44 protein-coding genes, 1 tRNA gene and 3 pseudogenes (2 of these 48 running past the window's edge) are annotated in these 57,671 nt (G+C 71.8%); 32 read left to right on the top strand and 16 right to left on the bottom strand.

Annotation, left to right across the window (positions count from 1 at the left end; all coding sequences use genetic code 11):
• A protein-coding gene (gene nhaA / locus ACIQVD_RS25495) for a Na+/H+ antiporter NhaA (protein WP_100837528.1) crosses the window boundary here: on the bottom strand, positions 1–638 show its 5' portion. The gene continues 655 nt to the left of window position 1, outside the view; the window shows 638 of its 1,293 coding nt (coding positions 1–638); the start codon lies at positions 636–638; its stop codon lies off the left edge, out of view.
• Between the two features lie 335 nt (positions 639–973).
• On the opposite strand from nhaA, the gene ACIQVD_RS25490 reads away from it, so the two are divergent.
• On the top strand, positions 974–2,047 hold the full coding sequence (locus tag ACIQVD_RS25490) for a serine hydrolase (RefSeq protein WP_158585401.1): 1,074 nt from the start codon (positions 974–976) through the stop codon (positions 2,045–2,047).
• A 91-nt stretch (positions 2,048–2,138) separates the two neighbouring features.
• On the opposite strand, the gene acs is transcribed toward ACIQVD_RS25490, so the two are convergent.
• On the bottom strand, positions 2,139–4,094 hold the full coding sequence (gene acs, locus ACIQVD_RS25485) for an acetate--CoA ligase (protein WP_402291807.1): 1,956 nt from the start codon (positions 4,092–4,094) through the stop codon (positions 2,139–2,141).
• Positions 4,095–4,405: 311 nt separating this feature from the next.
• On the opposite strand from acs, the gene ACIQVD_RS25480 reads away from it, so the two are divergent.
• Entirely contained in the window at positions 4,406–4,912 is a 507-nt protein-coding gene (locus tag ACIQVD_RS25480; protein ID WP_402291806.1) for a hypothetical protein, read from the top strand.
• Positions 4,913–5,046: 134 nt separating this feature from the next.
• On the opposite strand, the gene ACIQVD_RS25475 is transcribed toward ACIQVD_RS25480, so the two are convergent.
• Positions 5,047–7,383, bottom strand: coding sequence for a SulP family inorganic anion transporter (locus tag ACIQVD_RS25475; protein ID WP_402291805.1), 2,337 nt, complete (start codon positions 7,381–7,383; stop codon positions 5,047–5,049).
• 390 nt (positions 7,384–7,773) lie between these two features.
• A complete protein-coding gene (locus tag ACIQVD_RS25470; RefSeq protein ID WP_402291804.1) occupies positions 7,774–8,760 on the bottom strand; it encodes an ATP-binding protein in 987 nt (328 codons plus the stop codon).
• A 204-nt stretch (positions 8,761–8,964) separates the two neighbouring features.
• Between ACIQVD_RS25470 and ACIQVD_RS25465 the strand changes: the two genes are divergently transcribed.
• A complete protein-coding gene (locus ACIQVD_RS25465; protein ID WP_400683767.1) occupies positions 8,965–9,846 on the top strand; it encodes an oxidoreductase in 882 nt (293 codons plus the stop codon).
• 464 nt (positions 9,847–10,310) lie between these two features.
• Here ACIQVD_RS25465 and ACIQVD_RS25460 read toward each other — a convergent pair whose 3' ends face one another.
• Complete coding sequence (locus tag ACIQVD_RS25460) at positions 10,311–11,216, bottom strand: HAD family phosphatase (RefSeq protein ID WP_282206169.1); 906 nt, start codon at positions 11,214–11,216, stop codon at positions 10,311–10,313.
• Between the two features lie 566 nt (positions 11,217–11,782).
• Here ACIQVD_RS25460 and ssd point away from each other — a divergent pair.
• The 7 genes and pseudogenes from ssd to ACIQVD_RS25425 form a co-directional block, all read left to right on the top strand.
• Positions 11,783–12,880, top strand: coding sequence for a septum site-determining protein Ssd (gene ssd, locus ACIQVD_RS25455; protein WP_400683773.1), 1,098 nt, complete (start codon positions 11,783–11,785; stop codon positions 12,878–12,880).
• A gap of 417 nt (positions 12,881–13,297) precedes the next feature.
• Complete coding sequence (locus ACIQVD_RS25450; protein ID WP_402291814.1) at positions 13,298–14,539, top strand: TadA family conjugal transfer-associated ATPase; 1,242 nt, start codon at positions 13,298–13,300, stop codon at positions 14,537–14,539.
• 94 nt (positions 14,540–14,633) lie between these two features.
• Entirely contained in the window at positions 14,634–15,713 is a 1,080-nt protein-coding gene (locus ACIQVD_RS25445; RefSeq protein ID WP_402291803.1) for a type II secretion system F family protein, read from the top strand.
• Between the two features lie 419 nt (positions 15,714–16,132).
• On the top strand, positions 16,133–16,777 hold the full coding sequence (locus tag ACIQVD_RS25440; RefSeq protein WP_402291802.1) for a type II secretion system F family protein: 645 nt from the start codon (positions 16,133–16,135) through the stop codon (positions 16,775–16,777).
• Positions 16,778–16,928: 151 nt separating this feature from the next.
• A complete protein-coding gene (locus tag ACIQVD_RS25435) occupies positions 16,929–17,180 on the top strand; it encodes a DUF4244 domain-containing protein (protein WP_400683781.1) in 252 nt (83 codons plus the stop codon).
• A gap of 112 nt (positions 17,181–17,292) precedes the next feature.
• Positions 17,293–17,628, top strand: a complete 336-nt coding sequence (locus ACIQVD_RS25430; protein WP_400683784.1) for a TadE family type IV pilus minor pilin — start codon at positions 17,293–17,295, stop codon at positions 17,626–17,628.
• A gap of 45 nt (positions 17,629–17,673) precedes the next feature.
• A pseudogene (locus tag ACIQVD_RS25425) lies at positions 17,674–18,009 on the top strand (Rv3654c family TadE-like protein); the annotation flags it as partial.
• A gap of 198 nt (positions 18,010–18,207) precedes the next feature.
• Here the strand turns inward: ACIQVD_RS25425 and ACIQVD_RS25420 are convergent.
• Positions 18,208–20,577, bottom strand: coding sequence for a DEAD/DEAH box helicase (locus ACIQVD_RS25420; protein ID WP_402291801.1), 2,370 nt, complete (start codon positions 20,575–20,577; stop codon positions 18,208–18,210).
• A 222-nt stretch (positions 20,578–20,799) separates the two neighbouring features.
• On the opposite strand from ACIQVD_RS25420, the gene bldG reads away from it, so the two are divergent.
• From bldG to ACIQVD_RS25360, 12 genes are all read left to right on the top strand, one after another.
• Positions 20,800–21,141 carry an anti-sigma factor antagonist BldG gene (gene bldG / locus ACIQVD_RS25415; RefSeq protein WP_100837540.1) on the top strand — a complete coding sequence of 114 codons (342 nt, stop codon included), beginning with the start codon at positions 20,800–20,802 and terminating at the stop codon, positions 21,139–21,141.
• A gap of 171 nt (positions 21,142–21,312) precedes the next feature.
• Entirely contained in the window at positions 21,313–21,729 is a 417-nt protein-coding gene (locus tag ACIQVD_RS25410) for an ATP-binding protein (RefSeq protein ID WP_111553788.1), read from the top strand.
• Positions 21,730–22,054: 325 nt separating this feature from the next.
• Positions 22,055–22,774: a small secreted protein gene (locus ACIQVD_RS25405; protein ID WP_402291800.1), complete on the top strand. Its 720-nt coding sequence runs from the start codon at positions 22,055–22,057 to the stop codon at positions 22,772–22,774.
• Positions 22,775–22,922: 148 nt separating this feature from the next.
• Entirely contained in the window at positions 22,923–24,416 is a 1,494-nt protein-coding gene (locus tag ACIQVD_RS25400) for a methyltransferase (RefSeq protein WP_402291799.1), read from the top strand.
• 201 nt (positions 24,417–24,617) lie between these two features.
• Positions 24,618–25,160, top strand: a complete 543-nt coding sequence (locus ACIQVD_RS25395) for a hypothetical protein (protein ID WP_402291798.1) — start codon at positions 24,618–24,620, stop codon at positions 25,158–25,160.
• Between the two features lie 442 nt (positions 25,161–25,602).
• On the top strand, positions 25,603–28,491 hold the full coding sequence (gene topA, locus ACIQVD_RS25390) for a type I DNA topoisomerase (protein WP_402291797.1): 2,889 nt from the start codon (positions 25,603–25,605) through the stop codon (positions 28,489–28,491).
• 78 nt (positions 28,492–28,569) lie between these two features.
• The gene (gene tmk / locus ACIQVD_RS25385; RefSeq protein WP_402291796.1) at positions 28,570–31,830 is read left to right on the top strand and encodes a dTMP kinase; all 3,261 of its coding nucleotides are present in this window, start codon (positions 28,570–28,572) and stop codon (positions 31,828–31,830) included.
• Between the two features lie 180 nt (positions 31,831–32,010).
• Positions 32,011–33,216, top strand: a complete 1,206-nt coding sequence (locus ACIQVD_RS25380) for a DNA polymerase III subunit delta' (protein WP_282206158.1) — start codon at positions 32,011–32,013, stop codon at positions 33,214–33,216.
• A 193-nt stretch (positions 33,217–33,409) separates the two neighbouring features.
• Positions 33,410–34,519: a hypothetical protein gene (locus ACIQVD_RS25375; RefSeq protein ID WP_402291795.1), complete on the top strand. Its 1,110-nt coding sequence runs from the start codon at positions 33,410–33,412 to the stop codon at positions 34,517–34,519.
• Positions 34,520–34,706: 187 nt separating this feature from the next.
• Positions 34,707–36,338 carry an alpha/beta hydrolase gene (locus ACIQVD_RS25370; protein WP_402291794.1) on the top strand — a complete coding sequence of 544 codons (1,632 nt, stop codon included), beginning with the start codon at positions 34,707–34,709 and terminating at the stop codon, positions 36,336–36,338.
• 148 nt (positions 36,339–36,486) lie between these two features.
• Entirely contained in the window at positions 36,487–37,137 is a 651-nt protein-coding gene (leuE, locus tag ACIQVD_RS25365; protein ID WP_402291813.1) for a leucine efflux protein LeuE, read from the top strand.
• A gap of 153 nt (positions 37,138–37,290) precedes the next feature.
• Positions 37,291–37,364: transfer RNA gene (locus ACIQVD_RS25360), tRNA-Thr, on the top strand.
• Positions 37,365–37,493: 129 nt separating this feature from the next.
• Here ACIQVD_RS25360 and ACIQVD_RS25355 read toward each other — a convergent pair.
• Positions 37,494–37,985: pseudogene (locus ACIQVD_RS25355) on the bottom strand (tyrosine-type recombinase/integrase); the annotation flags it as partial.
• Between ACIQVD_RS25355 and ACIQVD_RS25350 the strand changes: the two are divergent.
• Entirely contained in the window at positions 37,954–38,253 is a 300-nt protein-coding gene (locus ACIQVD_RS25350) for a hypothetical protein (RefSeq protein WP_402291793.1), read from the top strand. The pseudogene ACIQVD_RS25355 and the gene ACIQVD_RS25350 overlap by 32 nt on opposite strands.
• Positions 38,254–38,353: 100 nt before the next feature.
• On the opposite strand, the gene ACIQVD_RS25345 is transcribed toward ACIQVD_RS25350, so the two are convergent.
• The 8 genes from ACIQVD_RS25345 to ACIQVD_RS25310 form a co-directional block, all read right to left on the bottom strand.
• Positions 38,354–38,560 carry a GNAT family N-acetyltransferase gene (locus tag ACIQVD_RS25345; protein ID WP_402291792.1) on the bottom strand — a complete coding sequence of 69 codons (207 nt, stop codon included), beginning with the start codon at positions 38,558–38,560 and terminating at the stop codon, positions 38,354–38,356.
• Positions 38,561–38,956: 396 nt separating this feature from the next.
• On the bottom strand, positions 38,957–39,553 hold the full coding sequence (locus ACIQVD_RS25340) for an ATP-binding protein (RefSeq protein WP_402291791.1): 597 nt from the start codon (positions 39,551–39,553) through the stop codon (positions 38,957–38,959).
• 68 nt (positions 39,554–39,621) lie between these two features.
• Positions 39,622–40,362 carry a class I SAM-dependent methyltransferase gene (locus ACIQVD_RS25335; protein WP_402291790.1) on the bottom strand — a complete coding sequence of 247 codons (741 nt, stop codon included), beginning with the start codon at positions 40,360–40,362 and terminating at the stop codon, positions 39,622–39,624.
• A 65-nt stretch (positions 40,363–40,427) separates the two neighbouring features.
• Positions 40,428–41,810 (bottom strand): hypothetical protein, encoded by a 1,383-nt coding sequence (locus ACIQVD_RS25330; RefSeq protein WP_402291789.1) that lies wholly within the window; start codon positions 41,808–41,810, stop codon positions 40,428–40,430.
• 4 nt (positions 41,811–41,814) lie between these two features.
• Positions 41,815–42,576 carry a hypothetical protein gene (locus tag ACIQVD_RS25325; RefSeq protein ID WP_402291788.1) on the bottom strand — a complete coding sequence of 254 codons (762 nt, stop codon included), beginning with the start codon at positions 42,574–42,576 and terminating at the stop codon, positions 41,815–41,817.
• A gap of 41 nt (positions 42,577–42,617) precedes the next feature.
• Positions 42,618–43,196: a hypothetical protein gene (locus tag ACIQVD_RS25320; RefSeq protein ID WP_402291787.1), complete on the bottom strand. Its 579-nt coding sequence runs from the start codon at positions 43,194–43,196 to the stop codon at positions 42,618–42,620.
• A gap of 151 nt (positions 43,197–43,347) precedes the next feature.
• Positions 43,348–43,647 (bottom strand): hypothetical protein, encoded by a 300-nt coding sequence (locus ACIQVD_RS25315; protein WP_363602940.1) that lies wholly within the window; start codon positions 43,645–43,647, stop codon positions 43,348–43,350.
• An 82-nt stretch (positions 43,648–43,729) separates the two neighbouring features.
• Positions 43,730–44,239, bottom strand: coding sequence for a nucleoside-diphosphate kinase (locus tag ACIQVD_RS25310; protein WP_402291786.1), 510 nt, complete (start codon positions 44,237–44,239; stop codon positions 43,730–43,732).
• A gap of 404 nt (positions 44,240–44,643) precedes the next feature.
• Between ACIQVD_RS25310 and ACIQVD_RS25305 the strand changes: the two genes are divergently transcribed.
• The 5 genes and pseudogenes from ACIQVD_RS25305 to ACIQVD_RS25285 all read left to right on the top strand — a co-directional run bounded on the left by ACIQVD_RS25305 (position 44,644) and on the right by ACIQVD_RS25285 (position 50,178).
• The gene (locus tag ACIQVD_RS25305; RefSeq protein ID WP_402291785.1) at positions 44,644–45,291 is read left to right on the top strand and encodes an NUDIX hydrolase; all 648 of its coding nucleotides are present in this window, start codon (positions 44,644–44,646) and stop codon (positions 45,289–45,291) included.
• Positions 45,284–45,700, top strand: a complete 417-nt coding sequence (locus ACIQVD_RS25300) for an NUDIX hydrolase (protein ID WP_402291784.1) — start codon at positions 45,284–45,286, stop codon at positions 45,698–45,700. The genes ACIQVD_RS25305 and ACIQVD_RS25300 overlap by 8 nt, the downstream gene beginning before the upstream one ends.
• A gap of 99 nt (positions 45,701–45,799) precedes the next feature.
• Complete coding sequence (locus tag ACIQVD_RS25295) at positions 45,800–46,114, top strand: CU044_2847 family protein (protein ID WP_402291783.1); 315 nt, start codon at positions 45,800–45,802, stop codon at positions 46,112–46,114.
• A pseudogene (locus tag ACIQVD_RS25290) lies at positions 46,114–46,638 on the top strand (serine protease); the annotation flags it as partial. The gene ACIQVD_RS25295 and the pseudogene ACIQVD_RS25290, both read left to right, overlap by 1 nt.
• A 519-nt stretch (positions 46,639–47,157) precedes the next feature.
• On the top strand, positions 47,158–50,178 hold the full coding sequence (locus ACIQVD_RS25285; protein ID WP_402291812.1) for a WD40 repeat domain-containing protein: 3,021 nt from the start codon (positions 47,158–47,160) through the stop codon (positions 50,176–50,178).
• A gap of 66 nt (positions 50,179–50,244) precedes the next feature.
• Here ACIQVD_RS25285 and ACIQVD_RS25280 read toward each other — a convergent pair whose 3' ends face one another.
• Positions 50,245–50,709, bottom strand: coding sequence for a hypothetical protein (locus ACIQVD_RS25280; RefSeq protein WP_402291782.1), 465 nt, complete (start codon positions 50,707–50,709; stop codon positions 50,245–50,247).
• Positions 50,710–51,435: 726 nt separating this feature from the next.
• Between ACIQVD_RS25280 and ACIQVD_RS25275 the strand changes: the two genes are divergently transcribed.
• The 4 genes in view from ACIQVD_RS25275 to ACIQVD_RS25260 are tightly spaced (each overlapping or abutting the next) and all read left to right on the top strand, a layout consistent with a single transcriptional unit that may run on beyond the window.
• Complete coding sequence (locus tag ACIQVD_RS25275) at positions 51,436–52,905, top strand: DUF3375 domain-containing protein (RefSeq protein ID WP_402291781.1); 1,470 nt, start codon at positions 51,436–51,438, stop codon at positions 52,903–52,905.
• Complete coding sequence (locus ACIQVD_RS25270; RefSeq protein WP_402291780.1) at positions 52,902–53,486, top strand: DUF4194 domain-containing protein; 585 nt, start codon at positions 52,902–52,904, stop codon at positions 53,484–53,486. Before ACIQVD_RS25275 ends, ACIQVD_RS25270 begins: the two co-directional genes overlap by 4 nt.
• Complete coding sequence (locus tag ACIQVD_RS25265; RefSeq protein ID WP_402291779.1) at positions 53,483–56,908, top strand: ATP-binding protein; 3,426 nt, start codon at positions 53,483–53,485, stop codon at positions 56,906–56,908. Before ACIQVD_RS25270 ends, ACIQVD_RS25265 begins: the two co-directional genes overlap by 4 nt.
• Positions 56,905–57,671 carry the 5' portion of a Wadjet anti-phage system protein JetD domain-containing protein gene (locus ACIQVD_RS25260; RefSeq protein ID WP_402291778.1) on the top strand. It continues 406 nt past the right edge of the window, so only the first 767 of its 1,173 coding nucleotides appear in the window; its start codon is at positions 56,905–56,907; its stop codon lies beyond the right edge, outside the window. Before ACIQVD_RS25265 ends, ACIQVD_RS25260 begins: the two co-directional genes overlap by 4 nt.

The raw sequence follows: 57,671 nt of genomic DNA, 5'->3' as shown, positions 1-57,671 counted from the left end.
AACCAGAACAGCACCAGGCCCGCCAGCGCCGCCCCCAGCGCCCAGAACTCGATCCCGGACGAGTAGAAGACCGCGATGATCAGGATCGCGATCAGGTCGTCCACCACCGCCAGGGTCAGCAGGAACGCCCGCAGCGCGGACGGCAGGTGACTGCCCACCACCGCCAGCACGCCCAGCGCGAAGGCGATGTCGGTGGCCGTCGGGATCGCCCAGCCCGCCGGGTGCCCGTTCGGCGCGGCCACGTTGACCACCGTGAACAGCAGCGCCGGCAGCAGCACCCCGGACGCCGCCGCCACCACCGGCAGCAGCGCCGCGCTCGGCGTGCGCAGCTCCCCGGCCACGAACTCGCGCTTCAGCTCGATGCCCGCCACGAAGAAGAAGACCGTCAGCAGCCCGTCCTGCGCCCACGCCTCCAGCGGCAGGTCCAGGTGCAGCGGCCCGCTCGGCCCGACGGTGTGCTCCAGCACCGCCTCGTACCCGTGCGGCCAGACGTTCGCCCAGACCAGCGCGCAGGCCGCGGCCACCAGCAGCAGCACGCCGCCGACCGTCTCGGTGCGCAGCGCGTCGGCGAGGTAGCGGCGTTCGGGCAGGGACAGCAGGCCGAGGAACGGACGGCGGTCGTCGGACGGGCCGGTCACGGCGGGGACCTCCTGAGGCGGCATGCGGACACACGGGTGGTGCAGTGCCGACCAGACTTCCCGGCGCGCCTCGGATCCTGACGTTTTCTTGACATCCTACGACGCGTGACAAGCGGGTCATCGGTTCGTCCCACTTTATGCCGGTCCGGCGGCGGCCCGCGGCGCACTGACCCGGATGGGTTCGGCCGGATGCGGACCACCCGCCGCGTTCCTAGGGTCGGGCGCAGAAGCGGGCCGCCGTCCGGGTGGCCCGCCCCGTCATGGAGGAGCCAATGCCCAGTCAGGAAGCCGAACCCATACCGGTGCAGGCCGTGGGTCCCCAAGCGAGAGGAGCCGTGGGCGCCGACACCGCCCAGCCTCCGTTAGCCGATCCGGACCTGGAACACCTGCTGCGCCCGCTGTTCGCCGCCGGCGCGCCCGAGGGCGGCATGGCCGTCGCGGTGATCCGCGGCACCGAGCGCACCGTCGCCTGCCGCGGCTACGCCGACCGGGCCGGCGAGCGCCCCGTCCGGGCCGACACCCGGTTCGAGCTCGGCTCGGTCACCAAGACCTTCACCGGCCTGCTGCTCGCCGACATGGTCGCCCGCGGCGAGGTCGGCTACGACGACCCGATCGACCGCTACCTGCCCGCCGAGGTGCTGCCCGGCTACCCGCACGAGCGCCCGATCACCCTGCTGCACCTGGCCACCCACACCTCCGGACTGCCCCGGCTGCCGGTCGGCCTGGCTCCCGCCGCGGTGCCCCGCTGGTTCACCAGCCCGTACGCCACGTTCAGCGCCGCCCACCTGCTGCGGGCGCTGCCCCGCACCCCGGTGCGCGGCACTCCCGGCACCCGGGTCCGCTACTCCAGCCTCGGCGCCGGGCTGCTCGGCCTGGTGCTGGAGCGGGCCGCCGGGCAGCGCTACCAGGAGCTGCTCACCGGGCGGGTCTGCGAACCGCTCGGCCTGCTCGACACCTCCTGCGGCACCGGCCGGGACGAGACCACCGGCTACCGGCGCGGCCGCTGGATCCCCTCGTTCAAGATCCCGGCGCTGCCCGGCGCGGCGGCCCTGCGCTCCACCGCCGACGACATGCTGCGCTACCTCCAGGCCCACCTGGCGGTGGACGCGGTGCCGATCCCCGAGCGGACCGGCGCGGCGGCGAGCCTGCGGACCGCGCTGCGCGAGGTGTGCCTGCCCCGGGTCTCCCGGCGCGGCTCCGGGCAGCGGATCTGCCTGAGCTGGCACCACCGCCCGGCCGAGGACGCCGAGGTGGTCTTCCACAACGGCTCCACCGGCCGCTGCACCGCCTTCGTCGGCTTCGACCGGGCCGCGCAGACCGGCCTGGTCGCCCTGGCCGGCCCGCTGGCCACCGGGCGCCGCCGGTTCGCGCAGACCGCGTACGACACGCTGCGGGCGCTGGCGGTCTGACCCCGGGGCCGACCGGCCCCGGTCGCCCGACGGGCCGGGCCCCGATCCGCACCGCGCGGATCGGGGCCCGGCCCGTCGGGGCGGTGGCGGATCAGCCCTCGGAGCCGGCGGCCGGCAGCTGGGACTGGATCAGGTTCATCACCGAGGAGTCGGCCAGCGTGGTGGTGTCGCCCACCTCGCGGCCCTCGGCGATGTCGCGCAGCAGTCGGCGCATGATCTTGCCGGAGCGGGTCTTGGGCAGCTCCGAGACCACCTTGATCTGCTTCGGCTTGGCGATCGGGCCGAGGGTGCGGCCGACGTGGTTGCGCAGGTCCGCGATCAGCTCCTCGCTGTCCGTCGCGGTGCCGCGCAGGATCACGAAGGCCACGATCGCCTGGCCGGTGGTGGCGTCGGTCGCGCCGACCACCGCGGACTCGGCCACCGCCGGGTGGCCGACCAGCGCCGACTCGACCTCGGTGGTGGAGATGTTGTGGCCGGAGACCAGCATCACGTCGTCCACCCGGCCGAGCAGCCAGATGTCGCCGTCCTCGTCCTTCTTGGCGCCGTCGCCGGCGAAGTAGCGACCCTCGAAGCGCGACCAGTAGGTGTCGACGTAGCGCTGGTCGTCGCCCCAGATGGTGCGCAGCATGGACGGCCACGGCTCGGTCAGCACCAGGTAGCCGCCGGAGCCGTCGGGCACCTCGCGGGCCTCGTCGTCCACCACGGTGGCGGCGATGCCGGGCAGGGCGCGCTGGGCGGAGCCCGGCTTGGTCTCGGTGACGCCCGGCAGCGGGCTGATCATGATCGCGCCGGTCTCGGTCTGCCACCAGGTGTCGACGATCGGGGTCCGGCCCGCGCCGATGTGCTCGCGGTACCAGACCCACGCCTCGGGGTTGATCGGCTCGCCGACCGAGCCCAGCACCCGCAGGCTGGACAGGTCGAACTGGGCGGGGATGTTGTCGCCCCACTTCATCCAGGTGCGGATCAGCGTCGGCGCGGTGTAGAGGATGGTCACGCCGTACTTCTGCACGATCTCGAACATCCGGCCCTGGTGCGGGGTGTCCGGGGTGCCCTCGTAGATCACCTGGGTGGCGCCGTTGGAGAGCGGGCCGTAGACGATGTACGAGTGGCCGGTGACCCAGCCGATGTCGGCGGTGCACCAGTAGACGTCGGTGGCCGGCTTGAGGTCGAAGACCGCGTTGTGGGTGAAGCTGGCCTGGGTGAGGTAGCCGCCCGAGGTGTGCAGGATGCCCTTGGGCTTCCCGGTGGTGCCCGAGGTGTACAGGATGAACAGCGGCTGCTCGGCGTCGTGCGCCTCGGGGGTGTGCTCGGTCGACTGGCCGTCGACCAGCTCGTGCCACCAGACGTCGCGGCCCTCGGTCCAGGCCACCTCCTCGCCGGTGCGGCGCACGACCAGGACGCTCTGCACGCCGTCGACCTTGGTCAGCGCCTCGTCGATGGCCGGCTTGAGCGCGGAGGGCTTGCCGCGGCGGTAGCCGCCGTCGGCGGTGATGACGACCTTGGCGTCGGCGTCCTTGATCCGGGAGGCCACCGCGTCGGCCGAGAAGCCGCCGAAGACCACCGAGTGCGCCGCGCCGATCCGGGCGCAGGCGAGCATCGCGACGACCGCCTCGGGGATCATCGGCAGGTAGACGGCGACCCGGTCGCCCTTGGCCACGCCGAGCTCCTGCAGGGCGTTCGCGGCGCGGGAGACCTCGTCCTTGAGCTGCGCGTAGGTGATGGCGCGGCTGTCGCCGGGCTCGCCCTCGAAGTGGATGGCGACCCGGTCGCCGTGGCCGGCCTCGACGTGGCGGTCCACGCAGTTGTACGCGACGTTCAGCTTGCCGTCGGCGAACCACTTGGCGAACGGCGGGTTCGACCAGTCCAGGGTCTCGGTGGGCTCGACCGCCCAGCTCAGCCGGCGGGCCTGCTCGGCCCAGAAGGCCAGCCGGTCCTCGGAGGCCTGGGCGTAGGCGTCGGCGGTGACGTTGGCGGAGGCGGCGAGCTCCGCGGGCGGGGCGAAACGCCGCTCCTCCTTGAGCAGATTGGCCAGGCTCTCGTTGCTCAACGCGCACTCCTCATCGAGTCTCAAATGCCGGGGAACCCCGTGCGGAGGGATTGTCCCGTGTGTCCCAGCGCACAGCTCACCAGGCCGACAGCTCCGTTGACAAGTGCTGCCGGGAAATTGGTGTAGACCTTTGACCGGATCGGGACTCCGCCCCAGGTGGGCACGGCCCCGGCGCTTCCGCCGGCCCCCACCACGTTTTCCCGCCCCTCGCGCCGGTCAATCCCGCACAGTGCCTTGACGCCCCCGCCGACCGGCCCTCCACTGAGAGTGCTCACTCCATCACCCTGAGCAACCATGATGGAGGTACCACCATGACCGTCACCCCACCCCTCCCCGGCGACTTCGCGGTCGTCCGGATGGACGGCGCCATCGGCCGTCTGATCCGGATCGGCCAGTTCCTCAACGGCGACGGATTCGCCGACTACGAGCACGCCTTCGTCTACCTCGGCGACGACCGCCTGCTGGAGGCCCAGCCCGGCGGGGCGCGGCTCGAACCGCTCTCCGGCTACGACGGCGTCCCCGCGCGCTGGTCCACCGGCCGGATACCGCTCACCGACGGCCAGCGCGCCGCGATCACCGCGGCCGCCCACTCCTACCTCGGCACCCCCTACAGCTTCGCCGACTACCTCGCCCTCGCCGCCGCCCGCCTGCACCTCCCGGCGGGCCCCTCGCTGCGGCGCTTCGTCGCCACCACCCGGCACATGATCTGCTCCCAACTCGTCGACCAGTGCTACCAGGACGCCGGCGTGCACCTCTTCACCGACCACCGCTGGCCGGGCTACGTGACCCCGGCCGACCTGGCCCGGCTGCTGCGGTGACACCGGGGCCCGCGGGGGCGGCCAACCGCTCCCGCGGGCCTCCGTCTTGGTGGGCCTCCGTCGTGACGGGCCTTCGCGGCCGCACGCGTCGTCCGGCTCGTAGCGTGCGGCTCGCACCGGGCGGCTCGCGCCTCCTACGCGGCCAGGTCCTGCTCCGGCTCCACCCGCGCGTGCACCGGGGTGAACCGGCCGGTCGCGGCGTCCAGCACGTAGGTCTGGGCCGTGGCGAAGTCGAAGTACATCCCGACCAGCCGCAGCGAACCGTCCGCGACCCGGCGCCCCACCGCCGGGTTGGCCAGCAGTTGGTCGAGCTGCTGCACCACGTTGGTGATGCACAGCTGCTCGACCACGTCCGCCGCCGGACGGCCCTCGAACTCGGCGGGGGCGCGCCGCAGGCGGTCCAGCGAGCTGCGGCCGTTGCGCAGCCAGCGGGCCAGCGCGGTGGGCGGGCCGGACACCTCGGTGACGCCGTCCAGCAGGGCCTTCATCGCGCCGCAGCCGGAGTGCCCGCAGACCGTGATCGAGGCGACCTCCAGGACCTCCACCGCGTACTGGACGGCGGCGGCCACCGAGTCGTCGGCGGCACCCGGCTCGTACGGGGCGGGGGCCAGGTTGCCGACGTTGCGGACGGTGAAGAGGTCTCCGGGGCCGGAGCTGGTGATCATGCTGGTGACCATCCGGGAGTCCGCGCAGGTGAGGAAGAGCTGCGAGGGCGTCTGGCCGTCCCGGGCGAGGCGGGCCAGCTCCTGGCGGACCAGCGGGGCGGTGTGCTGCTGGAAGCCGCGGACGCCGTCGAGCAGGCGGACGTGCGGGTCGTCCTCGTTCTGCTCGATGCAGTGGTGGCCGACCCAGGGCGTCCAGGCCCGGCAGCGGTGCGGGCCGGGGGAGCTGCCCGCGCGGACGGTGCCGTCCGGGTCCAGCACGTCGTTCGGCCGGCGCTCGGTCAGCATCGCCACCTGCGCGCCGGAGTCCTGGTGGCCGGTGCGCCAGGCGTGCAGCGCCTCGTAGGCGGCGTGGTCCAGGAACGAGCCGTCGTGGTGGACCGTCACCCGGGCCCCGGCGGGGATCCGGGTCAGCGCCCGGCTCAGCTTGGGGACGGCGGCGAAGGTCAGCGGGCCGTGGGTGCGGACGGTGTACGAGCCGTCCTCCTCGGCCAGCACGTCGACGTGGGCGCGGGTCAGCCGGTAGAGGGCGAGCAGCATGGCCACCGCGCCGCCGAGCACCACCCCGAGCGGGACGCCGAGCAGCACCACTCCGAGCACGGTGGCCAGGTACACCGGGAACTCGCGGTGCCGGTGCACCCGGCGGATGTGCGCGAAGCTCACCATCTGCACGCCGACCACCAGCACCAGCGCGGCCAGCGCGGCCAGCGGGATCCGCCGCAGCCCGGCGGTCAGCGCGAGCGCGGCGACCAGCACCCAGCAGCCGTGCAGCACCGCGGAGGCCCGGGTGGCCGCCCCGGCCTGCACGTTGGCCGTGGAGCGGACGGCGCCGCCGGCCACCGGGAGGCCGCCGAGTAGTCCGGAGAACAGGTTGGACGCGCCCTGGGCGCGCAGCTCGCGGTCCAGGTCGCCGCTGCGGCGGGTCATCCGGTCGACCGCGACGGAGGACAGCAGCGATTCCACGCCGGCCACCGCGGTGACCGTCAGCACCAGGCCGAGCAGCACCGCCCAGTGGTCGGACAGCAGGGCGGAGGAGGGCAGCGAGAAGAACTGGTGGTGCTCCCAGACCGGGAGCTCGACCCGGGCCAGCCGCAACTCGGCCAGCAGCGACAGCGTGGTGGCGGCGGCCACCGCGACCAGCGCGGCGGGCAGCCGGGCCAGCCGGGCGCCGATCCGGCCGGCCGCGCCGGGCAGCCGGCCGAGCCGGGGCCAGCCGTACAGGATCGCGAGCGCCAGCAGGCCGACCATCAGTGCGGGCAGGTGCGGTCCGGCCAGTTCGCCGGGCAGCGAGCGCAGGTCGGCCAGGGCCGAACTGTGCGGCGTGCCGCCGAGGATGACGTGCAGTTGGGCGATCGCGATGGTCACGCCGACACCGGCCAGCATGCCGTGCACCACGGCGGGCGAGACGGCGAGCGCGGCGCGGGCCACCCGCAGCGAGCCGAGCAGCAGTTGCAGCAGCCCGGCGGCGACGGTGATCAGGCAGGCGGTCGGCCAGCCGTACTGGGCGATCACCCCGGCGGTGACCACGGTCAGCGCCGCGGACGGGCCGCTGACCTGGAGGTGGGTGCCGCCGAGGAAGCCGGCCACCAGCCCGCCCACCGCGGCGGCGACCAGACCGGCCGTCAGCGGGGCGCCGGTGGCCAGCGCGATGCCGAGCGAGAACGGCACCGCGATGAGGAACACCGCGAGGGAGGCCGGCAGGTCGTGCGCCAGCAGGACGCGGACCCGGCCCGGGGTGCCGCCGGGCGGCGGCGGGGCGTGGTCGGTGGTGTCGGAGGCGATGGGGGCGCTGGAGACGTCGAGTGTCATGGGTGTCTTCCCGTCTTCTTCCGGGGGAACGAACGCAGTCAGGTCCGGCGGTGGGTCTGGTCGGATCGGCTGTCGTGGGTCACAGCGGGTGCGGCGGGGCGGCGGCGCGGCCGTGGGGAGCGTGCGCGGCGGCGCGTTGCGAAGGCGCGGCGTTGCGGGGCCTGGGGCGCGGTGGCGACGGCCCGTGGCGTCCGGTGGTTCAAGAGTTGGTAAACTGAGAGTAATGGAACCTTTGCACAGCGTGCGCTTCGAGTGCCAGTACAAATAGGGGCGTTCACCACATCGTGTGGCACCCGGGGCGGTCGGGAATTTCCCGGCGGGAAGGCCGGAGGGGCCGGTCCGCCGGGCTGGGCGGACCGGCCCCTCCGGGCGGTGGAGCGGGGCGTCGGCTCAGACCCCGGCGGTGCTGGCCCGCTCGGCGCCCAGCACGTAGTCCGGGTCGACCTGGTCGGCCAGGTCGGCGCCGACCTTGGCGTTGCCCCAGCTCTCCGCGTTGCGCAGGTGGAAGCGGGCCGCCTGGGCGCTGTACCGGCGCGGGTCGCGCAGCCCGTGGGCGGCGTCGGCGGCGGTCCGCAGCCGGGCCAGCACCTCCCGGTTCGCGGGCTCCAGCTCGCGCAGCGGCGGCTCGTCCCCGCGCTCCAGCCGCCGCACCCAGCCGGACTGCCCGAAGCAGGCGTACAGGTCCTCGCCGACCTCGCGGCGCAGGAAGGCCAGGTCGTCCGGGCTCTGCACCTTGTTGCCGACCACCCGCAGGTGGACGTCGAAGTCCTGGGCGTACTCCTTGTACTGGCGGTAGACCGAGACGCCCTTGCGGGTGGGTTCGGCGACCAGGAAGGTCAGGTCGAAGCGGGTGAACAGGCCGGAGGCGAAGGAGTCGGAGCCGGCCGTCATGTCGGTGACCAGGTACTCGTCCGGGCCGTCCAGCAGGTGGTTGAGCAGCAGCTCCACCGCGCCGACCTTGGAGTGGTAGCAGGCCACCCCGAGGTCCTCCTCGGTGAACGCGCCGGTCGCCAGCAGCCGGACCGAGCCCTCGTCCAGGGCGACCGGGCGGGCGCAGGCCGCGTACACCGGGTTCTCCTCGACGATCCGCAGCAGCCGGGAGCCGGGGCCGGGCGGAGTGGTCTTGATCATCTCCTCGGCGGAGCAGATCAGCGGGTTGTCGCCGCGCAGGTACTCCTTGATCTCCGGCAGGTGCGCGCCCAGCGAGGGGAGCGCGGCGGCCTGGGCGTCCGTCAGGCCGAGGGCCGGTCCCAGGTGCTGGTTGATGTCGGCGTCGACGGCGAGCACCGGGCGGCCGACGGCGGCCAGGTGGCGGATGAACAGGGCGGACAGGGTGGTCTTGCCACTGCCGCCCTTGCCGACGAAGGCGATCTTCATCTCTGAGTCTCCGGCTCTCTGGCTCTGTGGTGTCCGTGGGGCCCTGGCGGCCCCGGCGCTTGTTGGAAACCGTTATCGTCACCGATTAGTGGACATGCTAGCGGTGGTTTGGGGTAGCGCACATGAGGGAAGGGCGGATTGCCACGAAAGGGTGACCCGGGGGTTGCCTCCCGGCCGCCCGGTGGATTCATTACTCTCGGGTAGGTGACCACAGGAACTGACCCGCTCGCCCCGCTGGCCCAGCTCGCCGGGGTCCCCGAGGCCGTCGCCGAAGTGCGCAAGAACGTCGACCGCCTCTACGGGCACCGCGTGATGCGGCGCCGGGCGGGCGAGGTGACCTCCGAGTCCGCGCTGCGCGGCGCCCGCGCCTCGGCCGCCCTGGACGGCGCCGACTGGCCGCTGGAGGAGGTCCGCCGCCGCACCGACTTCGGCGCCGACCCCGAGGCCCGCACGGTCGGCGCCGCGCTCCGCCTGTCCGCCGAGGCCGGCCAGCTGCTCAGCGTCTGGCGCACCTCCCCGCTCCAGGTGCTGGCCCGGCTCCACCTGCTCGCCGTCGGCGACGGCGACCCCGCGGCCGGCCGCCCGCGCCGCGACGGCGAGGAGGCCGCGCCGCTGTTCCCGCGGGAGGTCGCCGCCACCGAGGGCGAGGCCCCGGCCGGCCCGGTCGGCGAACTCCCGCCGCCGCCCCCGCCCGCCGAGACGGCCGCCCGCCTCGACCAGCTCGCCGGGCTGCTCACCGCCCGCACCGAACGCCCCGCCGGCGGCGCGCCCGCCCTGGTGGTCGCCGCCGTCGTGCACGGCGAACTGCTCGCGCTGCGCCCGTTCGGCACCCACAACGGGCTGGTCGCCCGGGCCGCCCAGCGGATCGTGCTGACCGCCGAGGGCCTCGACCCGAAGGCGATCTGCCCCGCCGAGGTCGGCCTCGCCGAACTCGGCACCGCCGCCTACCGGCAGGCCCTGCTCGGCTACCTGGAGGGCACCCCCGAGGGCGTGTCCCGCTGGCTGGTGCACTGCGCCGCCGGACTCGGGCTGGGCGTGCGCGAGAGCACCGCGGTGTGCGAGGCGATGCAGCGCGGCATGGTCTGAGGGCCCCGCCCGGACGCGAGCCGGTCCTGCCCCGGCGCGGTCCTGCCCGGGTGCGGGCCGGCCCCGCGCGGTGCCGGAACCCGTGGGCTCCGGAACCCGCCGGTCCCGGAACGCAGTTGCGGCGACGCCGAGACTTCCGGGCGTCGCCGCTGGTACGGAGACCGGGTTACCAGTGCATGCACCGTTTCTATGCCCATCAGGCGGGGTCCTGTGCCCGTTCGCCTGGTGCGGCGGCCCGTCAGCGGGTCGGCTGCATGTGGGTGCCCGGTTGTCCGTACATCGGTCCGTGGGGCCTTAACTGCGTTGTCGGTTCGACCTCTTGGGGTCCTGACCGGGTCTCGCGGGCCGTACCCCATTTCTACCTCAGATCCGCCGAAAGAGGAACCCGAAAACAGGTTCTTTACGGGTTTGCGTAGAGGTTTGTCCGATTTTGCGAACCCGGCGGCGGTCGGACCCGCCGCCGCTCAGGCCGCCGCCGGACGCCGCCGCCGCGCGCTGTACCAGAGCACCCCGGCCGTCAGCACCGCCGTGCCGATCGCCACCGCGGCCACCACCGAGCGGCTCGGCGCGTGGAACTCCGGGAGCCGGCGGGTCAGTTCGACCGGCCGGCTGAACGCCAGCACCGGCCACTCGCGGGCCGCCGCCTCCTTGCGCAGCGCCCGGTCCGGGTTGACCGCGGCCGGGTGGCCGACGGCCTCCAGCATCGGCAGGTCGGTCGAGGAGTCGCTGTACGCGTAGCAGTTGGCCAGGTCGTAACCCTCCCGCTCGGCCAGCTCCCGGATCGCCGCCGCCTTGTTCTCGGCGTACGCGTAGTACTCGATCTCGCCGGTGTAGCGGCCCTCCTCGACGTGCAGCCGGGTGGCGATCACGTGGTCCGCGCCGAGCAGTTGGCCGATCGGCTCGACCACCTCGGAGCCCGAGCTGCTGACGATCACCACGTCCCGTCCGGCCGCGTGGTGCTGCTCGATCAGCGAGGCCGCCTCGTCGTAGATGAGCGGGTCGATCATGCCGTGCAGGGTCTCCGCGACGATCTCCCGGACCTGCTGGACGTTCCAGCCGCGGGTGAGCGAGGACAGGTAGGCCCGCATCTTCTCCATCTGGTCGTGGTCCGCGCCGCCGACCAGGAAGATGAACTGGGTGTAGGCGCTCTTCACCACCGAGCGGCGGTTGATCAGGCCGCCCTGGTAGAAGGGGCGGCTGAACGCGAGCGCGCTGGACTTGGCGATGATCGTCTTGTCGAGGTCGAAGAAGGCGGCGGTGCGGGGCGCGTCGTGGCCGCCCCGGTCCGCGCGGTGGCCGGTTCCGGCGCCCGCGTCGGGCCCGGCAGCGGCGTCGCGGTCGGCGAAGTCGGCGTTCTCGGTGGTGTCCACGGGAACCGAGGATAGAGGGGCGGGCAAAAGGGAGGGCCATTCGGTGGACCCGCGGGCGTGCGGGTTTGTGTTTCTGGCCGGTCGGGTACACCATGGAAGTCACGGATCGTTCGCGCGACCGTGCTAACCCGGTCCGGCTCCTCCCCCCCGAGCCGGGCCGTGGATAGACGACCCCCGCTCTCCCCCCCGGCGGGGGTCGTCGCATGTCCGGGCCCATTTCCCTTGGCAGTTGAGCCTGCAGGGAGTGGTGGTGCCGGTGGTTGCGGGGGGTGCTCCAGCGGCTCCGGAGCCGTTGTCGAGGTTTCTCCGCATCCCAAGTTTTTGTCACTCTGCGTAGTTGTGCGAGTGTCATATCGGCATACCCGAAGCGTCAATTCCGAACTGCTTTAGCCCCCGTCCGAGTGACCTCGGTTATCCACAGGGGCGAGTTATCCACAGGCAATCGGAAGTCGGCTGACGCATTCCGCGCCGTCCTGCACCGTGGTGTCCGCGCCGCCACGCGGAGCCCGTCCGGGCCACCGCGTCCGACGCGCCGTCAGACCGTCCCCGCACCACGGGAGGCCGCCTTGTCCGCTTCCGTCACCGACCCGCACGCCACCGCGCCCGAGCCCCCGCCCGGGCCGCTGGTCCTCACCGGCGACGCCGCGCTCGCCGAACAGCTCACCCGCCTGTGCGCCGCCGCCGGGGCCGAACCGCGGCTGCTCGGCGTCCCACCGCCCGCCCGGCTGTGGGCGGACGCCCCGCTGGTGCTGGTCGGCGACGACCTCGCCGACCAGTGCGCCGGCCTGGCCCGCCGGCCCGGCGTCCTGCTGCTCGGCCTCGACCTCGACGACGGGGAGGTCTGGGTCCGCGCCGTCCGGCTCGGCGCCGAGCACGTGCTCTTCCTGCCGGACGCGCAGCCCTGGCTGCTCGACCGGATCGCCGACGCCACCGAGGGCGTCGGGCCACCCGCCCTCACCGTCGCCGTGCTCGGCGGGCGCGGCGGCGCCGGCGCCTCCACCCTGGCCTGCGCCCTCGCGGTCTGCGCCGCCCGGGCCGGGCACCGCACCATGCTGATCGACGGCGACCCGCTCGGCGGCGGGCTCGACGTACTGCTCGGCGCCGAGCAGGCCGGCGGGCTGCGCTGGCCCGACCTGGCCGCCTCCCGCGGCCGGATCAGCGGCACCGAGCTGGCCAAGGCGCTGCCCGGGCCGCACCGGCTCAGCACCCTGTCCTGGGACAGGTCCGACACCCTGGCCATCCCCGCCGAGGCCATGCGCAGCGTGCTGGCGGCCGCCCGCAGACGCGGCGGGCTGGTCGTCCTCGACCTGCCCAGACAGCTCGACGCCGCCGCCGCCCAGGCCCTCGAACAGTCCGACACCGGGCTGCTCGTGGTCCCCGCCGAACTACGCGCCCTGGCGGCCGCCGACCGGGTCGCCGCGGCCGTCCGGATACGGCTCACCGACCTGCGGGCCGTCGTCCGCACCCCCGGCCCGTCCGGGCTCACCGCCGCCGACGTCGCCCGCGGCCTGCACCTGCGGCTCGCGGGGGAGCTGGCCCCCGAGCCCGGCCTCGCCCTGGACGTCGAACGGGGCACCCCGCCCGGCCTGCGGGAGCGCGGGCCGCTCGCCCGGTTCTGCGGGCGATTCCTGACCGAAGCGATGCCGCCCGTCGTGGCGGCCTGAGGAGCGACCATGACCAACCGCCTGCACGCCATCGACTCCCGCGCCGTGGACCCGCACGCCATCGACTCCCGGGTCGTCGACTCGGGTGCCGTCGGTCTGGACGCCGTGGGTGTCCGTGCCGAGGACGGCCGTGCCCCGGACGATCACCAGGGCGGCCGGCGGGCCGTTCGGCGGCCGATCGCCCGCACTCACCGCCGGATCGCCGTACCGCGGCCCCGCAGCCTCGTCAGCGCCCCGTCAGATCCCGTGGAGGACGTCCTCCCGGCCGGGGACGGCGGGTCCGCTCCCGAGGGCCGACCGGCCCCGCCGGTGCGCTACCTGGTGCGCCGGAAGCCGCCCGCCGCCCCGGCGGACGACGGGCCGCCGGCCGTTCCCGTCGCGGGGCCCGCCGGACCGGTCCAGGACGGGGCCGCCGATCTGGTGGACGCCGTCCGGATCCGGCTCGCCGAGGCGGGCGCGCCGCCCACCGCCGGGTCGGTCGCCGCCGCGCTGCGTGCGGCCGGGCCCCCGCTCGGCGGGGCTGACGTGCTGAACGCGGTGCGCAGCCTGCGCTCCGAGATCGTCGGCGCCGGCCCGCTCGACCCGCTGCTGGCCGAGAACGGAGTCACCGACGTCCTGGTCAACGGCCCCGACCAGGTCTGGGTCGACCGCGGCCACGGTCTGGAACGCGCCCCCCAGGTGCGCTTCCCGAACGCGGACGCCGTCCGTCGGCTCGCCCACCGCCTCGCCACCGCCGCCGGACGCCGCCTCGACGACGCCCGCCCCTGGGTGGACGCCAGGCTGCCCGACGGCACCCGGCTGCACGCCGTCCTCCCCCCGATCGCCGCCGACTGCACCCACATCTCGCTGCGCACCAGCCGCCGCGAGCCCTTCACCCTCCCCGGACTGGTCGCCGCCGGGGCCCTGCCCCCGTCCGGGGCCGACCTGCTCGCCGCCGTCCTGCGGGCCCGGCTCTCCCTGCTGGTCTCCGGCGGCACCGGCACCGGAAAGACCACCCTGCTCGCCGCCCTGCTCGGCCTCGTCCCCGGCAACGAGCGCATCGTGCTCGCCGAGGACTCCGCCGAACTGCGCCCGGACCACCCGCACGTGGTCCGGTTGCAGTCCCGCCCGCCCAACCAGGAGTCGCTGGGCGAGCTGACCCTGCGCGACCTGGTCCGGCAGGCGCTGCGGATGCGGCCCGACCGGCTGGTGGTGGGCGAGGTCCGCGGCGCCGAGGTGGTGGACCTGCTGTCCGCGCTGAACACCGGCCACGAGGGCGGCTGCGGCACCGTCCACGCCAACACCGCCGCCGACGTGCCCGCCCGGCTGGAGGCCCTCGGCTCGCTGGCCGGCCTCGACCGGCGCTCCCTGCACAGCCAGCTCCGGGCCGGACTGGACGCGGTCGTCCACCTCGGCCGGGACCGTGTCGACGGCCGCCGCCGGGTCACCGGGTTGCACCTGCTGGTCGGCGGGCCCGACGGCCTGACCGGCACCGCCGCCGCCGTCCACTTCGACCGCGACGGCCGGGCCCGCCCCGGCCCCGGCTGGCCCCGCCTGCGGGAGCTGTGCGCCGAACGCGGCCTCGACCTCCCGCCGCACCCGGAGGCCGCCGGGACCGGGGCCGGGGGCGGGGCGGGCCCGGAGGGTGTCGCCATCGAGCCTGCGGAGGAGGGGACATGACGGTGGGTCGGCTGGAGTGCGTCTGGGTGATCGCGCTGTGCGTGCTCGGAGTGGTGGCGTGGCGCCTGCTGCGCTCCGCGGTCAGGAGGCTGTGATGACCGTTTCGGTCGAGGTACTCGGGGCGTCCGGGGTGCTGGCTGGTGTGTTCCGGCCCGGTGGTGCGGCTCGTGCGGCGGCCCTGCTGGGGGTGGCCGCCGGGGCGATCGGCGGGGTGCTCGTGGCGGCCTGGCTGCTCGGAGTACGCCGCCGGATGTGCGGTGGCGGCCGGATGCGGCGGGTGCTGCACGGGCGTCGGGGCCGGGGTGGGCCGTCGGGCCGGTTGGGGCGGATGCGGGCGCTGTGGCGGCGTCGGCGACCGCGCTGGCTGGTGCCCGAACTGCTGCTGCTCCCGCTCGGGGCGGTGGTGGGGCACGGCACCTCCTCGGTGCTTCCGGTGATCGGGGCGGCCTGCGGGGTGGTCCCGCTCCGGCGCTGGCGGGCGGGGCGGCGCACGGCCCGGGCGGCCCGGCGGCGGGCCACGGCGGTGATCGACCTGTCCGCCGGGCTGGCGGCCGAGCTGCGCAGCGGTGCCACCCCCGAGCAGGCCATGCACGCCGTCCTCGCCCGGGCCGCCCCCGACTGGGGCCGCCGCCTCGGCGCCGAACCCGCGGCCCGGTTGGCGGCGGGCCGCTACGGAGCGGACCTGCCTGCGGCGCTCCGCCTGGTGGCCGAACTACCGGGCGGGGAGGGCGCGGCGGCCATGGCGGCCTGCTGGCAGGTCAGCACCGAGAGCGGCACCGGGCTGGCGGCCGGGCTGGAGCAGGTCGCGGACGCGCTGCGGGCCGAACGGGCCCTCAGCGAGGAGATCGCGGGCGAACTCGCCGGCCCGCGCACCACGATGGCCGTCCTCGCCGCCCTGCCCGCCGTCGGCCTCGGCCTGGGCGCGGCACTCGGGGCGGACCCCGTCCACGTCCTGCTGCACACCCCGGTGGGCCTGCTCGGCCTGCTGGTCGGGGCGGCCCTGGAGACGGCCGGGATCCTCTGGACGGCCCGGATCGTCCGCTCCGCCGAGGACGCCCCGGCCCGCCCCGGACCGGCCCGCCCCGCTACCGCCAGTTGCGGGATCTCCCGGACCCGCGGCGACCTCCGGCTCGCGACTCCGCGGTCGCCGACGGTGGGGCCGGTCGGGTGGTGACGGCCTTCGGGCAGGAGGCTCGGGCTCATCCGGAGGCTTCGACGGGCCACCGCGGCAAGGTGATTGACGGTTAGTCGGTGATGAGGACGGTGGGCGGCGGATGGCGCGGTACGGGCCCCGGGCCGCCGTGTCGGCACCGGGGCGGGGAGTCCTTCGGGCGGATCGGGAGGGGTGGGCGTGGCCAGGGAGCGAGGACGGCGCGGGGTGGTGCGGGCGCGGGGCGATCCAGGGGTTCGGTGCGGGTGGCGACGAGTGCGGGAGGCGAGGTGGACGTGACGGCGGTTCTGGTGCCGACGGCGGTTGCCGGGTTGGCCGGGGAGGTGCTGGCGGCGGTGCGGTGGCGGGCGGTCCGTCGGCGGGTCGAGCGGTGCGTTCCGGCGGTGTCGGCCGCTGCGGGGCGGGGTGGGCGACGCGGGCGGGTGGCGGCAGGGGTACGGCGGGCGGTCGGGTGGCTGGCGGGAGATCGGCCGCTGGCGGTGCTGCTGGGCATCTCGGTCGGGACGCTGGTCGGCGGCTGGGCGGGCCCGGTGGTGGGTCTGCTGGCCGGTGGGGCGGCCTGGCGGCTGCTGCCCCGGGTGCGGTCGCCGGACGGGCGTCGGCAGGCGGCGGAGCAGGACCGGCTGGTCCGTCAGCTCCCTTTGACCGCGGAGCTGTTGGCGGCCTGCTTCGGGTCGAGCGGTTCCCCGGCCGGGGCGGTCGCCGCCGTCGCGGACAGCGTGCCGGTCCCGATGCGGGATCGCCTGGCCGCGGTCGCCGCCCAACTCGCGCTCGGGGCGGGGCCGGAGCGCTGCTGGGAGCAACTGGCTTCGGACTGCCCGCCATTGGCACCGCTCGCCCGCTGCCTGGCCCGCACCAGCCTCAGCGGTACCCCGCCGGCCGCCACGCTGACCGGTCTGGCCCAGTCCCACCGGGCGGCGGCCGCCCGGGCGGCGCACGCGAGGGTCCGGCGGGCCGGAGTGCTGGCGACCGCACCGCTCGGGCTCTGCTTCCTGCCCGCGTTCGTGCTGATCGGGGTGGTGCCGGTGGTCACGGGGCTGACCGCCGCCTTCTCCCAGCGCCTGTGAGCAGCACCGCCCGGGTGCGCGGTCTCCCCGGGGCCCTCGCGGTGCCCTCCCGCCGCTCTCCATCGCGCTCTTGAGCCCTCTGCGGCTCTCCGGCCGGTTCGAACCAGGTCGTTCCTGCGGCCGATCCACTGTCAGAGAAAGGGATTTCACCATGAAGAAGCTCGTCAGGGTTGTCCGGCCCGCCGCCGTGGTGCTCGCCGTCCGCAGGTGCGGGGGCTGGTTCCGGCACCGCTATCGGAGGGTGGCGGACGGTCCGCCGGACGCCGGGATGAGCACCGCGGAGTACGCGATCGGCACCGTTGCCGCCTGTGCCTTCGCCGCCGTGCTCTACAAGGTGGTCACCAGCGGCACGGTCTCCGGAGCGCTGTCCGAGATCCTCGAACGGGCCCTGCATGCGGTCTGACCGGAGGCCGACTGACCAGAGACCGACTGACCAGAGACCGATTGACCGGAGGCCGACTGACCAGAGACCGATTGACCGCAGACCGATTGACCGCAGACCGGCGGACAGCGGGATGGTCACGGCGGAGACCGCGGTCGGGCTTCCGGCCCTGGTGCTGCTGGCGGCGATGCTGACCTGGGGCGTGGTGGCGGCCGGTGCCCAGATCCGCTGCGTGGACGCGGCCCGGGTCGGCGCCCGGGCCGCCGCCCGGGGCGACACCGACGCGCTGGCCCAGGCCGCCGCTGCGGCCCCGCGCGGAGCGAAGGTCGCCATCGACCTGGCCGCCACCACCGCCCGGGCCACCGTCGAGGCCCCCTGCCCGGGCCCGGGCCGCCTCGCCGCCCTGCTGTCGGTCCGGCTCACGGCCACGGCGATCGGCGCCCGGGAGGACGTGCCGGCCGACGGCTGAGGCCGACGGTGAAGGCAGCCGGCAACGAACGGAAGGAGACGGCTCATGCGGGTGAGGGTGCGGGTACGAGCGAGGGGGAGCGGCGCGCCGCCGGGAGCGGCGGGCGACCGCGGTTCGGCGACGGTGTGGCTGGTGGCGCTGGGGTCGCTCGGGGTGGTGGTGTTCTCGGCCTGCCTGATGCTGGGGACGGTGGTGGCCGCCCGTCACCGCGCCGAGTCGGCGGCCGATCTCGCGGCCCTGGCCGCCGCCGACCGGCTGCTGCTCGACGAGGACGGCGGCTGCGGACGGGCCGCGGCACTCACCCGGGCCCAGGAGCGGGCCGAACTGGTCTCCTGCCGGGTCCTCCCGGGGCAGGACGCGGTGGAGGTGGTGGTCCAGGTCCCGATCCACGGCGTCCCGGTACCGCTGCCCCCGGCCCGGGCCCGCGCCCGGGCGGGTCCGGTCTGGGCCTGGGGCGAGGGGGCCGACGCGGCGGCGTTCACCGCAGGACGGGAACCGTCGCGGCAACGAACGCGCCCGGGAAGCGCGGTGACGGGCGTTCAGGTAGGCATGCAGGTGGGCGTCCGGGCGGACGGCAGGTCAGCCGTTCTCGACCGGTCCCTCCTCGCCGACGCCGTCCGGGGCGGTGGCCCGGGTCGGGGCGCCGGCGAGGAGGACGGTGAGCAGGCGGATCGCGGCGGCCTTGTCGAGCGGCTCGTTGCCGTTGCCGCACTTCGGGGACTGGACGCAGGACGGGCAACCGCGTTCGCACTCGCAGGCGGCGATGGCGTCCCGGGTGGCGGTCAGCCACTCGACGGCGCGCCGGAAGCCGCGTTCGGCGAAGCCCGCGCCGCCGGAGTGGCCGTCGTACACGAAGACGGTCGGCAGGCCGGTGTCGGGGTGCAGCGGGACGGAGACGCCGCCGATGTCCCAGCGGTCGCAGGTGGCGAACAGCGGGAGGAGTCCGATGGAGGCGTGCTCGGCGGCGTGGGCCGCGCCGGGAAGCTGGTCGAACGGGACGAGTGCGTCCAGGAGCTGGTCCTCGGTGACGGTCCACCAGACGGCGCGGGTGCGCAGCGTGCGGGGCGGCAGGTCGAGCTTGCTCTCGCCGAGGACCTCGCCGGTGGAGATCCGCTTGCGGAGGTAGCCGACGACCTGGTTGGTGACCTCCACCGAGCCGAAGCCGAGCCGGGCCTCGCCCCACTCCTCGACGGTGTCGGTGGACAGGATCGAGATGGAGGTGACGTCCCGGGCGGAGGTGGTGTACGGCGGGTTCGCGGGGGAGACCAGGGCGACCGAGGACTCCAGGTCGAACTCGCGGACCAGGTAGGTGGCACCCCGGTGCAGGTGGACGGCCCCGGTGTGCACGGTGGTGTGCGCGGCCTCGGCGTCCACGGTGCCGAGCAGCCGCCCGGTGTCGGCCTCGACGATCTGCACGGGGCTGCCGCCGCTGCCGCGCAGGTCGACGCCGTCGGCGGCGCGCTCGCGGCGGGTCCAGTACCAGGAGCCGTCCGAGCGCCGCCGCAGCAGGCCGCGCCGCTCCAGCACCGGCAGCAGCGGTGCGGTGGACGGGCCGAACAGCTCCAGGTCGGCGTCGGTGAGCGGGAGTTCGGCGGCGGCCGCGCACAGGTGCGGGGCCAGCACGTGCGGGTTGTCCGGGTCGAGGACGGTGGCCTCCACCGGGGTGGCGAACAGCGCCTCGGGGTGGTGGACGAGGTACGTGTCCAGCGGGTCGTCCCGGGCGATCAGCACCGCCAGCGCCCCCTGGCCCTCCCGGCCCGCCCGCCCGGCCTGCTGCCACAGCGAGGCCCGGGTGCCGGGGTAGCCGGCCAGCAGGACGGCGTCCAGGCCGGAGACGTCCACGCCGAGTTCGAGGGCGGAGGTGGAGGCCAGGCCGAGCAGCCGACCGGTGTGCAGGTCGCGTTCCAGGGCCCGGCGCTCCTCGGCCAGGTAGCCGCCCCGGTAGGCGGCGACCCGGGCGGCGAGCGGCTGGCCGAGCTGCTCCTGGGCCTGCAGCGCGACCAGTTCGGCGGCCCGCCGGGAACGGACGAAGGCCACCGTGCGGGTGCCGCCGTGCACCAGGTCGGTCAGCAGGTACCCGGCCTCGGCGGTGGCGCTGCGGCGGACGGGCGCGCCGTGCTCGCCGACGTTCTCGGTCAGCGGCGGCTCCCACAGCGCGAACACCAGCGGGCCGCGCGGCGAGCAGTCCTCGGTGACGGCGGTGGCGGGCAGGCCGGTGAGCCGCTCGGCGGTGACGGCCGGTTCGGCGGTGGTCGCCGAGGCCAGCAGGAAGGTCGGCTCGGAGCCGTAGCGGGCGCACAGCCGCCGCAGTCGGCGCAGCACCTGGGCGACGTGCGAGCCGAACACGCCGCGGTAGGTGTGGCACTCGTCGACCACGACGTACCGCAGCGCCTTGAGGAAGGAGGACCAGCGCGGGTGGGCCGGGAGTATGCCGCGGTGCAGCATGTCGGGGTTGGTCAGCACGTAGGACGCGTACTGGCGGACCCACTCGCGCTCCTGCGGCGGGGTGTCGCCGTCGTACAGCGCCACCCGGACGCGGTCGGGGACGAGTTCGGCGGCGCGCCGGCGCTGGTCGGCGGCCAGCGCCTTGGTCGGTGCCAGGTACAGCGCGGTCGCGCCGCGCCCGTTGCGGGCCTCGGTACCGGTCAGCAGGTCGCTCAGCAGCGGGGCCAGATAGCCCAGCGACTTGCCCGAGGCGGTGCCGGTGGCGATCACCGTGGTCCGCCCGGCGGCGGCCAGGTCCATCGCCTCCGCCTGGTGCGCCCAGGGCAGCACCACGCCGAGCCCGGAGGCCGCCGCGACGACTTCCTGCCGGATTCCTTCCGGCCAAGGCGCATACCGGGCCGCTCGGGCGGGCAGGTGCTCCGTATGGGTGAGGCGGTCAGACCTGCCGCGCCCGTGGGAAAGGGCAGTGAGCAGGGCCTCGGGCTGGTGGTGACGGGGCGGCATGAAGACCCAGTGTGTCACCGGCGTGACGGAGAATCGCTGTTAACCATCGTGCGGCCGTAGCCGCAGGTGGTTGAATGAGGCCCGTGACGGCCGCATGGCCGAGGGCCGCAACGCTGAGGCTCCGACCTGCCGGTTCGTCGCGCCCTGGCCCTGCGACCCTGCGGTGGCAGCCGCTGGGTTGAAGATCGCAATGACGTAGCAAGGCAAGGTGCTGGAGGTTCCGTGGACCTGTCCCTGTCGACCCGTACTGTCGGCGATCGCACGGTCGTCGAGGTTGGCGGCGAGATCGATGTGTACACCGCGCCCAAGTTGCGCGAGCAGCTTGTCGAGCTCGTCAACGAGGGCAACTACCACTTGGTCGTGGACATGGAGGGCGTCGACTTCCTCGACTCCACCGGTCTCGGCGTGCTGGTCGGTGGCCTGAAGCGGGTCCGTGCGCACGAGGGTTCGCTGCGCCTGGTGTGCAACCAGGAGCGCATCCTGAAGATCTTCCGGATCACCGGTCTGACCAAGGTGTTCCCGATCCACAACTCGGTGGACGAGGCCGTCGCGGCGACCGACTGACGTCTCCCGTCGGTCGGCCGTTCCCATCGGTCGCTCCCACCGCATCACTTCGATCGACCGTCGCCGGTCGGCCGGGCCCGTCGCCCTGCCCGACCGGCGTGGTCGGTGTCCCCGCCTCCGCCGTGCGGGCCGGTGTGCCCGGCGGCGGTGGAGTAACCCCGGAGGGGAGACATGGCAACCGTCGAACTTCGATTCAGCGCGCTTCCCGAGCACGTGCGCACCGCCCGGCTGGTGGCCGCCGCGGTGGCCAGACGCGCGGGGGTGGACGAGTCGGTGCTCGACGAGTTGCGCCTCGCCGTCGGTGAGGCCTGCTCGCGCGCGGTGGCGCTGCACCAGCGCAACGGCATGGGCGGCGCGGTCCGGGTGGCGCTCACCGAGCAGGAGAAGCGGTTCCTCATCGAGGTCGCCGACGAGGCCGGACCGGCGCACGCCGCCGGTGCCGCCGCGGGCGGCGACCCGGAGGACGAGGACGCGCTCGGCCTCGCGGTGATCACCGGCCTGGTCGAGGACGTCGAGGTCGGCAACGGCTCCGACGGCGGCGTGATCCGGATGAGCTGGCCGGTCACCCCGGTGTCCGTCTCGGTCTGACTGGGGGGCGGGAGGCCGCTCCGCCGGCTCGTCCGCCCATCGCCTCGTCCGCCCATCGCCTCGTCCGCCCACCGGGTCCGTTCGGGCGGCCCGGTTCGTTCCGGCAGCGCTGTCCGTTCCGGTGGCGCTGCTCGGTCCGTCGTACGTACCGCCTCGGCAGGTCGAGCGAGGCGGTGCTTCGTCGTTCCCGGGCAGGTGCTGAGCTGCCCGGATGCCGTGGGTCGCGGCCTTCCCGCCGGGGCGGTCCGGGCGGGCGTGTAGGTTCGCTGGCGATGCCCGGAGCCGGGTGTCAGTGACCGAAAGGGCCCCGGTGAAGAAGCGACTGGTGACCGTCCCCGTGCTCGGCGTGCTGTTCGCGCTGGCGGCGGTCGGCTGCTCCGCCGACGATTCGTCGGCGAAACTCGACGGCTGGGCGAAGAGCGTCTGCGACGGCGCGAAGGACCCGATCACCCAGTCCAAGGCGGCCCTCGCGGACACCGCGGACGTCAAGCAGGGCGAGGCCCCCGTCGACCTGCAGAAACGGCTCTCGGCCGACCTCGCCTCGCTCGCCACCACCAACCAGCAGCTGGCCGACGCGGTCCAGAAGGCCGGGGCGCCGAAGATCGACGACGGGGCGAAGGTCCAGCAGGACGCCGTCAACGAGCTGAAGCAGGTCGCGCAGGGCTACCTGGACGCGCAGAAGAAGCTCGACGGGCTGACCAGCGCGGACCAGGCCAAGTTCGCGGACGGCCTGCGCAGCGTCGGGGACCAGGTGCAGCAGCTCTCCCAGGTGTCCACCTCCGCGCTGGCCACCCTGCAGAGCGGCGGCCTGGGCGAGGCGATGAAGAAGCAGCCCGGCTGCAAGGCCGGTACCGCCACCGCCGGAACGGGCGCGTCCGCCGCGCCGACCGGCGGCGCGGGCGCGACCGGCACCGCTGCCCCCGGCGACAGCGCCTCCCCGGCCGACCCGGCGGCCTCCGGCAGCCCGTCCGGGTCCGCCGCGTCCGGGTCGACCGCGTCCGGGTCCGCTGCCGCGTCCGGTTCGCCCTCGTCCGCCAAGAGCTGACACCCCGTCGGTCCGCACCCCTCCGAACCGACGCGCCCCGACCGACAGGCCCGGCCCGGTGGGCCCGGACCGGCGGGCGGGGCGATCCTCGCGTGGGACGGGGGAGAATGGCGGGGTGACGAACAGCCCCGTTCTTGATTCCGGCCGGATGGCGGAGTTCCGCGAGGCGCTGCTGAGCGCCTCCTTCACCGCCGACGGACTGCTGGACCTGCTCGGCCCGACCGCGTACGCGGCGCTGGCCCGCAGCGAGGCCGTCCCCGCGCTGCGGGCGACCCGCGGCGGCTCGCCGCTGGAGACCCTGGTGCGGCTGTTCCTGCTGCAACGGGCCGTGCCCAGGGCCGCGGCCGCCGCCGCGCTGCCGGTCGACGCCCTGCTGGCCGACGGCTGGCTGACCGCCGACGGCGACGAGCTGCGCGCCACCGTGGACGTGCGGCCGTACGCCGACGAGGTCGCCGGGCTGCCCAGCGCCGACGCCTGGGTGGTCTCCGACCTGGGCTGCGCCGTCGGCGGCGCGGGCGGGATCGGCTCGGGCCGGACGGCCACCGGGGTCGAGCGGCGCGACCTGGTGCTCGGGGTGGGCGGGGCGTCCACCACGCTGGCCAACCTGACGGTGCGCCGACCGGTCCGCGAGGTGCTCGACCTGGGCTCCGGCTCCGGCGTGCAGGCCCTGCACGCGGCCCGGCACGCCCAGCGGGTCACCGCCACCGACCTCAACCCGCGCGCCCTGCACTTCACCCGGCTGACCGCCGAGCTCTCCGGCTTCGACCAGGTCGAGACCGCCGGGGGCAGCCTGTACGAGCCGGTCGGCGAGCGCCGCTTCGACCTGATCGTCTCCAACCCGCCGTTCGTGATCTCCCCGGCCGGCCGGTTCACCTACCGGGACGGCGGGATGGCCGGCGACGAGCTGTGCCGCCGCGTGGTCCGCGGCGCGGCCGCCCACCTGGCGCCCGGCGGCTACTGCCAGCTGCTGGCGAACTGGCAGCACGTCAAGGGCGAGGACTGGCGCGAACGGTTGGCCGGCTGGGTGGCCGGCACCGGCCTGGACGCCTGGGTGGTGCAGCGCGAGGTGCAGGACGTCGCCCAGTACGCCGAGCTGTGGCTGCGCGACGGCGGCGACCACCGCGGCGAGGAGTACGCCGCCCGGTACGAGGAGTGGCTGGACGACTTCGAGGCGGCCGGCGTCGAGGGCATCGGCTTCGGCTGGATCACCCTGCGGGCCTCCGGCGCGACCGACCCCGTGGTGCGGATCGAGGAGTGGCCGCACCCCGTCGAGCAGCCGCTCGGCCCGCACATCGAGGAGTGGTTCGCCCGGCAGGACTTCCTGCGCGCCCACGACGACGCCGGGCTGCTGGCCGCCCGCTACCTGCTCGCCGACGAGGTGGTCCAGGAGCAGATCGGCGACCCCGGCTCGGAGGACCCGGAACACGTGGTGCTCCGGCACAACCGGGGCATGCGGCGGGCCACCAAGGTCGACACGGTCGGCGCGGGCTTCGTCGGCGTCTGCGACGGCACCCTGGCCGCCGGGGAGATCGTCGACGCGATCGCCCAACTGCTCGGCGAGGACCCGGCGCAGCTGCGCGAGCGGGTGCCCGAGTCACTGCGGCTGCTCACCGAGCAGGGGTTCGTCGAGCCGGTCCGCTGAGCCCGCGGGCCGCGACCCGCTGTCGCGCCGCCGCCCTGCGGAGTCCTGCGGAGTCCTGCGGAGGACCGGTCCCTCACCCGGGGCGGGTTCACCTCGCCGTTCCCCACCCGTGGCCGGGCGTACGCCGGGCGTCCGCCGCCGGTTGTCCACCGGGTGCCAGGGTGCTGTCCACAGGCTGTGGAAACGCGGGGGAGGGCCGGGGTGGAGACGCCGACGACGCTGGTGGGCGGGGCGGTCCTGACGGTCTTCGGGAGCGCGCTGCTGCTGTGGTGCGCCGTGGAACTGCGTCTTCGCCACCGCCTGCGGCGGTACGGGGTGCCCGCCACCGCGCAGGTGGTGGCCGATCCGGACCCCGCCGCGGCGATGGACGGCAGCCCGCTGCTGTCCTACCCGGTGGCGTCGCCCGGCGGCCGGACCGGTCTCGCCGCCGATTTCCCGGCCGACCTCCCGGCCGACCTCGCGGTCGTGGCCGACGCCGGTGCGGGTACGGTTCACGAACTGCGTCCGCTCGCCGCGCACCGCCTGGTGCTGGCCCGGCCGCGCGGCAACACGCCGCTGCGCCGCCCGGCCCGGCTGATCCCGGGCGCGGCCGTCCAGGTCGCCTACGACCCGCGCCGTCCGGACCGGGTGGTGCTGGCCGCCCACGAGGAACTGCCCTCGCTGCCGGCCGACCTGTTCTGGGCGCTGCTCGCCACGTCCGCGCTGGCCGGGGGCCTGACGCTGCTGGCCCTGGCACTGCGCTGACGCTGCCGGCAGGTCCCCGCTGAACGTCCCGACCGACGCCTGCGGAGCGCGTTCTTCCGCTTGGCGTCCGCGCACCGTCCGGGCGGTTCCCGACGGGTTCCCGACGGGTTCCCGGACGGTTCCCGAGCGGTTTCCGGACGGCGGGGGAGAGGCGGATCGGGCCGCTCCGGAGCGGGTTCCGGCCGTTCGGGGGCGGGCCGTTCGGACCCGGTGGAAGGCGTGGTTGCCGGGGAAAGACATGCCCCGGGGCCGGTCGCCGGGTTACCGTTCGAGTGGCGTCGGTCGGCCTTGCCGGTGAAAAAGCAGGTTCCGTCCGTTTGACAAGGGTGGCCGGGGTACGGTCACACTCCGCTGGTGGGGCCGTCGCGCTGCGGCAGCCCGGGAGCTGTCGCGCTGCGGCAGCCCAGGAGCTTTGGTAAACGACCGGGAGAGAAGAGCGAAGGTGTCCCCGAGCAGCGAGACCGCGCACGGCAAGCGACTCGTCATCGTCGAGTCGCCGGCCAAGGCCAAGACGATCAAGGGCTACCTCGGGCCCGGCTACATCGTCGAGGCCAGTGTCGGTCACATCCGTGACCTGCCCGGCACGGCCGCCGAGGTCCCGGACGAGTACACCGGCGAGGTGCGCCGCCTCGGCGTCGACGTGGACCACGACTTCGCCCCCATCTACGTGGTGAACCCGGACAAGAGGTCCCAGGTCACCAAGCTGAAGTCGTTGCTCAAGGAGTCCGACGAGCTCTTCCTCGCCACCGATGAGGACCGCGAGGGCGAGGCCATCGCGTGGCACCTGCAGGAAGTGCTCAAGCCCAAGGTGCCGGTGCACCGGATGGTCTTCCACGAGATCACCAAGGACGCCATCCAGGAGGCCGTGCGCAACCCGCGGCACCTGAACAAGCGCCTGGTCGACGCCCAGGAGACCCGCCGCATCCTGGACCGCCTCTACGGCTACGAGGTCTCCCCCGTGCTGTGGAAGAAGGTCATGCCGAAGCTCTCGGCGGGCCGCGTCCAGTCGGTGGCGACCCGCCTGGTGGTCGAGCGCGAGCGCGAGCGGATCGCCTTCACCTCGGCCTCGTACTGGGACCTGGTCGGTACCTTCGGCACCGGCCGCACCGCCGCCGACGCGGCGAACCCGGAGTCCTTCGGGGCCCGGCTGGTGGCGGTCGACGGCAAGCGGGTCGCCACCGGCCGCGACTTCGGCCCGGACGGGCGGCTGAAGAGCGCCGCGACCACCCTGCACCTGGACGAGCAGGCCGCCCGCACGCTGGCCGCCGCGCTCCAGCAGACCGCGTTCAGCGTCCGCAGCGTCGAGTCGAAGCCGTACCGCCGCTCCCCGTACGCGCCGTTCCGCACCACCACGCTGCAGCAGGAGGCCAGCCGCAAGCTGGGCTTCGGCGCGAAGCGGACCATGCAGGTGGCGCAGAAGCTGTACGAGAACGGCTTCATCACCTACATGCGCACCGACTCGACCACGCTGTCGGAGACCGCGATCACCGCGGCCCGCGCCCAGGTCACCCAGCTGTACGGGGCCGACTACCTGCCGTCCGCGCCGCGCACCTACGCCTCCAAGGTGAAGAACGCGCAGGAGGCGCACGAGGCGATCCGCCCGTCCGGGGACCGCTTCCGCACGCCCGCCGAGACCGGGCTGGGCGGCGACGACTTCCGGCTGTACGAGCTGATCTGGATGCGCACCGTCGCCTCCCAGATGAAGGACGCGGTCGGCCAGTCGGTCACCGTCAGGGTCGGTGGCCGCTCCGCCGACGGGCGGGACGCCGAGTTCTCCGCCTCCGGCAAGATCATCACCTTCCACGGCTTCCTGAAGGCGTACGTCGAGGGCGCCGACGACCCGAACGCCGAGCTGGACGACCGCGAGCGCCGGCTGCCGCAGGTCACCGAGGGCGACCCGCTGGCCGCCGAGAAGCTCACCCCCGAGGGCCACGCCACCAAGCCGCCGGCCCGCTACACCGAGGCCTCGCTGGTCAAGGAGCTGGAGGACCGGGAGATCGGCCGCCCGTCCACCTACGCCTCGATCATCGACACGATCATCAACCGCAAGTACGTGTTCAAGAAGGGCACCGCCCTGGTGCCGTCCTTCCTGTCCTTCGCGGTGGTCAACCTGCTGGAGAAGCACTTCGGCCGACTGGTCGACTACGACTTCACCGCGAAGATGGAGGACGACCTCGACCGGATCGCGGCCGGCCAGGCCGAGTCCGTGCCGTGGCTCAAGCGCTTCTACTTCGGCGCGGGCGCGGGCGCGGCCGTCGGTGCGGTCGGCGCCGCCGCCGACGCGGGCAACGGCGACGGCGACCACCTCGGCGGCCTCAAGGAGCTCGTCACCGACCTCGGCGCGATCGACGCCCGGGAGATCAGCTCCTTCCCGGTCGGCGACGGCGTCGTGCTCCGGGTCGGTCGCTACGGCCCGTACGTGGAGCGCCCCGCCGCCGTCGAGGGCGAGACCGGCCAGCGCGCCGACGTCCCCGAGGACCTGCCGCCGGACGAGCTGACCGTCGAGCTGGCCGAGGAGCTGTTCGCCAAGCCCAGCGGCGAGCGCGAGCTCGGCACCGACCCGGTCAGCGGCAACCCGCTGGTCGCCAAGGCCGGCCGGTACGGCCCGTACGTCACCGAGGTGCTGCCCGAGGGCACCCCGAAGACCGGCAAGAACGCCGTCAAGCCGCGCACCGCCTCGCTGTTCCAGTCGATGGACCTGGACACCGTCACGCTGGAGGACGCGCTGAAGCTGCTCTCGCTGCCGCGGGTGGTCGGCGCCGACGCCGAGGGCAACGAGATCACCGCGCAGAACGGCCGCTACGGCCCGTACCTCAAGCGCGGCACCGACTCGCGCTCGCTCACCAGCGAGGACCAGCTGTTCAGCATCACCCTCGACGAGGCGCTGGCCATCTACGCCCAGCCCAAGGCGCGCGGGCGGGCCGCCGCCGCGCCGCCGCTCAAGGAGCTCGGCAACGACCCGGTCAGCGAGAAGCCGGTGGTGGTCAAGGACGGCCGGTTCGGCCCGTACGTCACCGACGGCGAGACCAACGCGACGCTCCGCAAGGACGACGAGGTCGAGACCATCACCCCCGAGCGGGCGTACGAGCTGCTCGCCGAGAAGCGCGCCCGCGGGCCGGTGAAGAAGACCGCCAAGAAGGCCCCGGCGAAGAAGGCGACGACGGCGAAGAAGGCCACGGCCACCAAGACCGCGGCGGCCAGGACCGCGGCCAAGAAGACCGTCGCGAAGAAGACCGCGACGGTGAAGAAGACGGCGGCGAAGAAGACCACCGCCAAGGCCGCGGCGGGCGAGAAGTCCGCCGCTGCCGACGGCGGTTCCGAGGAGAGCTGACGGACACTCCGTAACGGGCCTGTTCGAATTCGGGCGGGCCCGTCAAGGACGGGCACCCGCACTCGCTACGCTGACCGTATGACGAGCGAGGAGCTGCCCCCCACCGCACGCACCGCCGCCCCCGGCCTCCCGGAGGTCGCCCCCGCCGGGACGCCCGGTGAACGGGCCCGTGCGCTGCTCCGGCTCCGGCCCTACCGGAAGCTGTGGACCACCCAGCTGCTCGGCGGTGCCGCCGACCGGCTGACCCTGCTGGTGCTGGTGCCGCTCACCGTGCTGGCCGCCGTGCTCGGCGGCCAGTTCGGGCACGGCTACCGGGCGCTCGCGCTCGCCGTCGCCGCGGTGTTCGCGGCCCGGCTGCTGGCCACCGGGCTGGTCGGCGCCGTCCTGCTCGGCCCGGTGCACGCCCTGGTCGGCGGGAAGCTCGACCGGCGCTGGAGCCTGCTCGGCGCCGACCTGGCCCGCGCCCTGCTGGTCGGACTCGCCCCCTGGTGGGCGGTCTGGACGCCCGGCTCGGCGATCTGGCCGCTGCTCGGCACCGCCTTCCTGGCCGGCGCCGCCGAACGGGTCTGGACGATCGGCAAGGCCGCCGCCGTCCCCGGCCTGCTGGCCGTCCCCGAACAGCCCGGACCGCCGTCCGCCGCCGCGCTGGACGCCGTCCGCACCCTCGACCTGCGCACCGGCTGGGCCGCCCTGCCGCTGGCCGCCGCCGGGCTGATCGGCTTCACGCTGCTCAACAACGTGCTGGCCGCGCTCGGCCTGGACTGGCTGCGCGACCACCAGCTCACCGTCGCCGCGCTCGGCACCACCGCCCTGTTCGTCGCCAACGCCGCGCTGCTGTACTTCCAGGAGCTCCCGGCCGGGGCCACCGCCGCGCCGCGCTCCCCGCTCCAGGGTCTGCGCGCGCCCGTGGACGCCCTCCCGTCGCCCACCACCACCCTTGCCGGAGACGCTTCGCGTCGCCCCTTCGCTCGCCCGTCCCTGAAGAAGGGCCGCACCGGCTCCGCCCCCTACTTCACCTTCTCGATCGCCGCCGCCTACGCCTCGATGGCGGGCGTCACCGCGCTCGGCCTGCTCACCGCGGGCGAGCACCTGGCCGGACCGATCGGCTACGGCCTGCTCGTCCTGGCCGCCGCCGGCACCCCCGCGCTCGGCATCCGGCTCAGCCGCGCCACCCTGCCCGGCCTCTCCCGCCGCCGGCTGCTCGCGCTCGGCCTGGTCACCTCCGGCGTGGCGCTGATCCTGGCCGGGCTGGTCCTCGACTTCGTCCTGGTGCTGCTGTTCACCGTGCTGGCCGGCCTGGCCGCCGGCGTGGTGATCGCCACCGGGCGCGGGCTGCTCGCCCAGGAGATCGAGGAGATCCGCCTCGGCCAGGTCACCGAGCACCTGTACGCCGTCCTGCGGGCCGTGATCGGCGCCGCGCTGGTCGGCATGCCGCTGCTGGCCGCCGCGTACGGGCAGGTCGCCCTCGGCGAGGTCGGCCGGGGCAGCTTCACCTTCATCCACGACGGCGCGGCGCTCGCGGTCTCCACCGCCGGGCTGCTGACCCTGGCGCTGGCCGCCGTCGTCCTGCTCAAGACCGACGACCAGCGCGGCGTCGTCCCGTTCGGCCGCGAGCTGGCCCAGGCCGTCCGCGGCCGGGCCGAGATCGCCCCGCACCGGGCCGCCGGCCAGGGCTACTTCATCGCGCTGGAGGGCGGCGACGGGGCGGGCAAGTCCACCCAGGCGCAGGCCCTCGCCGAGTGGATCCGGGCCAAGGGCCACGAGGTCGTCCTGACCCGCGAGCCCGGCGGCTCCCCGATCGGGCAGCGGCTGCGCGCCCTCGTCCTGGACGTCGGCAACACCGGCCTGTCGCACCGGGCCGAGGCGCTGATCTACGCCGCCGACCGGGCCGAGCACGTCGAGAACGTCATCCGCCCGGCGCTGGAGCGCGGCGCGGTCGTCCTCACCGACCGGTACATGGACTCCTCCATCGCCTACCAGGGCGCCGGCCGCGACCTGGCCGCCACCGAGGTCGCCCGGATCTCCCGCTGGGCCACCGGCGGGCTGGTGCCCGACCTGACCGTCGTCCTGGACGTCGACCCGACGGCCGCCCGGGAGCGCTTCACCGAGGCGCTCGACCGGCTGGAGTCCGAGCCCACCGAGTTCCACCAGCGGGTCCGCTCCGGCTTCCTGGCGCTGGCCGCCGCCGACCCGGCCCGCTACCTGGTCGTCGACGGCACCCAGCCCGCCGCCAACGTCACCACCGCGATCCGCCACCGGCTCGACCGCGAGCTGCCGCTCTCCGGCCAGGAGAAGGCCGCCAAGGCCGAGCAGGAGCGCAAGGCCCGCGAGGAGGCCGCCCGGCGCGCCGCCGAGGCCGAGGCCGCCCGCAAGGCCGCCGAGGAGGCCGAGCGCAAGCGCCTCGCCCTGCTGGAGCAGCTGCGCGCCGAGCAGGCCGAGAAGGACCGCCTGGCCGCCGAGGAAGCCGCCCGCGTCCAGGCCGAGGCCGCGCGCAAGGCGGCCGAGGACGCCCGGATCGCCGCCGAGGCGGAGTCCGCGCGACGGGCCCGGGAGGAGGCCGAGCGGCGCGCCGCGGAGGCCGCGCGGGCCGAGGCGGCGGAGGCGGCGGCGCGCGAGGCCGCGGCGGAGGAGGCCGCCCGGGCCGAGTTCGCGCGCCAGCGCGAGCTGCAGCGGGAGGAGCAGCGGCGGCGCGCCGAGGAGGCGTTGCAGCGGGCGGAGGACGCGCGGCGGGCCGCGGAGGCGGAGGCGGCTGCCGCGCTGGCGGCGGAGGCTCCGACGGCTCCGACCCCGGCTGCGCCCGCTCCGGCTGCTCCGGCTGCGCCCGCTCCGGCTGCGGCTCCGGCGGACGAGACGGCGGTGCTGCCGAAGGTGGAGTCCGACGTGGAGACCACCAGGGAGCTACCCAAGCCCGGGACACGGGGTGCCGGCCCGAAGGGTTCCCGGCCCGGGTCCGCTTCCGGGTCCGGCGCGGGGGCTGGGGCGGCCGGGCGGCCGGCGGTGGACGAGACCGCGGTGCTGCCGAAGGTCGGGGGCGTGGACGAGACCGCGGTGCTGCCGAAGGTCGGAGGCGTCGAGGAGACGGCGGTGCTGCCGGTGGCGGACCCGGCCCGGCAGGCGCCCCGGGCGCTGTTCCGGGACGAGCCCGACTCCGCGCAGACCCGCGAGCTGCGGCCCCGGCCGGAGTGGGCGGAGGAGACCCCGCTCGACGACCTGCCCAGCCTGACGGACAGCCTGCTCGGTTCCCGCGAGGAGTGGGCCCGCTGGGAGGTGGCCGAGCCCGAGCCCGGCCAGGACGAGCAGCAGCCCAAGAAGGGCGGCTGGCGCCGCCGCAAGGACTAGGTCCCGTCCGGGTGGACGGGACGGCGTGAGCAGGGGCGCGGGGAGCCGCGCGCGGGGTCCGTGCCCCGCGCGGTTCCCCGCGCCGCTGCGTTCCGGGCCCGGGTTCCAGGTCGGCGCGTCGGTGCTGTCCGCGGGCGGGGTTAGGCTCGGCGGGGCGGGATCGGCGAGGAGGAGCGCGGCGTGAGTGTGTGGGACGACCTGGTCGGCCAGGACCGGGTGGTCGAGCAGCTGCAGGCGGCGGCGCGGGCGGCCCGGGCGAGCGTGCTGGCGGGGCGGGGCGGGCCCGCGGAGGGCAACGCCTCGCTGATGACGCACGCCTGGCTGTTCACCGGCCCGCCGGGTGCGGGGCAGGTGACGGCGGCGCGGGCGTTCGCGGCGGCGCTGCAGTGCACCAGCCCGGACCTGGAGCTCGGCGGGACGCCCGGCTGCGGCTTCTGCGACGGCTGCCACACGGTGCTGTCGGGCAGCCACGCGGACGTGAAGCAGGTGCGGACGGACGGCCTGTCGATCGGCGTCGGCGACATGCGCGAGCTGGTGCTGCGGGCGGCGAGCTACCCGACCGGCGGCCGCTGGTCGGTGATCATGGTGGACGCCGCGCACCGGCTGACCGAGGCGGCCGCGAACGCGCTGCTCAAGGGCGTCGAGGAGCCCTCGCCGCGGACGGTGTGGCTGCTGTGCGCGCCGTCCGTGCAGGACGTGCTGCCGACGATCCGCTCGCGCTGCCGCCTGCTGGTGCTGCGCACGCCCGCCGCGGAGGCGGTCGCCGACATGCTGGTCCGGCGGGACGGGGTGGAGCCGGAGGCGGCCCGGCTGGCCGCGCTGGCCGGGCAGGGCGACATCGACCGGTCGCGGCGGCTCGCGGTGGACGAGCAGGCCCGCTCGCGGCGGGCCGAGGTGCTGCGCATCCCGCTGGAGGTCGCCGACCTGGGCGGGTGCCTGGCCGCCGCCCAGCGGCTGGTGGACACCGCGAAGGCGGACGCCGAGGCGCTGGCCGAGACCCAGGACACCCGGGAGAGCGAGGACCTGCGGGCCGCGTACGGCGCGGCGGAGGGCAGCCGGGCCCCGCGCGGCATGGCCGGGGCGGTCAAGGAGCTGGAGAAGCGGCAGAAGAGCCGGGCCACCCGGACCCGCCGCGAGACGCTGAACGTGGCGCTCGGCGACCTGCTGGGCTTCTACCGGGACGTGCTGGCCCTACAGTTCGGCGCGGTCGGCGAGCTGGCGAACGAGGACCAGCGCCCGGCGCTGCAGCGGGTCGCGGGGGCGGGCACGGCGGAGCACACGCTGCGCCGGATCGAGGCCGTGCTGGCCTGCCGACGGGCGCTGGACCGGAACGTGGACCCGCTGCTGGCGGTGGAGGCGATGACGGTGGCGCTGCGGGCGGGCTGAACCCGCGGGGGTGGCCTGGGCGCTGCGGGACGCCGAGGGAATGCTGTGGGGCCGTCCGGCCGTCGCTCGTTCGAGTGAACGTGCGGAGACGCCCGTACCGCCCTCGGGCGAGGGGGCGCGTGGTCTTGCACCCTGTGCACTGACCACGCGCTCGCGTCCGGCGGCCGGTCCTTCCCCGAGGTGGTGCGTCCCCATGCCCCGTTCGCTCCTGGTCCTGTTGTTGCTGGTGGCCGCGGTGGCGGGCAGTTGGCTGGCCCGTGCGGCGATGGTGCGCTGGCGGGACCTGCGGTCCGCGCAGACGTACGAGCTGGCGGCGGAGGTGCGGCCGGTGCTGGTGCGGGCGGGGGCGGCGGGGCTGTGCCTGATGTGCGTGAGCGCGCTCGGGGTGGCGGTGCTGCTGGGGGAGCGGGGCGGGGCGGGGCGGGCCGTGGCGGTGGTGGCGGCGGACCGGCCCGCGGGCAGTGCGGACCTGGTGGCGGCCGGGTCGTCCCCCGCGTCGGTGCCGTCGCCTGCGGCCTCGGCGACGGCCCCCGCGGCGGCGCCCGCGGTGGCGCCCGCGGTGGCGTTCGCGTCGGTGGGCAAGGTGGCGGGCGGGGAGCTGGTGCAGGGCGCGGTGCCCGGTCCGGACGGGCGGGCGCGGGCGGTGCGGGTGTGGCTGCCCGCCGAGTACGGGAAGAACCCGGCGGACCGGTTCCCGGTGATCGTGCTGCACTCCGGGACGCCGGGGCGCACCGCCGACGCCGACCTGCCGGACGTGTTCGACGGCGTGGCGTCGGCGGCGCAGCAGGGCAAGGCCCGCCCGTTCGTGGTGGTCGCCCCCGAGGCCCCCGGCGGCACCGGGCACCCCTGCGACCTGGTGGCCGCCGCCCCGCAGGCGGTCGCGGACGACGCGGCGCTGCGGGCGGCCGTCGGCGCGGCCTTCCGCACCCTGCCGGCCGGCCCCGCGACGTGGAGCGTGCTCGGCGTGGACGGCGGCGCGCCCTGCGCGGCGGCGGCCGGGCTGGCCCGTCCCGACCTGTACGGGGCGGCCGCGGCGGTCTCCGGCCGGTACGACGCCCGGGCGCTGGCCGGGGCGGCGGCGGAGGCCCCCGGGGCGGCGGGCGGGCGGCTGCTGCTGGCCGCGGCGAAGCGGGACGCGGCCGGGCTGGCGTCCGGACGGGCGGTGCAGGCGGCGCTGCGGGACGCCAGGTCGCGGGCCGAGGTGCGGACGTCCGAGGTGGTGCAGGACTACACGCCGGAGCGGGAGCGGCTGCGGCTGGTGCGGGTCGCGGTGCAGTACCTGGCGGAGCAGCTCGCCAAGTAGCGGCCGGCGGCGGGCGCGGGGTTACGCCGTCGGACGCGGGGCTGTGGTGCGATCGGCGGTGCGGCGATCGGCCGGCCGGGGTGGTGGGTGGGCGAGTCGCCGGGCCTGGCGGTGCCGCCAGCTAGGCTCGGCCTCCCGGTGCCGGCCCCGGCCGCCGCGCCGTTCCCAGGGGAGAGGACCCACCGTCATGAGAGTCGCCCGGACCCGCCGGCCGGTCGCCGCCGCCGCGCTGGCCGCCGCCGTGTCGCTGCTGCTGGCGGGCTGTACGTCCGGGCACCCGGCCGCGTCCGGCACGCCGTCCGGTGCCGGGGGCCGCTCGGCGGACAGCGTGGCGGGCGGAGCGACGGGTGGCGCGGCGGGCGGCGCCCCCACGCCCGGGGCCACCCCGCTGGAGCCGCTGCCGGTCGAGGTGCCGGCCGCGCTGGCCCCGTACTACGCGCAGCAGTTGAGCTGGAAGCCGTGCGACTCCGGGTTCGAGTGCACCGCCTTCAAGGTGCCGCTGGACTACGCGCACCCCGGCGACGGGCACGACGTGGAGCTGTCCGCGGTCCGCAAGCCCGCGGGCGGCACGGGGCACCGGATCGGCTCGCTGCTGCTCAACCCGGGCGGGCCGGGCGGCTCCGCGATCGACTACACCGAGCGGGTCGCGGGGCGCTACGACGCGGGCGTGCGCTCCAGCTTCGACCTGGTGGGCTTCGACCCGCGCGGGGTCGGCCGGTCCGCGCCGATCACCTGCCTGACCGGCCCGCGGATGGACGCGTACACCGCCACCGACCTCACCCCCGACGACCAGGGCGAGACCGACGCGCTGGTCGCCGCCGACAAGGAGTTCGCCGCCGGCTGCCGGGCGCAGGCGGGCGACCTGCTGGGCCACGTCTCCACCGTGGAGGCGGCCCGCGACATGGACGTGCTGCGGGCGCTGGTCGGCGACCGGAAGCTCAACTACGTCGGCAAGTCGTACGGCACCTTCCTGGGCGCGACGTACGCGGGCCTGTTCCCGAGCAAGGTCGGCAAGGTCGTCCTGGACGGCGCGATGGACCCCTCGCTGGACGCCGCCACCGGCAACCTCACCCAGGCCGGCGGCTTCGAGACCGCCTGGACGGCGTTCGCCGAGGACTGCGCCAAGCGCGACGACTGCCCGGTCGGCCGCAGCGCCGAGGAGGCCGGCCGGAAGCTGGACGCGCTGTTCGCGCAGCTCGACGCCGAGCCGCTGCCGACCGAGCAGAACCGCCCGCTGACCGAGGCCCAGGCGCTCACCGGCGTCGCCGAGGCGATGTACGCCGAATCGCTCTGGTCCTACCTGCGCGAGGCCCTGACCACCGCCCTGGCCGGCGACGGCAGCGCGCTGCTCAAGCTCGCCGACAGCTACTACGGGCGCGGCGACGACGGCAGCTACGAGAACCTGATGTACGCCAACATGGCCGTCAACTGCCTCGACCTGCCCGCCCCGTTCGCCGACCCGGCCGCGGTCACCGCCGCCCTCCCCGCCTTCCGGAAGGCCGCCCCGCACTTCGGCCGCGACATGGCCTGGATGGCGCTCGGCTGCGGCTACTGGCCGGACAGGGCCACCGGCGCCCCGCACACCGTCCGGGCCGCCGGGTCCGACCCGATCGTGGTCGTCGGCACCACCCGGGACCCGGCCACCCCGTACGCCTGGGCGCAGTCGCTGGCCGGGCAGCTGGAGGCGGGGCGGCTGCTCACCTACGAGGGCGACGGGCACACCGCGTACCAGCGGCAGAACGCCTGCGTCGACGACGCGGTCAACGGCTACCTGCTGGGCGGGGAGGCGCCGGCGAACGGGAAGGTCTGCAAGGACTGAGCGGGGCGCGGGGCGTTCTCCAGGCTGAAGCCTGTCAGGAGTGTCCACCTGTCAGGAGTGTCCACGCGTGAAGGGGCTGGCGGCTACCATGGCGCAGCCCCTTCGGCGTCCCGCCCCCGTCCGCTCCACCCGCCCCCTGGAGACCGCAGTGCTCGGAGTCCACGACCTGGCCACCTACGTCCTCGGCGCCCTGGCCATCGTCCTGCTGCCCGGCCCCAACTCCCTCTACGTGCTCTCCGTCGGCGCCCGCAAGGGCGTCCGCACCGGCTACCGGGCGGCCTGCGGCGTCTTCCTCGGCGACCTCGTCCTGATCAGCCTCACCGCCCTCGGCGCGGCCTCCCTGCTCCGGGCCAACCCCGCGGTCTTCGCGGTGGTCCGGTTCGGCGGCGCCGCCTACCTGCTGTGGATCGGCTACGGCATGCTCCGGGCCGCCCGCCAGATGTGGCGCGAGCGCGCCCTCGCCGCGGCCCCCGACCAGGACGGCGCCACCGAGGACACCGAGCGGCCGTTCCGCCGGGCGCTGATGGTCAGCCTGTTCAACCCGAAGGCCATCCTCTTCCTGCTCTCCTTCTTCACCCAGTTCGTCGACCCCTCCTACGGCGCCCCCGTCCTCTCCTTCGCCCTCCTCGGCGGCATCCTCCAGGCCTTCTCCTTCCTCTACCTCTCCCTCCTGATCTTCACCGGCACCACGCTCGCCAACGCCTTCCGCCGCCGCAAGCGCCTCTCCGCCGGCCTCACCTCCGCCGTCGCCGTCCTCTTCGCCGGCTTCGCCGCCAAACTCGCCGCCTCCTCCGCCTGACCCCGGCCCCGCCCCGCCGGGGCCGCAGGTCGAGGCCGCCCACCGGTCCGCCCGCCCGGTGGGCGCGTACGGATCACCTCCGGAAACTGTGTAGACTGGCGCGCGTTGCCGATGCGACCCTTGCCCTCACCGGGCCGGGTCACCGGCAGCGGTGCCGCCTTAGCTCAGTTGGCCAGAGCAACGCACTCGTAATGCGTAGGTCATGGGTTCGAATCCCATAGGCGGCTCTGCGAAACCCCAGGACTCACTCGCCGTGACCTGGGGTTTTGTGCTTTCTCGGCGTGCAGGCATGTCTCGGCGACGCGCTACAAGATCGCTTGCATGAGCGATGCGTGAGCGCGGGTGTTGATCTCGGGTCAGACCTTGGCCTTCTTGGTCTTCGCCTTCTTCGCGGCCCTCCGCTCGGCCCTCTCAACTTCGGCCGCAGCCTTGGTGCGGGCCTCGGCCTCGGTCTTCCGCTGGAGGGGGACGAGCCGCGCGGCGGCCTCGGCGGCGCCCTTGGCGATCTCGGGCAGGACGCTGGTGTAGGTGTCCGACGTGATCTTGATGGAGGAGTGGCCGAGCATCTCGGACACCACCTTCATGTCCACCCCGCCGGCGAGGGCGAGCGTGGCCGCGCCGTGGCGGAGGTCGTGCAGGCGGATCGGCGGCAGCCCGGACGCGGCGATCAGTCGCGCGAACATCTCGGTGACCTTGCCCGGGTGGAGCCAGGAGCCGTCCTCGTTGGTGAAGACCCGGCCAGTGTCCTTCCAGGCCGGTCCCCAGTCGTTCCGTTCCTTCCGCTGTTGCTCGCGGTGGCGCCGAAGGACGGCCACCGTGTCGTCGTCGAGTGCCACGGCCCGTTGTCCGAGCCGTCCCCCACCCCGGCGAACTCGACGCCCGCGGCATCCCCATCACCTGCGCCCACTGCCACGCCCGCCGCGACTGGTTCCTGCCAACGTCCTCCACCAGGTCTTCGTCCGCTGCCGCTGCACGCACGAGTGGGAGGAACTCGACCTCACCTGCGCCTACTTCGACCTGCACTTCACCGGACCCGAACACGAATGGGAGAACTACGACGACGCCATAACGGCACTGGGCTTCGACGGCCTGCTCGCCGGCACCATCTGGTCGTAACCCGCGCTGAGGTCCGCAGCACGGCGGGCCTCAGCCGCCGCTGCTCTTCAACGCAGGCTCAAGTCCCGGTGAGGTCCGCCGCCGAGCCGTCGGGCGGCGTTCACTCGTGCTCCAGGATCGAGTAGGTGATCGAGTCCCGCCAGGCACCGCGGACGAAGACGTGGTCGCGAATCCGACCGTCCTCGGTCATCCCGGCCCTCAGGAGGGTGCGGGCGGACGCCTCGTTGATGGGTGAGCGGGCGGCCCAGACGCGGTGCAGGCCGAGGACGTCGAAGCCGGGCGCGCAGAGCAGGTGGACGGTCTCCACGCCCAGTCCCCTTCCTCACTCGGCCGGGTGGAGGGCGAACTCGATCGTGGCCGCCTGCTGGGGCTCGGTCGCCAACCGCGCGTAGCCGACGAGTCGGTGGTCGCCATGGTGGGTGATGGCGAGGCAGTACTCGGTTCTCGGTGTTTCGGCTGCGGAGGCGATGGAGCGGTCGATGATCGCCTGGACCTGCTCGACGGTGCGGGGTTCAAAGCTGAGGTGCCGGGTGCCTCGGGATCGCCGTAGATGGCCAGGAGGGCGTCGGTGTCTCCGAGATCGACTTCGCGCAGAGCCAGGCGGGGGCTGACCAGACGGACCGGAGTCATGGCTGCGGAGCCTACCGGCGGAGCCACCGGGGCAGGGCCGATGCCGGAGGAGGCCGTCGAGGGCCCGATCACGTCAGATATCGCGGAGTCCGACCAGGACTCGGCCCATCAGGTTCGGGTTGTCAGCTGCCAACTGCTCGTCGGACATGGGCTTGAACGATCGAGGCCGGCCTGCGCGATTGGCCAACGGCGGTGTCTCCGCAGCCGCTGGTCGCCGGTGCGCCCTGGGGTCTGGGGACGTCTCCGCCCAGACGACCTTTCCTCCGGCCGGCGGGTGGTAGTAGCCCCACTGATCGCTCATGTGCTCGACCAGGAAGAGGCCGCGCCCGCTCTCCGCCTCGGTGTCCACCTCCTGCCGGACCGGTGGCCGTGCGTCCCGGTCGACCACCTGTACCAGCACCGCTCGGCCACGCAGTTGGAGGTCCAGGCCGATCAACTGCGCCTTGGCCAACTGGCTGGAGGTCAGCCGCTCGGGCTGCTTCGTGCCGGTCGGGTGGCGGACGGCGTTGCCGACGAGTTCCGACACCACCAGCAGCACGGTGTCGATCAGCCCGGAAGGTGCCTGCCAGCGCTCCAGCACGTCGCGGGTGTGGCGCCTGGCCCAGCCGGCCGCGTTGGGGGTGTCGGCCAGCAGCAGGTGGTCGTGGTGCGCGGTGGGGACTTGCGACATTGCGGACGCCTCCCGGCGGGGCGGTGGCCCGGGGTGACCGGGCCACCGCGCTGGTTGGGGCCGAGTGCCTACTTGGTGGCGATGACGTAGACGCTGGCCCACTCGCGCTTCGGGTTGGCCAGGGTGGCGTCGAAGGTCCAGGGTTTCACGGTGCTGAAGCCGGCCTCGGTGAACAGTTGGGCGAGCTTCTCGAAGTCGTAGGCCCACAGGTGCGGGGTGTAGTTCGGGTCGTCGTCCTGGTCGCGGAAGACGTAGTTGACCAGGTCGAGGTAGGTGTTGATGTCGTCGCGACACCTGCGCTTGGAGTACCAGCGCCGGATCGTCTCGTCGGCCTCGGCCGGTGCGGCCGGGTAGCGGTTGAGCACGTGTGCGGCGTCCGGCACTCCGGTGATGACCTGGCCGCCCGGGACGAGCACCCGGAAGTTCTCGGCGGCGAAGCCCTTGGCGGAGCGCGGGTAGTCGATGTGCTCCAGGAAGTGCTCGTTGAACAGCAGCTCGACGGTGCCGTCCGGCAGCGGGATGCCCTCGCGCACGTCCCAGAGGAAGTCGGCCGGCGGTACCCGGTCGATGTTGAAGAAGCCGTCCAGCTGGTGGCTGCCGCCGCCGATCTGGACCTTGGTCTGTCGTTCCTCCGGGCCGTCGGGGAAGGCGCGCTGGGTCGCCCGGTGGTAGCGGCTCAGCTCGACTTCCTTGGCGGCGGCCCGCAGCGCGCGGGCCAGGCCGTGGCCGGTGGTCGGCTCGGCTAGCACTCGCGCGATCTGCTTGCCGAGCAGGTCGATGGACGGTATGCCGGGAATGTCCGGTGACATGGCAGACGTCTCCTCGTCAGGGATGGGGTGGGACCGGGGGCAGGTCACCCGGTGCGACGGTGGGTTCAGGCGAGCGCGGGCGACGCGGCCCACTGGTTGTTGCGCATCAGGGTGGAGCGGAGGTCCACCAGGCGCGGGGTGACCGTCAGGTCGAGCTGTTCGGTCGGGTGGAGGTTGCCGGCCTCGTCGGCTTCGGCGCGCCAGACGCGGTACCGGAGGTCCGGGTAGGCCGGGTTGATGCCGATCTCGCCCTTGGGGATGGTGCCGTTGAAGGGCGCGGGGATGTCGAGGTGGTTCCAGTAGTTCCAGGCTTGGAGGGCCTTGACCTGGTCGAAGTAGAAGTAGAAGTCCGGCGAGCGGCCGAAGGTGCGCAGTTCGCGGTGGATCAGGTGGCCGAGCAACGGGCCGAGTTGAGCGGCGAGGCCGTCGAACTCCCACTTGGTGTGGCGCCAGCGGTCCGGGGTCTGCCCGGGGGTGAAGAGGCGGGCGGCCACTAGGTGGCTGATGCGGTCGGTGAGGTAGGCCGCGGCCGAGGCGGGGTCGAGGGTGCGGTCGACCTTCGCCAGGGTGACGGCCAGGTCGGGTACGTGGAACTTGGCGAGGTCGAACCGGCCGATCATGCCGGGGACGGCGAACAGCAACTCCTTGTAGAGCCAGTTGTTGAACTCGCCCAGTTCGGCCAGCCGCCGCGTGCGCGGGCTGGTCGAGTGCAGCATCACGTACTCGGACAGGGCCTCGAAGAACAGGTAGCCGAGGATCGGCAGGCGGGGGATCGTCGCGTCGAGCTGCCGCAGGAAGTCCGCGGGCTCGACGACTGCGCCCCGGTAGGCGATGGCGGCGGCCAATGCCAGGAAGGCGGTGGAGTTCTTCACCCGGCTGACCACCGTCTCGCGCAGCTGGTGACGCTCGCCCTTGGACAGCAGGTATTCGAGGTGGGTGTAGATGGCCAGGTGGATCGAGCCGAGCCGCAGGTAGTCCACCCCGGCGAGCCCCTGGTACGCCTGCGGCGGAAGGTCCAACTCGAAGACCAGCGGGGTGGGTTGGTGGTCCGCCCGCCCGATCTTCGCCAGGAAGGCCGGCGCTTCGCGGGTGAGCACGTAGGAGCCGAGGTTGTGCGGGCGGAAGCCACTGCCCGTCGCGGTGAGCGGCGCGCAGTAGATGCTGCCGACCAGGCAGCCCCCGGACGGGTAGAGCACGCCGTCCCGGCTGATCTTCTCCAGGGCGTGCGTGACGTGCAGCAGGTGGAGCTTGCCGCCCGCAGCGAGGGAGTCGAAGAGGGCGTTGCGGCGCAGCAGGTGACCGTTGGGGGTGCGGAGGGCGAGCCGATCGGTCCAGGCGGCCTTCTGAGCGCCGAGCGGGTCGTCCGGGTCGGGCAGCGCCGGGACGAGGCTGGCACCGAAGAACGTGTGCGCGTCCGCCCAGCTCTCGTACGCGTCCGTGAAGTCCACGGCCCTACACCAGCCCCTTCTCGGCCACCGCGAACCGGACCGCCTCGACGCTGGACGCACCGGCCAGGAAGGCGGCCTCCGAGGTGACGACGAGGTCGAAGGCCAGCGGCTTCAACTGCTCGAAGGCCGGCTCGCGGACGTGGCGGGCGTCCGGCCACCAGGAGAGCTTCGGCAGCCGGTAGCGGTCGAGGGCGTCCGCGGCCTTCACCAGGTCGCAGACGCGGGCGAACCGGGCGTGGTCGGCGTGGTCGTCGGCGCTGAACGCCTCGTACGGCACCTCGTGCAGCCGGGCCGCGGTGGCGGCCTTGACGACCTCGCCGGGGTTGGGCGTCCGGCCGAAGTGCGCCCAGACCAGGTCGGCGTTGGCGGCCAGCCAGATCGCGGCCCGGCCGCCGTGCCCCGGGTCGTCCTTGTCGTGGTGGCGCTGGCAGTCGTGCACGGCCGCCGCGATGACCGCAGCGGCGGTGTCGGACTCGTCCAGGCCGTGCCGGTCGGCCAGCAGCGCGGCGAGGACCGCCGTCCGCAGGCCGTGCCGATGCCCGTGGAGCGAGTCGGCGAGCCGGGGTTCGGCCAGCCACTGGACGGGGGCGGCGGCCGACTTGACCAGGGTCTTGGTGCCGGTCCGCAGCGGCGGCGGCCAGGCCGGCGGGAAGTCCGGCCGGTTGGCCTTGATCCACTCGACGGTGGCGGTGTCGGTGAACTGGTGGAGCGGCAGTTCCTTGCGGGCAGCCAGGGCGACCAGGCTGCCTGTGCGAGTCGTGCTCATAGTGCAGCCCACCCCTCCGGTGGTCGGGACGGCTGGGAGCGCTACCGGATCTCGGCGGACCGCGCGGCCTTGCGGGTGGCTTCCGCGGCCTCGAAGGCGGCGGTGAAGTCGGCCAGCTCCTCCTCACTCATCAGGGCTACGCCCAGCTCGGCGGCCGTGTCGATGATCCGGGCGGCGGCCTCGTCCTTGGCGGCGTCGGAGGCGCCGTCGGGCAGCAGCACCTCGAACTCGGCGTGGTGGCCCCACGCCTCGCTCCACTTGACCGCGATCTCCACGCCGCCGAAGCGGAAGTTGCGGCGGAAGTTGAACGCCTCGTGCCGGGTGTCCTCGAAGCCCAGGGCCGCGAAGAGCCGGACGGCCTTGGCCACGTCCGTCCGCGCGATCGGGAACTCGGTCTCGCCGAACGCCGCGCCCCGGCCGATCCTGCCGTCCTTGAGCGTGATCTTGGCGGTGTCGGCGGACTGGTTGTCGGTGACCTTCAGCAGCTGGTCCGGCAGCACGAAGAAGTGGATGTTCTTGTTGTCCTCGCCCAAGTCCTCGCCGTCCCGGAGCAGCCGCTCCACCAGCGACTCGTGGGTGTCCTTGTCGAACCGGGCGCGCATCTCGATCTCGACGGCCATCGCGGTCGTCCTCCCTGTTTCGGGCATGGCTGATGGGGCCGAGCCGGCACCAGGTACCCCCTGGCCGACCCGGATGGTCACGTGTTCAGTTGGTCGCCGGTGGTGCGGCCGGGCACTGCTCTCCCGGCCGCACCACCGGCCGTCCGCTACGTCAGGCCAGCTCGCCGAACCGCTCGCGGACCACGCCCGGGTGCAGGTAGTTCGGCAGCGGCACGCCACCGACGGCGGTGCGCCGGGTGGCCACCTGCTCCTCGGTGTCGGACGGGAAGCCCTCCAGCAGCTGGAGGCACTGCTTGACCCACTCCCGCGAGGTGTCCCACTCGCCGGCGTCGCGCAGCCGCAGCGCCAGGGCGTACGCCGTCTCGGCCGCGGCCCAGCGGTCGGTCGCCAGCTCCTGCTGGAAGGCGGCCTCCAGCTCGGCCGGGGAGGCCAGGCGGATCGTGCTCGTCATCGTTGCCCTCTCGTCGTGCCAGTCGTTCCGTGGTGGTGAACTTGGCCAGCGCCACCGGGGTGACGCCCGGACGGCCGTCGGGTCAGTAGATGTACGACTCGGCCAGCGTCTTGTAGTCGAACAGCTCGTCCTTGGCGAACCACAGCTCGACTTCCTGCGCGGCTTCCTCGCGGTTGCCGGAGGCGTGGATCAGGTTGGCGACGGCCTTGCCGACGGCCACGCTGGCACCCCGGCTCATGTGGGAGAAGTCGCCGCGGACGGTGCCGGCCGGGGCCTGGTCCGGGTAGGTGCTGCCGACGATCTTGCGGACCGTGGCGATCGCGTCGTAGCCCTCCAGCACCAGCGCGATGACCGGGCCCTGCTGCATGAAAGTGGCGGTCAGGTTGTAGACCTCGGCTCCGAGGCGCTCCTCCAGGTCCGCGTAGTGCCTGCGGGTGAACTCGGCGTCCATCCACTTCATCTTCGTGCCGACGATCTTGAGTGCGGCGTCCTCGAACCGCTGCAGAACCCGGCCGGACAGACCACGGGCCACCGCATCGGGCTTGAGAAGCACGAGCGTGCGCTCGACCTGGCCCTGGGTCTCCTCGGTCATTTGTTCCCTTTCCCCTTGCCAGAGTGGTGATTTGACGGTGCATCGGATGCATCTGGCACTGAGGTTACCCGCGCCGGTGAAGCGGTTTTCGATTAGTCGAGTCGGCCTGCCGAGAGGTCGGACAGCCCGTCCTCCCGATCGCTCGCTACGGTGATCGGCCCTGACCTAGACTCAGTCAGTACCGAACCCGCAACTGTCTGTGCAGAAGCGGGTCTTGGTCGCGAACCCCAGTCTGAAGCTGCCGCCGGCCCGGAGCCATGCCGTCGCAGTGCGGCCGCAGTGCACCCGCGGTGCAGCAGCCGAGCAGACCGGCCGCACCACGACCAGTGCGACCGAAGCACTCCGCTGCGCCCGAAGCGAAGACGCGAGGCATGGCCAGGTACCGCTTTCAGGGAGGGCAGCAGATGGACGTCGTCGTGAGCTGGACGGGCAAGTCCGCCTGTCAGCTCCAGGAGGCGCTGCGCGACACCAACGAAGCGTTCGCCGCCCGGCTGGGCATCGGACTGCGAACGGTAGCCAGCTGGCACAAGAGCCCCGAACTGGTCCCGCGCACCGAGATGCACCAGCTGCTCGACCAAGCGCTGGAGACCGCTCCGCCCACTGCGCAGAAGCGATTCGCGCTCCTGATCGCGGAGCCCGGCACCCAGGCCGCCCAGTCCCTGCGAGTTGCCGTCGCGGTGGTGGTCCGCGGCGCCGAGGTGCTGCTCGTCTGCCGCCACGACGACGAATCCGCCGGCATCCGCTGGCAGTTCCCGGCGGGCGTCATCAAGCCGGGCAGGAGTCCGGCGTCGACGGCCGTCCGCGAGACGCTGGCCGAGACGGGAATCCACTGCCTGGTGAGCGATGACCTCGGCGGGCGGCTTCACCCCGCCACCGGGGTGTGGTGCCAGTACTTCCTCGCCGAGTACCTGGCGGGCGTCGCCCAGAACCAGGACACGGCCGAGAACGCCGACGTGATGTGGGTTCCGCGAAACACGGTGACCCGGTTCATCCCCGCCGATACGATCTTCCAGCCCATCCTGGCCGCCCTGGAGGAGCCGCAGCATGACTGAGCAGACCGACAAGCCGGGCATCGCCGCCGCCATCATCGTGCAGGACGGCCGCGTCCTGATGGTTCAGCGTCGGGTGAAGGAAGGCGAGCTGTCATGGCAGTTCCCGGCCGGCGAGGTCGAGGCCGGCGAAACGCCGGAGGCTGCGGCCGTCCGTGAGACCGCAGAAGAAGTCGGCCTGACTGTGAAGGCCACCCGGCTCCTCGGCGAGCGCGTGCACCCGAAGACCGGGCGGCAGATGTCGTACACCGCCTGCGAGGTGGTGAGCGGCACCGCGACGGTGGTCGACACTGATGAGCTGGCCGAGCTGGCGTGGATCACCCACGAGCAGATCGCCGAGTTTGTGCCGTACGGCCTGTTCGAGCCGGTGCAGGTGTACCTGGACACCGAGATACGGCAGAAGACCAACTAACTTCATGCCAGGCAGCGGTCGTCTGCTAGAGGGACCTAGTAGTTGTTAACGCAGTACGCTTCTTCATGTCAGAGGGAGGGCTTGATGAGTGCGCATGTGGTGTCCTACCAGCTGGACACCGAGACCGTCGTCCAGTTCGAGGTCCAGGAAACCGATCAATACCACCAGGTAGGCGTTGAGGAAGTTGCGGGCCACGTCCGGACCGCCGTCGAGCCTGCGATCGATGCTGCGCGCATCGTTATGGAGCAGGCAAAGCGTATCTGCCCAGATGAGGTGGAGATGAAGTTCGGAATTAAGGTCAACGGGACTGCCAACTGGCTAGTCGCCAAGGCAGCAACCGAGGCAAACTTTGAGGTGACGTTGACGTGGCGCCGCCGTGATGCTGGCGACCAGGACCACCAGACTGGTGCTTAATGACCGAGCTTGGACCGATGAGACCACCATCAGGGTCCGATAGCTGGGTAGCTGCCGTCCATGACAGCGAAACCGGCACAGCAGTCCTGGGCTCCGGATTTCTTATTGACGACCGCCGAGTTGTCACATGTGCTCATGTCGTGAGCCCGTCAGGAAAGAGGCGAGATCCCCTATGGGTCGCCTTTCCAAAATCCGTTGAACTAATGCACCGGCGCATCCTTGTTGAGGATGTAATCACGCCGCACAACGGCGGTGACTCTGTCCAAGATGTTGCCCTCCTGGTCTTGAGCGAATCGGTCCCGAATGAACTTGCGGCGCGGCTCAGGCGACCCACTCCGGCAGACCTGGTCGGCAACGGCTGGTGGGCATTCGGATTTCCTGACGGCGATCTTCTTGGGAACTCCTCTGATGGCAGCATCGGGGAAGCTCTCGGATATGGCTGGGTACGACTAGATAAGAAATCCGACCATGTAGTCAAGAGGGGTTACAGCGGCGCAGCCCTTTGGTCTACCGAGTATCAGGCAGTAGTCGGAGTAATAGGGCAAGCGCGTACGTCCGGTGACGCCCGTGCGCTATCTCTATGGCAGGTCGACAGGCTAATCCCAGGAGCTGGCCTGAGCCAACTTGCAGATTGGTCCGCAGAGGCCGCTGGAGAAGGCGCAATGGCGGCCTGGGGCTGGCAGCTAGATACTGACCCTGAAGGAGTCAGGCACTGGCAGCCCCGAGCCAGGGGGGTGAGTATCGATGCCGAGCGCGGATTTCGATTCCGAGGCCGAGAAGCATCACTAAAGGAGATCATCTCCTGGATTACTGGAAAAGATCCGCGCCGCCAAGCTCTAGTGATTACCGGATCCCCCGGCGTTGGCAAGTCGGCGGTACTCGGGCGCATCGTTACGACTGCTGATAGATCCATTGCCGAATCCCTTCCGCCAGATGATACTGCGTTGCGTGCACCAATTGGCACCATATCGTGCGCAGTTCATGCGAAAGGGAAGACGGCAATTGAGGTAGCGCGAGAGATTGCGCGCGCCGCATCATCAAAAATGCCAGACAGCGCGATCGATTTGGCAGCATCTGTCCGCACCGCACTTCAAGATATCGGCAGGTCGGAATTTAATGTTGTCATCGATGCGCTCGATGAGGCCGCCTCGCCCAAAGAAGTTCGGGCAATCGTAAAGCAGATCATTCGGCCACTGGTCGAGAGCTGTGCCGATCTCGGTGTACGGGTAATAGTTGGCACACGCAGGCAAGATAACTCTGGAAGTATCCTTACGAGCTTTGAGCCTGCAGCGCGAGTGATCGACCTTGACGAGTCGAGGTTTTTCAAGGCTGATGACCTGACAGCATATGCTTTGGCATCCTTGCAGCTATCTGGCGACGAAAGAAATGACAGTCCATACGCAGATACAAGGTCCGCAGAGCCAGTAGCACGGAGGATCGCAGAGCTTTCCGGCCGAAACTTCCTAGTCGCTGGACTCGCTGCACGAACTCACGGACTACATGACCTAAATCCCGTCATGCCGAAAGAAGTGGACTTCCCGAAAACGGTAGACGAAGCACTCCGCAGCTATTTGGAGCTCCTCCCAAATGATGGAGAAGTCGACGTAATTTTGGCACTTACTGTACTCGCATACGCGGATCCCCCAGGGTTCACACTAGATCTCTGGCGAGATGCAATCATTGCCGTATCAGGGAGCGCCCCAAGCAGGGAGAGTATTCGCGCTTTCACCCATTCCTCGGCGGCAAATTTCCTTGTCGAAGAAAACCTCGGAGATTCAGGGAAGTCTACTTTTAGGCTATTTCATCAAGCCCTGAATGATGCTCTGCGAAATCGGGATTCCCAAGAGGTTCGAATTCAATATGAGTCTTCGATATCGAGGAGCTTCGTAGCGATCGGGCGGTCGGCCGGATGGGAGAACGCGCCGGAATACATCCTTCGGTCATTGCCTCGGCATGCGGCCGCTGGCCACGTTATTGATGACCTGCTTTCTGATGCCGACTATCTGCTTTATGCAGATCTGCGCCGGCTCATCGCAGCTGCGGACGCTGCAGTCACTCCTCTAGGACGCCAACGGGCCCGCCTACTTCGAAAGACTTCAAAGATAATCGGTACCGATGCTGCGGTCCGCGTTGCCCGACTCAGCGTCACCGAGGCACAGGAAAAGCTCGGATCTGTCTATAGCCGAATGGCGAGAGAGACACCTTATCGAGCCGCATGGGCTGCGGTTGCGCCTCGCGCCGAAGACGTTGTTCTGGAGGGACATGCGGGACGAGTACGCGATATCTGCAAATTCGAAGGTAGTGGGTCATTCCTCGTCAGCGTAAGCGATGATCGAACTATTAGGTTGTGGGATCCTGTCACTGCGGAAAATATTGAAACCCTGGCCGAGCATTCCAGCGGAGTCGCGTCCGTCTGTACTATGAACATCGACGGAGCACCGTCGATCGTGGCCGCTAGTAATGAGTCTATTTGTATCTGGAATCCGAGCACTTCGGAAAGGCGTAATATCTGGCAGGCCCAGAACGGCGCACCCACCGCAGTCTGCTCCGTGAGGATTGACGGCCTAGACTTCATCGCCAGCGCCCGCTACGAAACGGTACAGATCTGGGATCCGCGAGCAGAAATTGCGACAATGATCATTGAGCCGACAGATGGTTTCGTCCACTCTATACTCTTCATTGAGAGTGAAGAACGCACTTGGTTGGCGATTGCAGGGTCTCGCAATATTTTGATCTGGGATCTTTTGCATAACCGCACTGTTTATTCCTTCCGTGGATACGCCGGAAGGCTGACGGATATGTGTTACATAAGCGATCCTAGCGGCGACTTCCTTGCGGCAAGTGGAATCGGCGAGACAATCATTGGAAGCTTCACCGATGATGCACCGCTAAAGATTTGGGACCTCGCAACAGGGGGTTCCATTATGGTAGCCCAGGCCGCTCAAGAGGTGATTTATGCGCTATGCCCAATCGACATCGGATCTCGACGCCTTCTTGCGGCAGCTACCCACGGGGATGTAATTATATACGATCCCGTAACAATGAACATCTCTGCGAGGCAGTGGAAAGCAGGCCCGCAGGTACGTTCGATGTGCCAGGTGGACATCAACGGAAAGTCCCTTGTTGCGCTCGCGATAAATAACACAATTAGCCTCTGGGATCCGCTTGCGGCGACCCCAAGCGACCAGTCAACTGAGTACGCGGAGGAAATCTACGAAGTGCACACGGTGAGTGCCGGCGGTAAATCAGTAATCGCTGGCCTCGCCTCAGCGGGGATTACGGTATGGGATTCTTCTAGTGGTGTTGCGTTGAACGCCCACCAAGATGAATCGAGCCCCGCTCGAACTGCATGTCCAGTCAAAGTTAACGATGAAGTTGCCCTGGCCACGCTGCACTTCAATCGAACACTCCAAATCTGGGATCCAGTACGCGGATGGGCTTGGAGAAACTATATTTGCGATTATCGCGGATTGCCGGTAATGTGCTCATTTTCAATTGGAGAGAGGTCGGCGATCGCCATTGGCGGGAAGGGGAAAATTCTCATAATTGACGCCTTGTCTGGGTATGTCATTGTCCACCTCGATGCTCATGAGAATGACATCACGGCAGTGTGTTCGGCAATTTCTCAGGGAGCTGCCGCTCTGGTGAGTGCAAGCAGTGCCGATATCCGACTTTGGGATCTAAGTGATATCTGGCAACCAAAGTTGCGCAGACTCATGCCGGGCGGCGCACGGCGGTTGGTCGGCATGCAGATACCTGGAAGTGATGACGTCATCGTTAGTGCCTCCTTTAGTGCAGTGAGGACTTGGAATTCTAGATCCGGCGACATGCTCCGCGAATATGACGTTGGACATGACATTTCGGCCATCTGCTCTGCGGAATATCGGGGTCGCAGTGTTATTGCGGTCGCGAGTCAGGATCGCACTGTTCGCCTACTCGATGGAGAATTGCTCACTATCGTTTTGGAGATTCCGGTTCAGAATATGGCTCTCGCTCTCACGTCGGCTGATGGGAAGCTTATTATTGGCCTCTCTGATGGGGTGCTCGCCATCGATCTTTACTAAGACATCGGCAACGCTCCGCAATGCGAAACGGCGAAACTCGCGGCAGGATGAGAATTCATAACACGATCACGCTGCAGACTTGTTGAGTCTCCAGTTGATGAGGGCGCGCGAGCGAGATGAGTGCCTCGTCGGGGCGTCGAGGCGGAGTTCCCAGTGGGTGACTAGGCGTTTGAACCGATGGAGGAGGGCGAAGGTCTGCTTGATGACGTAGCGAAGCTCGTCGAGGCCGCAGATGTCGAGGTTGCCGCGTCGGGAGACGATGGCCAGGGTCCGGTGGGCTGAATTGCGCCTCACACGCCAGCTGGCGTACCCCTTGGCTCCGTGAGGGCACTTTGGCCGCTCGCGTGGTTGGCCCAGCTGGCCGCCGACGGATAGGACAGCGACGACCAGAGTGAGGGCCCCGGTGACGTCGGGGACGGTCCTGCCAGTTACGACGACCTTGAGCCGGGTGCCGTTGCCGCCGGAGATCAGGTGATGCTTGCGGCCCAGCTTTCGGTGGTAGACCGGCGATGGGCTGGCCTCATGCGGCACGATCGCAGAGGATGTTTTTGCGTGAGCGGTGCGTGAGCGGACCACATAACACGGGCTGGTGCGAGCGAGATCGCAGATCACAGACCAATACCTTGACCTGCAGCTTCGTCACGAAGTAGTCGATCCCGATGCCAGCCATCATGATCACTCTCGGGCTCGTAATGCGTAGGTCATGGGTTCGAATCCCATAGGCGGCTCAAGGAAACCCCAGGTCATAGCCTCTGACCTGGGGTTTTTGCGTTCCGTTGACCATGGAATGAGCGCCCGATTTGTCCGTCAAACCAATGCATGCCAGGTGCGCGGATTTTTGGTCGCAGTGAGTGAGTGTGACGGTGTCGGTCTCTCGCAAAATGGCCTTTGACCTGCGCATTTGTCAATCCTTTGATAGCAACGGATCGGCACTCTGCGTGACGATGCTCTTGAACTTGCCCGAAACTTGCCCGCACTGGCATTGATCATGAACGGCGCGGGGTGCAGCTGCCCCCGCAGAGGTCGAGACGTTCTTGATCATCTGTCGCTCTGGGTGACTTTTTCTGCAGGGGGCTGGGTCGTGACGCCTGATCCGCTGCCGCGCTGTGGCCCTGGTCTCGGAGCGTCGACCAGCCGCAGCAGATTCGAAAATATGTCTGATTATCCGCTTTTGTCAGTGCCTGGCTTTACGGTGGGCGCAGCCAGCCGGGTTCGATTCGGCGTGGTGCTGAACCGTTCTGGCGCTGGTAGGGATGCGTGGACTTCGACGATGTAAGTGGCCTGGTCAATCACCCGGCGTGGCAGTTGCTGCGTGCCGACAGCGCTCCGCTGGTTCTGACGTTCTGTGGCACGGTCTTCGTCGACGAGAACGAGCGGGGGGTGCCCGAGGGTGTCCTGATCTCGCGTCTGGACGACCAGCTGTACGACCTCAACGAGCGGGCGCTCGGGTCGTACCCGCGGGCTGCGTCTGAGTACTTGACGGAGTGGACCAACAAGGGCTGGTTGCGCAAGTACTACCCGCCTGGTGAGGACGAGCCGCACTTCGACGCGACCAGCGCTCTGGAGAAGGCCGTCGCCTGGGTTCGAGCCCTGCCTGCGCGTTCGTTCATAGGTACCGAGTCCCGCCTCGGAACCATCATCGACCTGCTGCGGCAGATGGCCTTCGGTACGGAGACGGATCCGCTGGCCCGCATCGACGAACTCAGCCGTGAACGGGATGAGATCGATGCGCAGATCGCGCGACTGCGGGCGGGTGAGCTCGAGGTCCTGACGCCGGTGGCCCTACTCGACCGCTACCAGCAGGTGGAGGGCATGGCGATCGATCTGCTGCGGGATTTCCGGGAGGTGGAGGGGAACCTTCGGGAGCTGGACCGGCGCTTCCGTCAGGACGTGGCGAGTGCCGAGGGTGGCAAGGGCGAGCTACTGGCCGCCTTCCTCATGGACCGCGAGATGATCGCCGAGTCGGACCAGGGCCAGAGCTTCCAGGCGTTCTTCGACTACCTCCTCTCGCCCCGACGCCAGGAGGAGCTGCTGGAGCTCCTGGAAGAGGTGAACCAGCTGCCGCAGCTCGACGGCAAGGCCAACAAGAACCTCCTCAAGATCCCGCGGGCGTGGCTCTATGCGGCCGAGAGCACCCAGGACACGGTGCGGCAGCTGACCGAGCAGCTGCGCCGGTTCCTCGCTGACCGGGGGCGGGAGGAGGACCGCCGGGTCCTGGCACTGGCGCGCTCCATCCAGCGGCACATCACCGCGCTGGACGGCCGGCGCGAGCTCCCGGGAATCGAGCTGGAAGTGCCCGAGGTGAACCTGGCTCTGCCGATGGAGCGGCGCCTGTACATGCCGCCCGAGCGCGCCGAACTGGACAGCGCGGTGGACGAAGCGACCGACGAGGCGGACGTGGACGTCTCGGAGCTGTTCGCCGGCCTGCACGTGGACGACGAGGCGCTGGCCGGACAGGTACTGGCGCTGCTCGCGGAGAGCCCGAGCGGTCAGACGAGCCTGGAGACCGTCCTCAACCGCTTCCCGCTGACGCTGGGGCTCGCAGAGCTGCTGACCTACTTCCAGTTGCAGCGGCCCGGGCTTGACGTGGTGATCGACCCTGAGCACAGCCACGAGTTGGTGTACGAGCGCGTCGACTCGCCGGAACGCACCGCGGCGACGGTGCCGAAGGTGACCTTCGTGCGCAACGAGGGCGGCCCGGCCGCCGGAGAGGTGGAACAGGCGTGAGCGACATCCTGTCGGTGCCCATCGTGCACCTGCTGAAGGCGGGCGTGCTGTACAAGAACGACGCGCCGGCGGTCTGGGAACAGATCACCGCGCACCAGACAGCGATCGGCGACTACCTCCGGGTGATCGGCCTGGACGTCGTGCTCGACCTCGCGGAGGGCTACGCCTACACCCGGCAGCTCGACCCGGAGACACGCGACGACGGCGTCACCGTGCCGAGGCTGGTGACGCGCCACCGTCTCTCCTTCGGGGTCAGCCTGATGCTGGTTCTCCTGCGCGGGCGCCTCGCGGAGAGCGACGCGACCTCCGGCGACACCCGCCTGCTGCTGTCCCGCGACGACCTCGTCGACATGGTCCGCGGCTTCCTGCCGCCGCGCAGCAACGAGGCGAAGCTGATCGACCAGATCGACAGCAACATCAAGAAGCTGTGCGACCTGAACGCCCTGCGCCAGACCAAGCAGCCCGGCCTGTACGAGGTGCGGCGCCACATCAAGGCCCTCGTCGACGCCCAGGTCCTCAGCGCCTACAACGACCTGCTTTCCACCTACCGCGACACCATCACGCCGGAGGGCGACGAATGAGCACCACCACCGCCCCGGCAGCCGCCCTCATCCCCCAGCAGACAGGGCCCACCGACGGCACTCTCGGCGTCGGCCCTGGCTTCCGCCTGTCCCGCCTGGAGGTGCTCAACTGGGGCACCTTCCACCGGACCATCTGGAGCTTCGGGATCGACGGCCGCAGCGCTCTGCTGACCGGCGGAGTCGGCTCCGGCAAATCCACACTGGTGGACGCGATGACCACCCTGCTGCTGCCGGCCAACAAGATCGCCTACAACAAGGCCGCGGGTGCCGACGCGAAGGAGCGGAACCTGCGCTCGTACGTGCTCGGTCACTACAAGACCGAGCGGGTCGAGGCGACGAACAGCACCCGCCCCATCCCTCTGCGCGGCTCCTCCTCCCACAGCGTGATCCTGGGCGTGTTCACCAACTACACCCTCGGCATCCACGTCACCCTCGCCCAGGTGTTCTGGGTTCCTGACGCCAACACAGGCCAGCCCGACCGGTTCTACGTCACCGCCGACGCCCCGCTGTCCATCGAGGCGCACTTCACCGACTTCGGCAGCGACATCAACGACCTGCGCCAGCGACTGCGGCGCAGCAAGGCGACGATCCACAACAACTACCCGCCCTACGCGAAGACCCTGCGCCGCAGCCTCGGCATCCCCAGCGACCAGGCGCTGGACCTGTTCCACCAGACGGTGTCGATGAAGGCCGTCGGCAGCCTCGACGAGTTCGTCCGCGAGCGGATGCTCGAACCGTTCGACGCCAAGACCGAGGTCGCCAAGATCGTCGCGCACTTCACCGCGTTGACCGCCAGCCACGACGAGGTCGTCCGGGCGAAGGCGATGATCAACACGCTCGGACCGATCGTGCAGGCGTGCGACAGGTGTGACGAGATCCAGCGCGACATCGACATGCTCAAGCAACGGCGCGACGTCCTCCCCGCCTTCTTCGCCCAGCACCGCCATGACGCTCTGGGCCGGCGCAGCACCGAACTGGAGCAGTGCATCGAGGACCTCGCCGCGCAGCAGGAACAGCGCGAGGCGGACCTCGAACAGCTCCGCCAGAGTGCCGACACCCTCCAGCGCCAGATCGACGGCGCCGGCGGGGAGAAGCTCGTCCGGCTGGACGCCAGGATCGGGGAAGTGAGCGGCGAGCGTGACCGGCGCCGCGGCCGAGCCGGCGACTACGCGGGCTGGCTCGGCACGGCCGGCCTGGAACCGGCCGGCGACAAGGTGTCGTTCCGTGAACGCGCCCACCAGATCGCCGAGGCCCGCGCGCACGCCGAGCAGCTCGAACGACAGGAACGCGACGAACTCGACGCCCTGGCCGTCGACCGCCACAACAACACCAAAGAGGCCGGCGAGGTCCAGCACGAGATCACCAGCCTGCAGAGCCAGCGCTCCAGCATCCCCGCCAAGCTCCTTGAACTGCGGCAGAACCTCGCCGCCGCCACCGAGGTCTCCATCGACGAACTTCCCTTCGCGGGAGAGCTGATCCAGGTCCGCGACGACGAAGCCGTGTGGGCCGGAGCGGCCGAACGAGTCCTGCGCGGCTTCGCACTGTCCCTCCTGGTACCTGAAGCCCACTACACCCGGGTCTCGGAGTGGGTGAACGGACGCCACCTCGGACTGCGCCTGGTCTACTACAAGGTGCCCGCCCACGTGCCGACCGCAGAGCTGCCGCAGGACCGGGACGCGCTGACGGGCAAGCTCGAACTCCGGCACGACACCTGGGCGTACGACTGGCTCGCCGCACAGCTGAAGACCCGCGCCGACTACGTCTGCGCGGCCGACCTCGACGCCTTCACCCGCTCCGCCCGGCCTGCGGTGACGAAGCAAGGCCTGATCAAGGGCGGCGGCGGCCGACACGAGAAGAACGACGCCTCCCGCATCGACGACCGCAGCTCTTGGGTGCTCGGCTGGACCAACCAGGCCAAGCTGGACGCGCTCCTCGCCAAGGCGACCAAGCTCACCAAGGACAGTGCGACCATCACCGCGCGAACCCGCGAGATCACGAAGCAGCAGAAGAAGCGCGCCGGCGTCGGTGAGGCACTGACCCTCCTTGGAACCGTCTCCTCCTACAGCGACATCGACTGGCACGCCTCTGTCGCCGAGCTGGAACAGGTCGAGCGGCAGAAGAAGGACCTCGTCGCCGAGGTCGGCCTCGACAAGCTCACCGCGGACCTCGCCCGTACGAACACCGAGATCGAGAGCGGCCGAGCTGCCGTCCGTACCGGCGGCGAGGAGCTCGGCGGCCTCCGCCACGAGCGAGTCAAGGTCACGGCCCAGCTCGCCGCGACCTCCGCGGTCCTCGAACAGTCCGACCTCGCCGCCCTGGCCGGCCACACCGACGCCCTGGCGGCCTTCCTGCCGGCTACAGCTACGGGAGAGCGGTACCTGGAGCAGCTGCAGACGGCGGAGACCCAGGCCGTCGCCAAGCTCAGCCGCACCGTTGACACCCAGCAGCGGGCCCTGCAGAGCGCCGCCAGCGACGCCACCGCCAAGATGACGTCCTTCCGCGCTAGCTATCCGCAGGACGCGACCGACCTCGACAACACCCTCGGCTCGGCCAGGAACTACCGTGCGCTCCACAACCAGCTGGTCAGCGACGACCTGCCCAGGTTCGAGGCGAAGTTCCAGAAGTACCTGCGCACCAACGTCATCCGCGACATCGCCTCCTTCCAGGCCCGCCTGCGCGCCCAGGAGCAGGAGATCCGGGAACGCATCGGCGTCATCAACAAGTCGCTGAAGGAGATCGACTACGCCCTGGGCCGCTACGTCCGCCTCAACGACGTGCCCACCGCCAACGTCGAGGTCCGGGACTTCCGCCGCAAGCTGCTCGAATGCACCTCCGACACGCTCGCCACCGAGACTGACGGCGCCTACACGGAGGAGAAGTTCCTGCAGGTCAAGCGCCTCATCGATCGGTTCAAGGGCCGCTCCGGTGAGGCCGAGAGGGACGCAGAGTGGACCGCCCGCGTCACCGATGTCCGCCGATGGTTCACCTTCTCCGCCAGCGAGTGCAGCCGCGCCGACGACACCGAACATGAGGTCTACTCGGACTCCAGCGGTAAGTCCGGCGGTCAGAAGGAGAAGCTCGCCTACACCATCCTGGCCGCCTCCCTGGCCTACCAGTTCCGCATCAACCCCGAGGCGAAGAACGACAAGACGTTCCGCTTCGTCGTCATCGACGAAGCCTTCGGACGCGGCGACGACGGCGCCGCACACTTCGGCCTCGGACTGTTCCACCGGCTCGGACTCCAACTCCTCGTCGTCACCCCGCTGCAGAAACTCCACGTGATCGAACCCCACGTCAGCCGCGTCGGCTACGTCTACAAGCCCGACGAGATCCACTCCCGGATGACCACCCTCACCATCGAGGAGTACCGCGAGCACAAGGCAGCGCTCCACCAGGCCGCCCAGCCGGAGGCCCACTCGTGACCCCGCAGCAGTGGACCTCCCCCGACCAGGTCGCCGCAACGCTCCACCGTAGGTGGAGCAGCGGGCTCTACCTCACCGCAGCGGCGCAGAACCTTCCCTTCGACCCCATCGGCATCCCGCTCAAGGGCCCCATAGCGGCCGACGCCACCCGGCACTACGAACAGGCCCGGAAGTGGGCGGAATCCTGGGCACCCGGCCGGCATCCCCATCTGCGCATCCAGATGAAGACCATCGGGGGCCGCAACAACACCCCCTCGAACACCATCCCCGAGCGGGTCTGGATCGACACCCGCGAAAACCTCTGGGCCGTCCTCGGCGTCGGGACACAGGTCGACCTGTTCCACGACCTCCACACCTGGACCGCACAGCTGGACCCGGACCTGGCCCGGTGGATGACCGCCCACCCCATGAAGACGCTCCAAGCCCACGCCCAGTGGCAGCAGCTCGTCGACACCGTGCACTGGATTCGGACCAACGACACCGGCCCGATCTACCTCCGACAGGTCGACGTCCCGGGCGTCGACACCAAGTTCATCGAGACCAACAAGGGCATCCTCGGCGAACTCATCGACCACACCCTGCCCGCCGACCGCATCCACGCCGGCGTCCCGAAGAGCGACTTCGCCGCCAGGTACGGCTTCCTCACCAAGCCGCCTTACGTACGCCTGCGCTACCTCGGCAACCAGCCAGGCCCCTTCAGCGAGATCACCGTCCGCGCGAACGAGCTCACCGCACCGCCCCTGGGCGTCCGCACCGTCTTCGT

The sequence above is a fragment of the Kitasatospora sp. NPDC090308 genome, assembly GCF_044769485.1.
GTDB lineage: Bacteria > Actinomycetota > Actinomycetes > Streptomycetales > Streptomycetaceae > Kitasatospora > Kitasatospora fiedleri.
Note: the sequence above shows the minus strand (reverse complement) of the source record. Positions and strands in the feature narration are given on the sequence as shown.

Bases quoted from the DNA above. Each gene is read 5' to 3' on its own strand.
- ACIQVD_RS25310 (WP_402291786.1), bottom strand. From the start codon at position 44,239: ATGACCGAGGAGACCCAGGGCCAGGTCGAGCGCACGCTCGTGCTTCTC.
- ACIQVD_RS25480 (WP_402291806.1), top strand. From the start codon at position 4,406: ATGACCGTCACCCCACCCCTCCCCGGCGACTTCGCGGTCGTCCGGATG.
- ACIQVD_RS25325 (WP_402291788.1), bottom strand. From the start codon at position 42,576: ATGAGCACGACTCGCACAGGCAGCCTGGTCGCCCTGGCTGCCCGCAAG.
- ACIQVD_RS25475 (WP_402291805.1), bottom strand. From the start codon at position 7,383: ATGACACTCGACGTCTCCAGCGCCCCCATCGCCTCCGACACCACCGAC.
- ACIQVD_RS25430 (WP_400683784.1), top strand. From the start codon at position 17,293: ATGGTCACGGCGGAGACCGCGGTCGGGCTTCCGGCCCTGGTGCTGCTG.
- tmk (WP_402291796.1), top strand. From the start codon at position 28,570: ATGACGAGCGAGGAGCTGCCCCCCACCGCACGCACCGCCGCCCCCGGC.
- ACIQVD_RS25445 (WP_402291803.1), top strand. From the start codon at position 14,634: ATGACCGTTTCGGTCGAGGTACTCGGGGCGTCCGGGGTGCTGGCTGGT.
- ACIQVD_RS25315 (WP_363602940.1), bottom strand. From the start codon at position 43,647: ATGACGAGCACGATCCGCCTGGCCTCCCCGGCCGAGCTGGAGGCCGCC.
- ACIQVD_RS25435 (WP_400683781.1), top strand. From the start codon at position 16,929: ATGAAGAAGCTCGTCAGGGTTGTCCGGCCCGCCGCCGTGGTGCTCGCC.
- ACIQVD_RS25420 (WP_402291801.1), bottom strand. From the start codon at position 20,577: ATGCCGCCCCGTCACCACCAGCCCGAGGCCCTGCTCACTGCCCTTTCC.
- ACIQVD_RS25400 (WP_402291799.1), top strand. From the start codon at position 22,923: ATGGCGGAGTTCCGCGAGGCGCTGCTGAGCGCCTCCTTCACCGCCGAC.
- ACIQVD_RS25470 (WP_402291804.1), bottom strand. From the start codon at position 8,760: ATGAAGATCGCCTTCGTCGGCAAGGGCGGCAGTGGCAAGACCACCCTG.
- ACIQVD_RS25375 (WP_402291795.1), top strand. From the start codon at position 33,410: ATGCCCCGTTCGCTCCTGGTCCTGTTGTTGCTGGTGGCCGCGGTGGCG.
- ACIQVD_RS25370 (WP_402291794.1), top strand. From the start codon at position 34,707: ATGAGAGTCGCCCGGACCCGCCGGCCGGTCGCCGCCGCCGCGCTGGCC.
- ACIQVD_RS25335 (WP_402291790.1), bottom strand. From the start codon at position 40,362: ATGTCACCGGACATTCCCGGCATACCGTCCATCGACCTGCTCGGCAAG.
- ACIQVD_RS25300 (WP_402291784.1), top strand. From the start codon at position 45,284: ATGACTGAGCAGACCGACAAGCCGGGCATCGCCGCCGCCATCATCGTG.
- ACIQVD_RS25305 (WP_402291785.1), top strand. From the start codon at position 44,644: ATGGACGTCGTCGTGAGCTGGACGGGCAAGTCCGCCTGTCAGCTCCAG.
- ACIQVD_RS25410 (WP_111553788.1), top strand. From the start codon at position 21,313: ATGGCAACCGTCGAACTTCGATTCAGCGCGCTTCCCGAGCACGTGCGC.
- ACIQVD_RS25285 (WP_402291812.1), top strand. From the start codon at position 47,158: ATGCCAGACAGCGCGATCGATTTGGCAGCATCTGTCCGCACCGCACTT.
- ACIQVD_RS25340 (WP_402291791.1), bottom strand. From the start codon at position 39,553: ATGTCGCAAGTCCCCACCGCGCACCACGACCACCTGCTGCTGGCCGAC.
- ACIQVD_RS25320 (WP_402291787.1), bottom strand. From the start codon at position 43,196: ATGGCCGTCGAGATCGAGATGCGCGCCCGGTTCGACAAGGACACCCAC.
- ACIQVD_RS25265 (WP_402291779.1), top strand. From the start codon at position 53,483: ATGAGCACCACCACCGCCCCGGCAGCCGCCCTCATCCCCCAGCAGACA.